The organism is Pseudomonas sp. B20 (assembly GCF_020515755.1).
Classification (GTDB): domain Bacteria; phylum Pseudomonadota; class Gammaproteobacteria; order Pseudomonadales; family Pseudomonadaceae; genus Aquipseudomonas; species Aquipseudomonas syringae.
Genome location: NZ_JAHPJG010000013.1, coordinates 111,210 through 168,880, shown reverse-complemented (window position 1 = coordinate 168,880; position 57,671 = coordinate 111,210). Strand labels below are relative to the sequence as shown.

Below are 57,671 nucleotides of genomic sequence, written 5' to 3'. Positions count from 1 at the left end.
TGGTCACTTTGACGTAGCTGGGCAGCGGCAGGGTCTTGTGCGCGGCACTCATGCCGTAAAGGTCATACACCTCGCCATTGGCGGTGTTCTGACCATGAAACTTGGTGCCATACCAGGAGGCAGTGCCCGAAGCGACGTAACGCTTGGCATCGCTCATCGGGAAATAGGTTTTTCCCAGCACCGTGTAGGGGTTGGCCTTGTAGGCGCCGGTGTGCAGGGTTGGCGTTGCATCAGGGATACGCGAGACATCCACATCCCACCATGGCGCGCCGTCCTTGTGGGCACGGTTGATATCCAGCCCCGGCATCGAGCGCACCACGGCGCCGCCTTTTGGCGACTGCGACGACGTTGTGCGTGACGGCGACGAGCAACTGGCAACCAGCACTGCCAGGCCGGTCAGCGCCAGAAGCTTGAATGATTGAAGAATCGGCGATGCCCGCATTACTTTACGCCTCGAGCTTGAACCAACGATTCAGACAGCTGATATACGGCCATGGCGTACATCACACTGCGGTTATAACGAGTGATTGCATAAAAATTGTTCAAACCCAGCCAGTATTCAGGACCATTGTCGCCTTCCAGACGAAACGCCGTCACCGGCATATCGTCGCGCAGCGCATCATGACTCGCCCAGCCCAGCTGTCGCAACTCCCCGACCGACATTACCGGATCAAGCGCAGGGCTCAACCCCTCGTCAACCCGGTCGCCACGCGCCGTGGCACGACTGACCACCGGCTGACCGGCCACCCAGCCATGACGCTTGAAATAGCTGGCGACACTGCCGATGGCATCGTCCGGGTCGGTCCAGATGTTGATATGACCATCACCGTCGAAATCCACCGCGTAGGCGCGGAAGCTGCTCGGCATGAACTGCGGCAGCCCCATTGCCCCGGCGTACGAACCCTTGAGGGTCAGAGGGTCGACCTGTTGCTCGCGAGCCAGCAGCAGAAACTCGCGCAATTCCTTGCGGAAGAACTGGGCGCGTGGCGGGTAATCAAAGCCAAGCGTCGACAAGGCGTCGATCACCCGGTAATTACCGGTATTGCGGCCGAAGAAGGTTTCTACACCAATGATCGACACGATGATCTGCGCCGGCACGCCGTATTCCTGCTCGGCGCGCGCCAAGGCGGCCTCATGCTGACGCCAGAAGTCGACACCGCGTGCGATGCGCGTATCGGTGATGAACATCGGCCGATACTCTTTCCACTGCTTGACCCGTTCGGCCGGGCGGGAAATCGCATCGAGGATGGCCTGCTTGCGCTCGACCTCCCGGAACAGGCTCATCAACTGCTCACCGGCAAAGCCATGATCGCGGGTCAGCTCACCGACGAATTCCGCCACCTGAGGCGACCCTTCATAGTCGCCAGCCAATGCCTCTTGCACCGAGCCAAGGATGCCCACCAGACCGACCACCGGAGCATATCGAGCCCAGTTACGCACTGCTTGCATTGAATAATTCACCTTAATCAAACTTGAGCGATCCATTTACGATGTGTATGGATCGACATCAAAACCCCAAACGCTGACAGTAGGGTCACGAGCGAAGTTCCGCCGTAGCTAATGAAGGGCAACGGCACCCCCACCACTGGCAGCAGGCCACTGACCATACCGATGTTGACGAAAACGTAAACAAAAAACGTCATGGTCAACGCGCCGGCCAGCAGTTTGCCGAATAATGTCTGCGCCTGTGCAGTGATCACAAGCCCGCGGCCGATCAGCAGCATATAGATGATCAGCAGCGCACAGATGCCTACCAGGCCGAACTCTTCACCCAATACGGCAATGATGAAGTCGGTATGGCTTTCCGGCAGAAAGTCGAGGTGCGACTGGGTGCCGAGCAACCAGCCTTTGCCGAACACGCCGCCCGAACCGATAGCAGCCTTTGACTGAATGATGTTCCAGCCGGTCCCCAGCGGATCGCTTTCGGGGTCCAGAAACGTCAGTACGCGTTGCTTCTGGTAGTCGTGCATGAAGAAGAACCACATGGCCACCGCTGCCGGTACGGCCGCCGCCAGTACGCTGATGATCCAGCGCCAGCGCAAACCGGCCATGAACAGCACGAAGGCACCCGACGCCAGAATCAGCAGCGACGTCCCCAGGTCGGGCTGGCGCACGATCAGAATGAACGGCACACCGACCAGGGCGAGACTGACCGCCACATGCTTCAAATGCGGGGGCAGCGTGCGCTTGGACAGGTACCAGGCGATGGTCGCCGGCATGATGATCTTGAGAAACTCCGAAGGCTGGAAGCGGATCACCCCGGGAATGTTGATCCAGCGCGTCGCGCCCATGGCGTTGTGGCCCATGACATCCACCACCACCAGCAGCAGGACGCCGATGACATACAGCACCGGCACCCAGCGCGCCATGAAGCGCGGCTCCAGCTGGGCGATCACCACCATCGCCACCAGACCGATGCCAAACGAACTGGCCTGCTTGATCAGCAGATCCCAGTTCTTGCCGCTGGCCGAATACAGCACGAACAGGCTGCCCGCCGCCAGCGTCAGCAGCAGGATCAGCAATGGACCGTCGATATGAATGCGCTGCAGAAACGTGGCGCGGCGACGCATCACGTCTTCACTGGACAGGATGCGGTCGAAATTACTCTTCACGGGCCGCAGCCTCCAGATTCAGGGATCCGGCGTACTCGGGTTTGAGATGGCCGTTTTCGTCGAGCAGCCAGGCGTCCAGGACCTGACGCACGACGGGGGCAGCAACGCCGGAACCGGACTCACCGTTCTCGACCATCACTGCAACAACGATTTTCGGGTTGTCGGCCGGGGCGAAGCCGACGAACAAGGCGTGGTCGCGGTGACGTTCCTGCACCTTGGTGCGGTCGTATTTCTCGCCCTGCTTGATGGCCACCACCTGGGCCGTACCACTCTTGCCGGCAATCCGGTACTGCGCGCCAATAGCGGCCTTGCGCGCCGTACCGCGCGCGCCGTGCATCACTTCCTGCATGCCGTGGTTGACGCGTCCCCAGTTGGCCGGGTCGCGCAGCACGATGTCCGGCATCGGGTTTTCATCCACAGGCGCCTTGCCTTCGATGGTTCTGGCCAGGTGCGGACGGTTCCACACCCCCTTGTTGGCCACCAGCGCGGTCGCCTGGGCCAGTTGCAACGGCGTTGCCTGCATGTAGCCCTGACCGATGCCGAGGATCAGCGTCTCGCCGGGGAACCACGCCTGCCGGCGCGTGGCGCGCTTCCACTCACGGGAAGGCATCAGGCCGGGAGATTCTTCGAACATGTCCAGCGAGACCTTCTGCCCGATACCGAACTTGTTCATGTAGGTAGCCAGTCGATCAATGCCCACCTTGTGCGCCAGATCGTAGAAGTACGTGTCATTTGAACGCATGATCGCCGTATCCAGATCGACCCAGCCATCGCCGGTGCGGTTCCAGTTGCGGTACTTGTGATCGTAGTTGGGCAGTTGGTAATAGCCCGGATCGAATACCCGCGAGCCAGGCGTCACTGCACCGGTATCCAGCCCGGCAATCGCCACCGCAGGCTTGATGGTCGAGCCCGGCGGGTACAACCCTCGCAGGATGCGGTTGAACAGCGGCCGGTCGATGGAATCGCGCAGCTCGGCATAGGCCTTGAAGCTGATGCCGGTGACAAACAGGTTCGGATCGAAGCTCGGCGCACTGACCATCGCCAGCACTTCACCGGTGGCCGGGTCGAGGGCGACGACCGCACCACGACGCCCGCCCAGTGCGGCTTCGGCGGCTTCCTGAAGTTTGATGTCCAGGCTCAGGACGATGTCCTTGCCGGGGATCGGGTCGGTGCGCTTGAGCACACGCAATACGCGACCACGGGCGTTGGTCTCGACCTCTTCGTAGCCAACCTGACCATGCAGTTCGGGCTCGTAAAAGCGCTCGATACCGGTCTTGCCGATATGGTGCGTGCCGCTGTAATTGATCGGGTCGAGGCTCCTGAGCTCTTTTTCGTTGATGCGCCCCATGTAGCCGACCGAGTGGGCAAAGTGCGGCCCTTGCGGGTAGTGCCTGACCAGTTGCGCAACCACTTCGACGCCCGGCAGGCGGAACTGGTTGACGGCGATCAGGGCGATCTGTTCTTCGCTCAGCTCGAACAGGATGGGCACCGGTTCGAATGGCCGACGCCCCTGTTTCATGCGCTTTTCGAAGATGATGCGGTCGTCAGGGGTGAGCTGCAGGATCTCGACAATGGTGTCGAGCACGCTGGACCACTCGCCTGCACGTTCACGGGTCATGCTGAGACTGAAACTGGGCCGGTTGTCGGCGACCACAACGCCATTGCGGTCGTAGATCAGCCCACGGCTGGGCGGAATCGGCTGAACGTGAACGCGGTTGTTTTCCGAAAGCGTGGAGTGATAGTCGTACTGGATGACCTGCAGGTAATACAACCGGGCAATCAGCACGCACACCAGCAACACCACCGCCACTGCACCGAACACGACCCTGCCGCGCACCAGGCGTGCGTCCTTTTCGTGGTCTTTGAGGCGGATCGGTTGAGACATTTAGGCCGTATTCACAGTAAAGACGATGCTACTTGTGATAAGGGTGCCCGGACAGGACCGTCCAGGCGCGATACATCTGCTCGCCGATCAGAATGCGCACCAACGGGTGCGGCAGGGTCAGCGGCGACAGAGACCAGCGTTGTTCACTGCGGGCACAGACTTCAGGCGCCAGCCCCTCGGGGCCGCCGACCATCAGGTTGACCGTACGCGCATCGAGACGCCAGCGATCGAGTTCGACCGCCAACTGCTCGGTGCTCCACGGTTTGCCCTGCACTTCCAGGGTGACAATCCGCTCGCCCGGCTGCACTTTCGCCAGCATCGCCTCGCCTTCCTGACGGATAAAGCGTGCGACGTCGGCGTTTTTGCCTCGGGTATTGAGCGGGATTTCCACCAGTTCAAGCGCAAGCTCGGAGGGCATCCGCTTGGCGTATTCGTGCCAACCTTCTTCCACCCACTTGGGCATGCGCGAACCCACAGCGATCAGACGCAGACGCACATCAAAGCCTTATTCGTTGCCCGGTGTGTGGTGCGCAGCGCTGGCAGCACGGCTTTGTTCTGCACCCTGCCACAAGCGCTCGAGGTCATAGAACTGGCGCGCCGCAGCGGTCATCACATGGACAATCACATCACCCAGGTCCAGCAGGACCCAGTCGCTGTCGCCCTTGCCTTCTTCGCTCAGGGACTTCAGGCCGGCAGCCTTGACCTTGTCACGGACGTTATCGACCAGTGCGTTCAACTGACGGTTGGACGTGCCGGTGCAGATCAGCATGTAGTCAGCGATGCTGGTCTTGTCGCGCACGTCGATGGTCAGGATGTCAGCACCCTTGACCTCTTCAAGGGCTGCAATCGCAACATTGATGACGTCTTCACTGCTCATTTTTTGCTTTGTCATATAAAACTCATTCAGCTCGTATGTGTGGGACCGTCCAGACGCTTGTCGATCAAAGCAGTTTCAGGACGACCCATCAGTGTTCGGCGCGCGGTAAAGTCCGCGTGCATCGATATAGGCCAGTACCGCGTCTGGCACCAGAAAACGTACCGACTTACCGCTGGCCAGCAGTTGACGGATCTGGGTGGCAGACACCGATAAAGGCGTCTGCCAGACGAATGTAATCTGTCCACCCGGCCCTTTCAGGGCCTTGGGATCGCTGACTGCGCGGGCCGCCAGCAGATTGCGCATGGCATCCGGCGACTCGCTGTCCGCGTCCGGGCGTTGCAGCACCACGATATGGCAGTGCTCCAGCAGTTCTTCCCATCTGTGCCAGGTCGGCAGCCCGCAAAAGGCATCCCAACCCAGCAACAGGAACAACTGGTCGCGAGGCGCCAGTTCAGCGCGCATCGATTCCAGTGTGTCGAGGGTGTACGACGGTTTGTCACGTTTCAGTTCACGGTCATCCACCGTCAGGGGCGACACACCCGCAACGGCGCTCTGGACCATCGCCAGACGATCCTCGGCGGTGACGCTCGGCATGTCACGATGCGGAGGCCTGGCGCTGGGCGTCAGGCGCAACTCATCGAGTTCCAGCAGTTCGGCCACTTCGAGCGCACCGCGCAAATGACCGATATGAACCGGGTCGAACGTGCCCCCAAGCATGCCGATACGTCTGGGCAGCGCGGTCATGGGGCTATTCAAGTCAGGCTTGTCCGCGCAATTGGCCGTCACCGATCACGATGTACTTCTCGCAGGTCAGCCCCTCAAGACCGACCGGACCGCGGGCGTGCAGCTTATCAGTAGAAATGCCGATCTCGGCACCCAGGCCGTATTCGAACCCGTCAGCGAAGCAGGTCGGCGCGTTGACCATGACCGAACTGGAATCGACCTCGGCCATGAACCGGCGCACCTGACTCTGGTGGTCCGACACGATGGCATCGCTGTGATGCGAGCCGTAATGGTTGATGTGCTCGATGGCTTCATCCAGACCGGACACGACGCGAATAGACAGAATCGCGTCCAGGTACTCGGTGTGCCAGTCGTCCTCGGTGGCCGGGATCACGTCGATCAAGTCACGGGTACGCTCGCAACCGCGCAACTCGACGCCCTTCTCGCGAAACTGCGCGGCCATCGACGGCAAAAAGTCGGCTGCAATGGTCTGATCGACCAGCAGGGTTTCCATCGCGCCACAGATCCCGTAACGGTAGGTCTTGGCGTTGAAGGCGATCTTCTGCGCCTTGGCCAGATCGGCGTGGGCACTGACGTACACATGGCAGATGCCGTCCAGATGCTTGATGACCGGCACCCGCGCGTCGCGACTGACGCGTTCGATCAAACCCTTGCCGCCACGCGGAACGATGACGTCCACGTACTCGGGCATGGTGATCAGCGCGCCAACGGCTGCACGGTCGGTGGTTTCAACCACCTGCACGACCGCAGCGGGCAGCCCGGCCTCGGCCAAGCCGCGCTCGATGCAGGCCGCGATGGCGCGATTGGAATGAATGGCTTCGGAACCACCGCGCAGGATGGTTGCGTTTCCGGACTTCAGGCACAGACTTGCCGCATCGATGGTCACGTTCGGACGTGACTCGTAGATGATTCCGACAACACCCAGCGGCACACGCATCTTGCCGACCTGAATACCCGACGGCCGATAGCTCATGTCGCGGATCGCACCGACCGGGTCCGCCAGCGCTGCTACCTGACGCAACCCGACGATCATGCCGTCGATACGTGCGGGGGTCAGGGCCAGACGCTCGAGCATGGCCGGCTCAAGGCCGTTCGCCTGACCATTGGCCAGGTCCAGCGCATTGGCGGCAGACAGCTCGGCGCGGGCTTCGTCCAGAGCGGCGGCAGTGGCCTGCAGGGCGCGATTCTTCTGCGCAGTGCTGGCACGGCCGATCACTCGCGAAGCTTCGCGGGCGGCGCGACCCAGGCGGGTCATGTAGTCAAGAACGGACTCAGTCATTGGTCTCAGAGGTCTTGGCAAAGAGGAAAGCGGCTGATTATAGCTGTCGTGCCGCCCGAACGACAGCGCAGACAGGCGGATGGTCGATATCAGTGCGCAGTTTTTTCGTCACCGTGGCAGGCGTTGCCGGCGGCCATGCGCAGGCTGGCACCCTGCATGGGCATAACGGCTTGTCATGATTCGGTCACGTTCAGAAACAACAAAGCGCCTAATCCAGACACATTCAGCTGCAATTAAAGTTGCGCTTGTTATTATCGGGCTCTTTCTCAATGTACCCGCCCGACTATGCCCACAGCCCTCCCCGACCACTTCTTTCATCGCGATGCCCAGGTGCTGGCGCGCGCTCTGCTGGGCAAGGTCATTCGCCACAAGGTAGGCGACCTGTGGCTGGCCGCGCGGATCATCGAAACCGAAGCGTACTACTGCGCCGAAAAAGGCAGCCATGCCTCGCTGGGCTACACCGAGAAACGCAAGGCGCTGTTTCTCGACGGTGGCCACATCTATATGTACTACGCACGCGGCGGTGATTCGTTGAATTTCAGCGCCGAGGGGCCGGGCAATGCCGTGCTGATCAAATCGGCGTTTCCCTGGACCGACGCAACCAGCGACGAAAACGCGCTGGCGCAGATGCAACTGAACAACCCCGACGCCAGCGGCGCGATGCGCCCTGCGCAACGGCTTTGCGCTGGCCAGACGCTGCTGTGCAAGGCGCTCGGCCTGAAAGTCCCGGTGTGGGACGCCAAGCGCTTCGACCCTGAAAAATTGCTGGTCGAGGACGTCGGTCAGACACCCGAACGCATTATCCAGACCACCCGACTGGGCATTCCCGCCGGGCGCGATGAGCACTTGATGTATCGCTTCGTGGATGCCGGTTACGCCCGTTTCTGCACACGGAACCCTCTAAGACGCGGTCAGGTCGAAGGCCGCGACTACTTATTTCTCGATCAAGGAAACTGACCGATGGGCGATCTGCTCAATGGAATGACTGGCTGGCTGACCGCAAACCCTTCCTGGGTGGCTGTCGCGATCTTTTTGGTGGCCTTCATTGAATGCGTCGCGATCGTCGGGATCGTCGTGCCGGGCACGGTCATCATGTTTGCCATCGCCGCCCTGGCGGGCAGCGGCATACTGCCGTTGAGCGAAGTGCTGTTGCTGGGTTTTCTCGGCGGGCTGCTGGGTGACGCGGTGTCGTACTTCGTAGGCCGGCGCTTTCATCAGAATATCCGTCAATTGCCCGGCCTGCGCACGCACCCGGAGTGGATGGAAGGTGCGGAAAAATACTTCCACCGTTACGGCATTGCCAGTTTGCTGGTGGGACGCTTCATCGGTCCGTTGCGCCCGATGCTGCCGATGATCGCCGGCATGTGCGACATGCCGCTGCCGCGCTTCGTAGCGGTCAGCGTGCTGGCGGCGGCAGGCTGGTCGATTGCCTACCTGATGCCGGGCTGGGCGGCAGGCGCAGCGATTCGCCTGCCACTGCCGGAAGGCTTCTGGCCCGAGGCGGCCGTGGTCGGCGGCGGGCTGGCCGTCCTGTTCGGGCTGAGCATCCAGAGCAGTATTCGCCAGAAACGCTACGCAACCCGCCTGATTTCCGCGCTCAGCCTGATGCTGGTCGCGGCGCTGTTCTTCGGCTTCCCGTTGCTGGCCGACTTCGACAACGGCCTGATGACGCTCATCCAGGAACACCGCAGCGAAGCCACGCAGCACATCGTGGTCTTCGTCACCAGCATTGGCGATTTCAGGGCGCAATTGCTGGCCGCCAGCCTGCTGATCATCGTACTGGCGGTTGCCAGGCAATGGCGCCACGCAGCCTTTGCTCTGATCGCCACACTGGGCACCGCGATCGCCAACGGCATCCTGAAAACGTTTTTCGCCCGCGCTCGCCCGGAGGTGCTGTTAGAGCCGCTGACCACGTACAGCATGCCCAGCGGTCATAGCTCGGCAGCCTTTGCGCTGTTCATGACCCTGGCAGTGCTGGCCGGACGCGGCCAACCCGTGCGGCTGCGCCTGACCTGGATGCTGGTCGCCGGTATTCCGGCTTTGGCAATCGCGCTGTCGAGGGTTTACCTGGGCGTTCACTGGCCTACCGACATTCTCGCCGGCATGCTTCTGGCGTTCTGTGTCTGCGCTGCCAGCCTGGCGTTCATTCAACGCAAGGACCCCTTGCCGGCCATGTCGGTGCGCGTCTGGTGGCTCGTCGTGCCCGCCATGACCGCCTTGCTGGGCATCTTCGCCGTTCGTGCCCTGTCGCATGGCGTGCTGCGTTACCAGTATTGATCGACAGACCTGATCGCGCCCGCACATGACGGGTGCGACACTGCTCAAATCTGGCACCTTGCCAGCGCTCTTTCGAGGCGTTGACTACACTCTTCAGGGACAAATGAGTGTGCGATGGCGTGATCGAAGGAGTGTTGATGTCTCCACTGGATGGTTATACGGCGCTGCCCTCCCGGCAGCGCGGCGCGATCGGCCTTATGGCGGCGCTGACCATGGGCCTGGCATTGCTGTGCACGCTGACCGTTATCGACAGCGGCAGGCTGTATCTGGAAAAGCGCTCGTTGCAGCGGGTTGCGGACATTGCCGCACTGGAAGCGGCGGGCCGTAGAGGAACGTGCAGCGGCACGGCAGCCACTGCGCCCGATTTCGCCAATCAGAGCGCCACGCGCAACGGTTTCACCCCGAATACCGATGGCCGCACCCTGGTAACCCGCTGCGGAACACTCACCGTGGACGTCGCGGGGCCTCGCGTATTTGTCGCCGATTCGACGCAGGCGCTGGCTATTCAGGTGGTCGCGGCTCATCCGGTGCCACGCAGCATTGCAGCCGGCATTGGCGCCCTGTTCGAAAAAACGCCCTCCCCACCCAACGTCACGATCAGCGCCACTGCCGTGGCCGCCAGCGCCTCGCCGCTGGCGGCACTGACCATCCGCAGTGCGGGAGTCACTGTGGACAGCACCGGTGCCGCGCTCCTCAACCCGGTGGTCGGCAGCCTGCTGGGCGGCACGCTGAACCTGAGTGTTGCCAACTGGCAAGGCATTGCAGACACCAACCTGAGTCTGCTGAGCTACCTGAACAGGCTGAAAACCGACCTCAGCCTCACGGCGGTTGGTTACAACGATGTACTCAACACCTCGGTTTCGGTCAGTCAGTTGCTGCAGAGCGCGATCAATGTCATCAGCCCCAACGCAACGCTGGGCGGTGCCGCCGCCATTCAGGGCCTGCAAGCCTTGAAGCTGGCCTCCGGAGCAACCACCGTGCTGCTGGGTGATCTGCTGTCCGTGCAGAGCGGCGCTGACCTCGCCGCGCTGAATACCAATCTGCGCCTGATGGATCTGGTCCAGGGCATCGCGCAACTGGCCAATGAAAAGACCGGCGTTCTGACCGCGACCCAGATCAATGTCGCCGGGCTGGCGCAGGTCACCACACGCATTCAGGTGATCGAGCCGCCTCAGCTGTCGGCGATCGGCGACCCGAGCAAGATCGACCCGCTCGACCCGCGAAACGGTGCCAACCGGATTTACGTGCGCACGGCACAAATGCGCGCGCTGGTGTCGATCAACCTGCCGGTGCTCGGCACGATAACCTCGCTGGCCAATACCGCAGGTTCAGTGATAGGCAGCCTCACGCCGATTCTCAACAGCGCATTGGGCCTGAACATTGCCGGGCTGGGGACCTCGGCCACCTGCGCGCTGGGACTCACCAGTTGTATGGTGACCGACTTCAAGTTTCTGACCTCCGAAGGCTCGTCAAACGCAGGTCCGAGGATCGACATGAGCCTGTCAATGGCCAGCGCCGACAGCTACGTCACCGGTTTTACCTGCACCAGCAACGCCAGCAAAACCCTCAGCGTCAAGACCGACGCAGCGCTGCTCAGCGCCAAGATCGGCTGGATCGACAGTTCGTCGGCCTTCCCCGCCAGCACTGATCCCGCGGCAGTCACCGCCCTGCCGCTACCGGTCATCGATATCGGCACCATGACCTGTCAGAAAATCGCCGGGCTGCTGGGTAACTGCACCGCGCGCAAACCTTTTGGAGGTGGCGGTATCGGCCTTACCTTCGACAACGTCAGCCAGTCGGCACTGGGCAGCTCGACGGTAACCAGCACGACGTTCAGCTCGCCCAACCTGCCGGAGATCAGCAGCGCCCCGTTTTACCTGACACGCGTTGCGCACACCAAACCGAGCACCTTGCTCAACGGCACGGCTTCAAGCGTCAAAGTGAATGTGTATAAACCGGCGACCAGCAATGTGCTGGGCAACGTCATCACCGGTGCGGCCGGCACCCTGAGCAGCCTGACCCTGGCGCTGGATGCGATTGTCGACGACACCCTGACACGCTTGCTCACGTCGGTCGTCGACCCGTTGTTCGAATCACTGGGTGTGAGCATGGGGGCCACCGACGTCGGCTCCAATCTGAGCTGCAACCTGGGTCAGGCGACGCTGGTGATCTAGCTGCCGGTCTGATCGGCGTTGAAGATCGGCAGCTCGATCTGGAATCGAGCGCCCTCACCGACGTTGGCGACGCTGAGCTGGCCGCCCATCTGGTCGACAATGCCGTAACTGACGGACAAGCCCAGCCCGGTGCCGACACCGATCGGTTTAGTGGTGAAAAACGGCTCGAAAATACGCTCCAGCAACCGCGGATCAATGCCCCCGCCGTTGTCCTGGACCGCCAGGCGGATGATATTTTCATCGCGCTCGGCCTCGACACTGATCCACGGCTCGAAATCCCGGTCCTTTTCCCGGCGCGACAACAAGGCATCACGGGCGTTGACCATCAGGTTGATCAGCACCTGCTCAAGCTGATCGACATGGCCACGAACCTGCACCGCGTCGATCATCGCGCCGACCCGCAACTGCACGGCCTTGCCTTTCATGCCTTCAGCCAGCATCGAGATCGTGCCTTCCACCGCCTGGGCCGGATCGAACAACTGCTCCTCTACCTCAGAGCGGCGACCGAATACCCGCATATGATCGACCACCCGGGCGGCACGCTGCACCTGGGTGTCGATGCGATTGAGTTTTTCGGTGAGGTATTCGATGTCCACATCACCCCGGCCCAGACGCTTGAGAACGTTGACCACGGCCATGCGCATGACGTTGAGCGGCTGATTGATCTCGTGGGCCAGACCGGTGGACATCTCGCCAAGCGTTGCCATCTTCGCGCTCTGATTCAACTGCATGCGCGAGCGACGTACATCGGTGTTGTCACGGCCTACCGCCTGCACTTCGACCAGTTTGCCGTGCTCATCGAATACTCCCCGGTCGGCCCATATCCACCAGGCATACTCGCGTCCCGGCAGCTCGATGCAGATTTCTTCGGTACTCACCGGCGCTTCCGGAGTCAATTGACCGATACGCCGGATGAACGCCTCACGCTGCTCGTCCGACAGCCAGTCGCCCAGGTTGATCCCGGTCAGTTGCTCGGGTGTGCACTCCATATAATTGGCCAGCGGCCGGTTGCCGAAACTCAACACCAGGTCCGGCGTGTAGCGGCAGATCATGGCCGGCGAATCCTCGACCAGAATGCGGTAACGCTCCTCGCTGCGCCGTATATGCTCGGCGGCCAGGGTGGCCTCGGTCACGTCGAGCCACAGGCCCACCGCCTCCACCGGCATGCCAAGGTCGTCACGCAGCAGTCGCGCCTCGTCCAGCAGCCAGTGGTACTGGCCGTTCCTGTTGCGCAACCTGAAACGGCGGCTGACGAATCCTTCGCGCAGCAGTTGGCGGTTACGCTCGAACCAGATGTCGTGGTCGTCGGGATGGATGTATCCCGCCAGTTGCCCATCGACGCAATCGGCCAGCGTCCAGCCCAGCAAAGGCGTGAGGCTGTCACTGAAAAAGGTGGGCTCCAGGTTGCCGTGATCGTAACGCTGCACGTAAATCACGGCGGGCGAGCTGGCAATCAGGTTATCCAGCCGGGCATGCGCGGCGGCGGCCTCGGTTTCCTGATTCTTGATATCGCTGACGTCCAGCATGAAGCCCAGCACTCGCTGAACCTGACCCCTGTTCAACGCCTGCCCCTGGATACGAAACCAGAGGGTTTCCTGAGCGGGGTCGTTTTGTGCCAGACGCACACAGAGCAACAGCGGTGTGCCTTTGTCGCGCAACTGCGCGAGACGACTGGACAGCTCCTGTCGATCGGCGGGATGAATCAGTGCCAGCCAGTCCTGACGCGACAGGCTCTCGACCCGGTCGCCCAGACGCAGACTGCGAGCCAGCTGCGGTGCCAGCAGAACCTCGTCACGATCCGGCAGCAATTCCCACCATCCGGTGCCCAGCAGGTCCTGAAGCACCGCCAGGCGTTCGACATGATGACGGTTGTGTTGCTCGGACAGGCGAAAAAGTACCGGCCCAGCCAAGGCCGAGCACAGGTTCAGCCACTCACGCTCGCCAAGGTCCGGAGCCTGCTGCTGCGCGTTATAAAATCCGAACATCAGCCAGGCTTTGGCAACGTTATCGCGGCTGTGGGGGATCAGAAAACCTTCAGCGTTGCCAAAAACACTTTGCAGCGCGCCCTCATCGACACCGCCGCCAAACCTCAGCTGCTGCGTGGCGTCGACGTTGAATCGATCCAGCGCAGTGCCCAGCCGCTGCCCGACCTGCCACAATTCGGGCGCCGTATGCGCGCTGTACTGACAATAAACACGCCAGCCGACACCGCCCGCCTCCGGCAACACCAGCGCCACACAGGGAATGCGCCACAACTGCGCGAGCTCCTCCAGCTGCTCGCTCACCACCGCAGTCAAGCGGTCGACGTTGCACCCTCGCACACGCTCGGCCATCTGTCCGGCAAACCGCAGGCACTGCTGGCGGCTGCGCGCGGCACTGGCCTCTTCCATCAGGTCGCTGATATCCAGCAATTGCAAGAGCCAGCCCTTGCCATGCGCCTGCACCCAGCCTCGGGCGTGCAAGGTATGCGCATCATCCCCCTTGAAGTCCAGGTCGAGCATGTGCCCCAACCAGTCACGCGGCACCCCTTCGATGACCAGCGCACTGTTGGGCAGCAGCAGACTCATCAAACGCTGAGCCGCCGGCAGTGGCGCAGCGACGTCCAGCCGGGCGAGCAAGTGCGGGCTGATGCTTTGTATACGGCCTTCGTCATCCAGCAGCAGATAGAGGTCTGCACCGATCGGACCGGGCTCGCTCGATACGGGCAACGTCTGCGGCACCTGCGTTGCTTCACCACGGCCCAGCCAACGGCTCAAACGATTCTTTTCAAGGGACAAGTTGCAGACTCGCTTGTGCAGTCAGGTTGCTCGGCAAGCGCGGGACCTCGCCAATGCCAGGGAGGGTCAACAAGGGCAGTACCTGAGCCAGTCGGGTCTTGGGATACTGGATGGTCACGGTCAGAATGCCTGCGCTATAAGTCACGCTGGTATGGTTGACATTGAATCCCAGCGCTGGGGGTATCCACGACAACTGGTTCATGACCACACTCTGAGCCTGACTCTTCAACAGATCGTTATAGCCAGTAACTGTCGGACTGAGGGCCACACTTCTGCGCACCGCTTCACTGGCAGCGGCATTGAATGACTGGACCATGAGCAACGGCAGGCTATAACTCACCATGCCGTAGAACACCGCAAAGAAAATAACGAACACCGCAGAGAATTCAATAGCGGCGGCCCCCTGTTGACGACGGGGCAAGGTATGTTGCAGAACAGTTTTCATATCGACGTCTACCCAGACATGTAGTGCATCAACACAGCATAGATTCTTTCCCGATAACAGGATGTCTTCGGCGTGATGAAATTATTTTTCCTGTTGATATGGTTTGCAATTTGCGCCGAACAGGATGCGCGTTGCAAGCAGATTTCCAACGGGCTGACACTCGGCGCAGCAGCGCTGGCTATTATCTACCTGACGTTGACCGGTATGACCTGGCTCGGCTCGCCTGCGCTGGAGGCCTTGTTGGCCGTGACCCTGGCATTGGCGCTGACATTGCCAGGTTATGCACTCGGCAAGTTGGGCGCCGCAGACGTCAAACTGATGACGGCGTTGGCGCTGGCCTCGAACAGTGCCTATCTGCTGTGTACATTTATTGGCGCGGGCGTTGCCATGGCGACCTGGCTTATCGTCGGAAAGAGTGCCTGGCCCCATGCGCAGCAATGGCTTGCACAACGCTATCGGTATATGAACCCCGCGGCGCCAGATAAACATCCTTTTTCACCTTTTTTATTCGCCGGTTTACTCCTGAGCATGGCACTGCTCCATGAGTCGCATAACGGTGCAGGAAAATTTTAATGCTATGTACATAGTCAGAAAGTACGACTACGGTTAAGTCATGGCGATGGCGTACTGTCACCAACACCCCCACTGATCGAATAACGCCGAGTCATGTTTTGCTGAATGGATCGGGGCGCCGTCGACGGTCCCCTAACAGCATGGAGTTGCCTGTGGATAACTACCCGCTCACGAAAGTTCTGGTGGTCGATGACCAGCCCCTTATCGTTGAAGAACTCTGCGAGTTTCTGGAAAGCAGCGGCTATGAGTGTGTGCGTTGCTATTCAAGCCTCGAAGCCATCGAGCGTTTCAGCGCCGACAGCACGATCGGCATCGTACTCTGCGATCTGGAAATGCCTGGCATGAACGGCATCGAGATGGTCGAAGCGATGAAGATGACTGGCGGCAAGACGCACCTGTTCGAGGCGATCATGCTGACCGGCCAGGCCGAGAAAAAAGACGTCATCAAGGCGCTTAGGGCCGGCATCGCCGATTACTACCAGAAGCCGGTCGATCTGGAAGAATTGCTCGAAGGCGTGCAGCTGCAAGTCCAGGCGCTGAACGAGCGGCAGAAGAACCGTCAGCAATTGGGCCTGCTCAACGAAAAACTCCAGTTTCTGGCCGCCTCCATCGACGACCTTTATCAGAACCTGGATAGCGTTCAGAACAAGCCTCATCCCGAGCGAAAAACGCGTGACCGCGCGGAGCGCGAAGTGCAGATGCCGGTGGCACTGGCCAAGTTGTCACCTCGCCAACTGGACGTGGCTCGCCTGGTCAGTACCGGGCTGACCAATTACCAGATCGCCTGCGAACTGGGCATCACTGAAAACACTGTAAAACTCTATGTGTCGCAGGTGCTGCGCCTGACGCACATGCATAACCGCACCCAACTGGCGCTGGCATTTTCACCGGGCAAATCGGCGGAGCGGCAAAGGCTGATCGAAAGCCAGGACTGAGCAGGAATCAGGCTTCGATTTCGTTCCGCACGACGTGATAAGGCACGTCGAGCAGCACCGAATGCACTCGATTGCGGCCCGCGTGCTTGGCGCAATACAACGCCGTATCTGCCTGAGAGGCAAGGCTCAGGCTGTCGTCATCTGCACCGAGAGCAACCACGCCAGCGCTGAAGGTGCAGAACAGATCGGCGGGCTGCGCCGGATAATGGATCTCTGCAAAACGATGGCGAATGTCATCCAGCACCCTGTGGGCACTCTGGATGTCGGTGTCCGGCATGACAATGGCAAATTCTTCACCGCCGTAGCGACCGATGAAGTCGGTTTTGCGCAGGCGCTGCTTGAGAAACAGCGCAAGGCTCTTGATGACACGGTCCCCCATCGGGTGCCCGTGGCTGTCGTTGACCCTCTTGAAGTGGTCGATATCGAGCATGGCAAAGCACAGCGGTTTGCCTTCTCGTCGCGAACGAAAGCTGCAATCTTCCAGCAGTTGCAAAATATGCGTGTGATTGTAAAGCCCGGTCAGGCTGTCGCGGACCATGCGCGCCTTGAGGTTCCGCGCCCTGGCAGCACGGTTGCGCACGGTGGTGATCAGGTGACGGGGTTTGATCGGCTTGGTCAGGAAGTCGTCGCCGCCTTCGCTCATGGCGTCGAGCTGCTTGTCCTGATCGTCTTCGGCCGACAGATAAATGATCGGCACGCTGACGTAACGGTCGTTATGGCGGATGACCTTGGCCAGCTCCGTGCCGGTACAGCCCGGCATGTACATGTCGAGAATGATCAGGTCAGGCTGAAACTCGGCCAGCTCGGACATCGCCTGAATCGGGTCGAGCAGCACCCGCGTCACGATTCCGGCAGCGTTCAGGACACGCTCGGTGTGCAGCGCCTGCGCGCGGGAGTCGTCGATGATCAGCACTTTATAGGGCTCGTATTGAGCCACGCAGGTCAGGACTTCAATTTTTTCCAGCAGACTCGACGCTTCCAGCGCGCCGGTCAGAAACTCTTCGCCACCGGCCCTGACCGCGGCCAGACGGGTGGGCGTATCGGTTTCATTGAGGCTGAAAAACAACAACGGAAGCTTCTGCTCCAGCCCTTCCTGAGCCTGGGAGGCCAGTTCAAGCCCCTTGCCGGGCCCGCTGAAATCGACATCCATGACAATCGCTGCTGGATGCCGCTGCGCCATCGCCCGCTGAAACTCGGCGACATTGTGCAGCGACAGCGCCGCCAGACCGAAGAACTCCAGTTGCTTGGCCAGGCGCTCGGCCCGCTCGTGATCCTGAAGCACGATATAGACGGGCTTGCGCAACGGTGGCAGCGAAGTCTGCTCGAAACGATCGCCATGCCGCAGCCCGGTTCGGGAAAGGCGCTGCATCAGACGATTGAGATCGGTGATGACACGGCTGTTGAGACGACCGCGATTGGCTTCCACCGCATCGAGGGCCTGGCTGATCTCCTGCGCCAGAGCGCTGTGTTCAACCTGTTCGAAGCGCTCGGCAAAGCGCGAAAGACGCTGCGTGGACTCCTTGAGCTCGGCCATGTCGCCGACCGACCATTCGGCCTTCTGCAGACGTTGCCACGTCTCCAGAATCTGGCGCGCCTGGTGAATGACCCGTTGGGCAAAGTGATGCTTCAGGCGATCTCGGCTAGGGTCTTCGGGCTCGGTCATATTCAGACTACTGTGGTTTTGCTGAGCGATACGGCTGATGGCGCTATGCTAGCACCTCCATTACAACAGAACAGTGTCGTAAGTCACTTATTTGACAACATTTTGATGGCGCATAGCCAGTATGCAAAATCAATCGATGCATAGACTGCGCCTATGATCGTTACAGTTCAAATCTCAAGATAATGTCTGTCAGCCGCACCTTGAGGTAAGGTTGCGGTCGAACGCCTCGTGAAGCATTCAACTCAAGATCGAAAGGACCCTACCATGCTGGATTGGAAGAACCGCGCAGGCAGCGCGGGTGCGCGCACCGCTGACACTTCATCGACCAAACGCCGCGGTTACCTGGGTAACCTGTTCTACAGTCGCGCGCTGGGCGCCCTGATCTTGATCTACCTGCTGGTCGCACTGGCAGTCGGCTGGTACTGGAGCAAGGAACCTGCGCTGTTCCCGGTACAGCAAAACGCCCAGGCCGCTGCCGAGCGCGAAGGCAAACAGATGGTCATTGGCTACACGACGGTTGAAACGCTCAAGACCGTCGCGGGCACGTTGCTTAACAAGCCCGGTGGCTACCTGTCCAACGACCGCATGCCACCGGGCCTGTGGCTGGACAACATCCCCAGCTGGGAATACGGCGTGCTGGTTCAGGTGCGTGACCTGAGTCGTGCGCTGCGCAAGGATTTCGCCCGCTCCCAGTCGCAATCGGCTGAAGATGGCGATCTGGCCCGCGCCGAGCCGTTGTTCAACTTCAACAATCGCAGTTGGCTCCTGCCGTCGAGCGAGTCGCAGTACGCCGAGGGGATCAACTCCCTGAGCCGCTACCAGGCACGCCTGTCCGACCCCAACCAGAAAGGCGCGCTGTTTTACGCCCGCGCCGACAACCTGAACAACTGGCTGGGCGATGTCGGCACCCGTCTGGGTTCGCTGTCGCAACGCCTGTCGGCCAGCGTTGGCCGGGTCAAACTCAACAGCACGCTGAAAACCGAAGCCGCTGTGTCGGTCAAGCCCGGTGAAGTGCCGCAGGTCGATGAGGAAATCGTCGAAACGCCATGGCTGGAAATCGACAACGTGTTCTACGAAGCACGCGGTCAGGCCTGGGCGCTGTCGCACCTGCTGCGCGCCATCGAGGTCGATTTTGCCGATGTACTGGCGAAGAAGAACGCGACGGTCAGCGTGCGCCAGATCATTCGTGAGCTGGAAGCCTCGCAAGAGCCGATGTGGAGCCCGATGATTCTCAACGGCAGCCCGTTCGGCGTGTTCGCCAACCACTCGCTGGTCATGGCCAACTACATCTCGCGTGCCAACGCCGCAGTCATTGACCTGCGCCAACTGCTGAATCAGGGCTGATGTCCATACCTGCCAACGAGGCCGCACATCGCGCCGCCTCGGATGCCGAGCAGATCGCCTGGGTCGACGAACAGGATCGACTGCTCGGTTCGCTGGTCCGTGCCGACTTGCGTGAACGCGGGCTGATCGGACGCGGCACTTATATCCTGCTGTTCAACAGTCTGGGTGAGCTGTGTGTGCATCGACGCACCTTGAGCAAAGCTATTTATCCCGGCTACTGGGATGTAGCCGCAGGCGGCATGGTCCAGGCGGATGAAAGCTATGCGGCCTCTGCCGCGCGAGAACTGGAAGAAGAGCTGGGGGTCAGTGGCGTGCCGCTGCAGGCCCACGAACAATTTTTCTTCGATCAGCCGGGCAACCGGCTCTGGTGTGCAGTGTTTTCAGCCGTGTGGGACGGGCCGTTGAAACTGCAACCTGAAGAGGTCCTGGAGGCGCGCTTCATGCCCATCGCCGAAGTGCTGCAACAGGCTGAGCACAATCCCTGGTGCCCTGACTCCCTGGCGGCGCTGAAACGCTACCTCAAACAGATAGAGAACGAGCAGTAAGCGAGTGTTCAGAAATTGGCGCATCCAGCCCCTTAGCAACCGGCCGGTTTGCCGTTACACTGCGCGACCTTTTCAAACTGGACCGGCCCTGCCGTTTCAGTAGCGCTGCCCCTGCCAGAGTGGGGCTTCGCGGTCGATGGCTCGTACGAGCCCGACCCATCTTCAGTCCTCAACAAGAGGATGTTTGCGTGGCTAAAAAAGCCGCTTCTCTCGCCGCCCTGGGTGGCCTGGTATTTTCAACCGACGCTGGGCGCCACTGCCCCGATTGTCGTCTACCCGTTGCCGAGTGCACCTGCAAACAGACGGCCATCCCCGAAGGGGACGGCATTGCCCGTGTACGTCGCGAAAGCAAGGGTCGGGGCGGCAAGACGGTTACCACCATCAGCGGCGTCCCGCTGGCCGAAGAACCGCTCAAAGAGCTGGCCAAGGCCCTCAAGCAGCGCTGCGGCACCGGCGGATCGCTCAAGGAAGGCGTGATCGAGATTCAGGGTGATCACGTAGAACTGCTGTTGGCAGAGCTGATCAAAAAAGGCTTCAAGGCTAAAAAGTCCGGCGGCTGAACCCGCGAATCAAATCGTCATTTCCACTCATTACAATGCGCCCAGCTGGCTACTGGCTGGCGCTACGACTTCTTTATAGGGGACTTCGATGTCCGTACGACGCACACGCAAAGACGATGGCAGCCAATGGACCGTTGCGGACAGCCGCAGCGTTTATGGCATTCGCCATTGGGGCGCGGGTTATTTTGCAATCAACGAAGCGGGACGCGTTGAAGTCCGTCCCAACGGGCCGGACAGCTCGCCCATCGATCTTTACGAACAGGTCGACAACCTGCGCAAGAGCGGCCTGTCGCTGCCGCTGCTGGTGCGCTTCCCCGACATCCTGCAGGACCGCGTGCGCCAGCTGACCGGCGCGTTCGACAGCAACATCGCGCGCCTGGAATACCAGAGCCAATACACCGCGCTGTACCCGATCAAGGTCAACCAGCAAGAGGCGGTGGTGGAAAACATCATCGCCACGCAGAACGTCTCCATCGGCCTGGAAGCGGGCTCCAAGCCTGAACTGATGGCCGTACTGGCACTGGCGCCCAAAGGCGGCACCATCGTCTGCAACGGTTACAAGGACCGTGAGTTCATCCGTCTGGCGCTGATGGGCCAGAAGCTGGGCCACAACGTGTTCATCGTCATCGAGAAAGAGTCCGAAGTCGAACTGGTGATCGAAGAGGCCGCCGAGCTGAAAGTCGCCCCTCAGGTCGGCCTGCGCGTGCGCCTGTCTTCCCTGGCGTCGAGCAAATGGGCGGATACCGGTGGCGAGAAATCCAAGTTCGGCCTGTCGGCTGCGCAATTGCTGTCGGTGGTCGAGCGTTTCCGCAAGGCCGGCCTGGATCAGGGCATCCGCCTGCTGCACTTCCATATGGGCTCGCAGATCGCCAACCTGGCCGACTATCAGCACGGCTTCAAGGAAGCGATCCGTTACTACGGCGAACTGCGCAAGCTTGGCCTGCCGGTGGACTACATCGATGTCGGGGGTGGTCTGGGGGTCGATTACGACGGCACGCACTCGCGCAACGCCAGCTCGATCAACTATGACATGGACGACTACGCTGGCGTGGTGGTCGGCATGCTCAAGGAATTCTGCGACGCGCAAAGCCTGCCGCACCCGCATATTTTCTCGGAAAGCGGCCGCTCGCTGACTGCCCACCACGCCATGCTGGTGGTGCAGGTGACCGACGTCGAAAAACACAACGACGAAGTCCCGGAAATCGCCGACAAGGCCAGCCTGCCGGAAACCGTGCAATGGCTGGTCGACCTGCTGGGTCCGACCGACATCGAGATGGTCACCGAAACCTACTGGCGCGCCACGCACTACATGAGCGACATCGCGGCCCAGTACGCCGATGGCAAGATCAGCCTGTCGGAAAAAGCGCTGGGCGAGCAATGCTACTTCGCCGTCTGCCGCCGCCTGTACAACTCGCTGAAAGCCCGTCAACGCTCCCATCGTCAGGTGCTGGACGAGCTCAACGACAAGCTGGCCGACAAGTACATCTGCAACTTCTCGGTGTTCCAGAGCCTGCCAGACACCTGGGCCATTGGCCAGGTACTGCCGATTCTGCCCCTGCACCGCCTGAATGAAGAGCCGGTGCGCCGTGCCGTGCTTCAGGACCTGACATGCGATTCGGACGGCAAGATCAAGCAGTACGTCGATGAGCAGAGCATCGAGACCAGCATGCCGGTGCATTCGCTGAACGAAGGCGAAGACTATCTGCTGGGGATCTTCCTGGTGGGTGCCTACCAGGAAATTCTCGGCGACATGCACAACCTGTTCGGTGATACCGACTCGGTGAACATCTACCAGAACCCGGACGGCAGCGTTTACCACGCCGGCATCGAAACCCACGACACCATCGAAGACATGCTGCGCTACGTGCACCTGTCGCCGGAAGAACTGATGACCCATTACCGGGACAAGGTCGCCAGCGCCAAGATCACCCCACGCGAGCGCACCTACTTCCTCGATGCCTTGCGCCTGGGGCTGACCCGCTCGTCGTACCTGTCGTCCTGATCCTTGCGCGGCGCCAACTCTGACTGCTTATCGTGCCAATGCTCCGCATTGGCATGCAGTTCGTGACGCGGAGTGTGAGGAACGAGAGGTGCCCGTAACCTCCGCCCCCCCCATGCTCCGCGCTCATACAACCCACGCACTCGACGTAATCCCCCACCAACATCTGCTGTAGGCAACGTCCTGTTCTACCTGCAGACCTCTACCCTGCCCGGCTTCTGCGCGAGAATCCGCGGTCGCATTCCCGGTAGAGAAGCCCTCCATGCCCGACCCCGACAGCGCGCCGTTCTTTCATCTGGAGATTGCCCGCCTGCAGCGCCGTTTCAGCGTCGTATCGTTCAGCGTAACCGAAGCGATCAGCCAGCCGTATGCCATCGAGCTGGAAATCCTCGGCGACGGCTTCGATCTGGACCTGACCAGACTGATGTACAAGCCTGCCTGGCTGAGCTGCGGTAGCGAGCAGGGTTTTCCGGGGCAGAGTTTTCAAGGACAAGGCTTTCACGGTCAGATCCACGGCGCGACCCGCAAGCACTACCACCCCGGCCCGGCCTGTTACACGCTGCTGATGGGGCCTCGACTGGCCTGCCTCGGGCTGCGTCAGCAGTCACGTATCTTTCAGCACATGACCGCCACGCGGATCATCGCCCAGGTGCTGGAAGAACATGGTTTGAAGAACGCCTTCCGCTTTGACCTGCAGACAGAATGCATCGAGCGCGAAAGCTGCGTGCAGTATCAGGAATCCGACCTGCAACTGGTCCAGCGGCTGTGTGCAGAAGAAGGCATTCACTACCAGTTCGTCCACTCGCGTCGCCGCCACCTGCTGGTATTTGGTGCCCGCCCCCGGGAAACCGGGTTCACAGCACCTGCCCCGGCACCGCGCCCCACCATTGCACCACTGCAGCGTGCCTGGATCATCGGCAGCGACGGCGAAGCGGCGAGGACCGATGCGTCAGGTCGGGTGCACGTGCGCCTCGAATGGGACTGGCAGCGCCCGGAGGGCCCCGACACTGGCTGCTGGCTGCCTATGGCTGCGGGGCTGGATGTTGAGTGTCGAGGTGGCATGGCAGTGATAGTGAGCTTTTGCGCAGACGACAAACTCCCGCCGCAGATCACCGGCTGCCTGTCAGTGCAGGCAGACGATGGCGGCCACAGACGTGATCAGGCACCTGCCGACAACGTCGAGATGCACCTCGACTGGCAGGCGATCGCCGGGCCAGACCGGCAACTGCAACTGGCGGACGGGACCCGCGTAGAACTGGCTGAAGGCAGCACACTGACCGTCGATGCCGGGGCAAGCACGGTACAGATCGATAACAGCGGTCTTACGCTGAGCAGCCCGCGCATCAGCTTCGCCGGCCCACCGAGTGATCCGCACGCCACTGAATGACGTAGCAGCAACTGTGCGGCACTGGGACGAAGCGTGACGGTCTCAGGCATATCCGACTTACCTTCCAGAGCCCCTCCGCCATGATCCGAGTGATTTTCCTGACACTGATGACCGGAGCCGTACTGGCAGCCTTGTCCGGCTGCTCGCCTTTGAAGCTGCTCAACACGCTGAACCCCAGCGGCCCTGTCGATCATGTCTACAATCTGGCTTACGGGCCAGATCCACGCAACACGCTGGATGTCTACACGCCCAAGGCAAAACCGGCCAAGGCACCGGTCGTGGTGTTTTTCTATGGCGGCAGCTGGAACAGCGGCTCGAAGGCCAATTACGCATTCGTCGGCGAAGCGCTGGCCGCACGAGGCATGGTGGTGGTCATCGCCGACTACAGGCTGTATCCACAGGTACGTTACCCAAGCTTTCTGGAAGACTCGGCCAAGGCGCTGGCCTGGGCGCACAAGCATGCGAACACCTACGGTGGCGATCCGAGCCGCCTGTACGTGATGGGCCACAGCGCGGGTGCCTACAACGCCGCAATGCTCGCGCTCGACCCGCGCTGGCTGGCGCGCGAAGGGTTGTCGCCCTCCATCCTCAGCGGCTGGATCGGGCTGGCCGGGCCTTACGACTTCCTGCCCATCGAGAACCCGGACGTGAAGCCGGTATTCTTCTTCCCCAATTCACCGCCCGACTCGCAACCCATCAACCACGTCACGTCCAGCGCACCACCGGCATTGCTGATGGCCTCGAACACCGACTCGCTGGTCAACCCCAAGCGAAACACCGGTGGCCTGGCCAGGTCGCTGCGTGAAGCCGGCGTGCCGGTGCGCGACCTGTACTTCTCGCGCACCAACCACGGCACGCTGGTCGGCGCATTCGCCAAATTGCTAAGCGGTCTGGCACCAGTGGTCGACGAGGTGGACATGTTCGTCAAGCACACGCCGCAAACGGCGTCTGAAAAGAACGCAGCAACCGGGTCGAAAGCTCAGTGAACGAACCAGCCGTCACTGCGTGTCAGCCGCCAGGCAATGGTCCCCAGACTAAGGCCGCGCAGCAGGGTAAAGGCCAGGAACGTCAGCCATAGGGCGTGGTTGCCGTGGCTGGAAGCCAGATAAGCCAACGGCGCGATGCACGCTGCGCTGAACAGCATCGCGTTACGCATTTCCCGCGCACGCGTTGCACCGATGAACAGGCCGTCCAGCAGGTAGCTCCAGACGGCCAGCAACGGCATCAGCGCCAGATACGGCAGATACGTCATCGCGGTGGCGCGCACTTCCGGGATATCGGTCTGCAGACTGACGAAGGCATGCCCAGCCACCAGAAAGAACAGCGCGAACACTACGCTGGAAATCAGTGACCAGCCCCCAGCAACTACCAGCGAGCGGCGCAACGTATCCCGGTCCCGCGCACCGATGGCATGCCCGCACAGCGCTTCGACCGCATGCGCCAGCCCATCCAGGGCATGGGCAGTCAACAGCAGGCCATTGAGCAGCAAGGCATTGGCGGCAACCGTTGCATCCCCCAGGCGAGCGCCCTGCACGGTGATCAGGAACATCACCGATTGCAGCGCCAGCGTGCGCAGAAAGATGTCACGGTTGACTGCCAGCAAGGGCCGCCAGTTGCTCCATAGCCGCAAGGCCGACCAGACGATCCGCCCAGGCCAGGCGCGCAAGGTGTTACGCGCCAGCAGCAGACCGAGCACCACGCCCGTCCACTCCGCGAGTACCGACGCACGCGCCGAGCCGACCACGCCCCAGTCCAGCCCCAGGACGAACCACAGATTGAGCACGATGTTGACGGCATTGGTCACCAGCAGAATCGCCAGTGGCGCCCGAGCGTTCTGCGCGCCCAGAAACCAGCCGACCAGCGCGTAACTGGCCAGCGCCGCGGGCAGGCCGAACAGTCGGGTATGGAAGAAATCCAGGGTCATTTGCTGCAGATCGGCAGACGGCTGCATCATCGTCAGCGCCAGATGGCTGAACGGCAAGGCAATCACACCCAGCAACAACGCCAGCCCGACAGCCAGCAGCAGCCCCTGCAACAGAATCCGCCGCAAGGCAGCGCTGTCACTGCGCCCTGCCGCCTGCGCGGCAAACCCGGTGGTGCCCATGCGCAGAAAGCCCATGGCCCAGGCGAGGAACGTATACAGCGTGGCCCCCACCGCCACGGCACCCAGCTGATGGGCGTGGGGCAAATGACCGATCACCGCACTGTCGACCAGCGCCACCAGCGGCACGGAAATATTCGACAGAATCATCGGCGTCGCCAGCGCCCAGACGCGACGATGGGTTGAGCGATGACGCCAGTCAGTGAGCAACGTAGACATGAGAACCCCCGGCAAGGCGGGCATTGTAGCCAGATCAAACGCAGGGTGTCCCAGCGTTTCGATACGTCCGGAAACGGTACTCATGCCTCGAAAGCTGCAGCGTTATCGTTGCACACGCTCCAGTGGGAATGCATTTCGTGACGCTCTGCGTCACCCGCTGCATGCCAACGCGCAATGGCACGATAGTCAGTCCGTTCGATATATGAACTTACTGGTCAATCTGACAGTAATACTTGTCATCACGACTGTTATATAGTCGCATCCTCTCTACCGTTGCCGATGAGTGCCCCCATGTTAAACAAAGGATTGTTTCTGGCTTGCGCGCTTGCGCTGCTGAGCGCCTGTGATTCTTCTTCCACGGATAAACCCGCGCCCGCTACGGCCCCCACGACCCAGGCAACGGTCACCGACACAAAGCCCAAACCCGCAGTCGACCTCGCCGCGCTGAGCAAGCGCTACGCAGGCCGCGAACTGACGGTCATCGATGTGTCGGAAATCCAGGTCGACGGCGCAAGCACCCTGTCGGTGAGCTTCTCGGTCCCGCTCAACCCCGAGCAGAAATTCGACGAAAAACTTCACTTGGTGGACAGCAAGAGCGGCAAGGTCGACGGTGCCTGGGAGCTATCTGACAACCTCATGGAATTGCGCCTGCGCCACCTGGAGCCGCAGCGCAAACTGGTCCTGACCGTCGATGCCGGGCTGCTGGCCGTCAACAAGGCCAAACTCGCCGCCGAATACATCAGCCGCCTGGAAACCCGCGATCTGCAGCCCTCTGTCGGTTTCGCCAGCCGTGGCAGCCTGTTGCCGACCCGTCTGGCCGAGGGCCTGCCGGTGATCGCGCTGAACGTCGACAAGGTGGATGTCGAGTTCTTCCGCATCAAACCCGACTCTATGCCGAACTTCCTCGCCCAGTGGGACGGCGCGTCGAGCCTGTCCAGCTACAGTTCCGAAGAGCTGCTGCCCATGGCCGACCTGGTCTACAGCGGCCGCTTCGACCTCAAGCCCGCGCGCAACACCCGTGAAACCCTGCTGCTGCCGATAGCCGGTATCAAACCCCTGCAACAGCCAGGGGTTTATCTGGCGGTGATGCGCGCCTCGGGCACCTACAGCTACTCGCAGCCGGCCACCCTGTTGACGCTCAGTGACATCGGCCTGTCGGTGCACCGTTACAGCAACCGTCTGGACGTCTTCACTCAAGCGCTTGAGGGTGGCAAGGCCCTGGGTGATATCAGCGTCGATGTGTATGACGACAACGGCAAGGTCGTCGCCCAGGGCAAGACCGACAGCGACGGCCACGCGCAACTGCCATTGCCGGCCAAGGCTGCCGTGGTACTGGCGCACAAAGATGAACAGACCAGCATGCTGCGCCTCAACAGCTCGGCGCTGGACCTGGCCGAGTTCGATATCTCCGGCCCGCAGGCTCACCCGCTGCAGTTCTTCATCTTCGGCCCGCGCGACCTGTATCGCCCCGGCGAAACCGTGCTGCTCAACGGCCTGCTGCGCGACAGCGACGGCAATACCGTCAAGCCGCAGCCCGTCACCGTCGAAGTGCGCCGTCCCGATGATCAGGTCAGCCGCAAATTCGTCTGGGAAGCCGACAGCAACGGTTTCTACCAGTATCAATTGCCGCTTGCCGACGAAGCCCCCACCGGACGCTGGCAACTGGTGTTCGACCTGGGCGACGGCAAACCGCAGCTCTACGAGTTCAAGGTCGAGGACTTCCTGCCCGAGCGTCTGGCGCTGGAGCTCAAGGGCAGCGACACGCCGGTGGCGCCTGCTGACAACCCGCAATTCGATATCACTGGCCGCTACCTGTACGGCGCCCCCGCTTCGGGCAATACGCTGACCGGTCAGGTCTATGTCCGCCCGCTGCGCGAGGCGGTGCCGAAGCTGCCGGGTTATCAGTTCGGCTCGATCACCGAAGAAGACCTCAAGCATGATCTGGAGCTTGAAACCGTCACCCTCGATGCCGAAGGTCATTCGACGCTCGCCGTGCAGAGCGAATGGGCGCAGGCCAAATCGCCGCTGCAACTGATTCTGCAAGCCAGTCTGCAAGAGTCTGGCGGGCGGCCGATCACCCGTCGTCTGGTGCAGCCGATCTGGCCTGCCGAACACCTGCCCGGCGTGCGTGCACTGTTCGGCAGCAGCACTGGCAGTGACGACTACGACGACGAAGCCAAGGGCGAAGCGCAGACCAACGGCGACGGCCCGGCCGATTTTGAAATCGTCATGGCCGACGCGGCTGGCAACAAGCTGGCCGCTGACAACGTGAAAGTCCGGCTGATCCGCGAGCGCCGCGATTACTACTGGAACTACTCGGCCGACGACGGCTGGAGTTACCACTTCAACGAGAAATTCCTCAACCTCAACGAAGAGACTGTCAGCATCACCAAGGACGCCACCGCCAAAGTCAGCTTCCCGGTCGAATGGGGTCCTTACCGTGTCGAGGTGGAAGATCCGTCCACCGGAATGGTCAGCAGCCTGCGCTTCTGGGCCGGTTATCGCTGGCAGGACAATACTGACGGCGGCGCGGTCAGACCGGATCAGGTCAAGCTGGCGCTGGACAAGCCGGCCTACAACGATGGCGACACCGCGAAAATCACTGTCACCCCGCCTGCTGCGGGCAAGGGTTATCTGCTGGTCGAGTCCAGTGAAGGGCCGCTGTGGTGGCAGGAAATCGACGTGCCTGCCGAAGGCAAATCGTATGACATACCGCTGGACAAAAAATGGGCGCGCCACGACCTGTACGTCACCGCTCTGGTGATACGTCCCGGTGAACGCAAGGCCAATGTCACACCCAAGCGCGCCGTGGGTGTTCTGCATCTGCCGCTGGACCGGGCGCAGCGCAAGCTGGCGCTGACGGTCACCGCGCCGGAGAAAATGCGCCCCAGACAACCCCTGACCCTAAAGGTCGCCGCCAAAAATGCTGACGGCAGCGTACCCAAACAGGTCCACGTGCTGGTGTCGGCGGTGGACGTCGGCATCCTCAATATCACGAGCTACGCAACGCCCGATCCGTTTGCCAGCCTGTTTGGCCGCAAGCAGTACGGAGCAGACCAACTGGACATCTACGGTCAGCTGATCGAAGCCGGCCAGGGGCGCCTGGCAAGCATGGCGTTCGGTGGCGATGCATTGGCGAAGGGCGGCAAACGTCCGGACACCAGCGTCACCATCGTGGCGCTGCAAAGCGCGCCGGTGACGCTCAATGACGCCGGTGAAGGTGAAGTCAGCGTCGATATCCCGGACTTCAACGGCGAACTGCGAATCATGGCTCAAGCCTGGACCGACGACCGCTACGGCATGGCCGAGGCGAAAACCGTGGTTGCCGCGCCAATCATCGCCGAACTGTCGACGCCGCGCTTTCTTGCCGGTGGCGACCAGACCAGCGTGGCGCTGGACGTCTCCAACCTGTCGGGCAAGGCACAGAAGCTGGACGTGAAAATCAGCGCTGAGGGCCAGTTGAGCCTTCCGGGCGGCGACCAGAGCAAGCCCCTGCAGCTCAAGGAGGGCCAGCGCGTCACCCTGAAGGTTCCGGTGCTGGCGCAAGGCGGCCTGGGTCAGGGCAAAATCAAGGTGCTGGTCGAAGGTCTGGACCTGCCGGGCGAAAACCTGCCGGCCTTTACCCGCGAATGGACCGTCGGTGTGCGCCCGGCCTACCCGGCGATGCTCAAGCATTACCGCGCCACTCTCAATGATCAGCCCTGGAGCCTGCCGGAGGGCGCGCAGGAAGCGTTCGAACCGGCCGGTCGTGAGGCGCTGCTGTCGTTGTCGAGCCGTCCGCCCTTGAACCTCGGCGAACAGATTCGCGCATTGAAAGCCTACCCTTACGGCTGCCTGGAACAGACCGCCAGCGGCCTGTACCCGTCGCTGTATGCCGATGCCGCAACCCTCAAGCGCCTGGGCCTGACCGGCGAAACGGATGCCGAACGCAAGCGCAAGGTCGAGATCGGCATCGAGCGGCTGCTGGGCATGCAACGTTACAACGGCAGTTTTGGCCTGTGGGGCTCGGACAGCGACGAGGAATACTGGCTGACGGCGTATGTCACCGATTTTCTGCTGCGCGCCCGCGATCAGGGCTTTGCCGTACCGCCGGATGCGCTGAAGAAAGCCAGTGAACGCCTGCTGCGTTATCTGCAGGATGCCGGCCAGATTCAGGTCAATTACAGCCAGAACGCCGAACATACGCGCTTCGCCGTGCAAGCTTATGCCGGGCTGGTGCTGTCGCGCAGTCAGCAGGCACCGCTCGCTGCCTTGCGCAGCCTGTTCGACCGCCGCAGCGACGCGCGCTCCGGCCTGCCGCTGGTGCAATTGGCAGTCGCGCTGGAGAAGATGGGCGACAAACCCCGCGCCGACCAGGCCCTGATGGCGGGTCTGGCCGCCAGCCGCAAGAATGAATGGCTGGCTGACTACGGCAGCTCGCTGCGTGATCAGGCGTTGATACTGGCACTGCTGGAAGAAAACGACCTCGCCAAAGACAAGCGTGATGAGCGCCTGTTTGCCTTGGCCGATGAGGTGGCCGCCAATCGTTACCTGTCCACGCAGGAAAGCAATTCACTGTTCATGGCTGGCCGTAACCTGCTGGGCAAACCGGAAAAGGACTGGACCGCCAGCATCGCCAGCGGCACTCAAACCCGCGAGCTGAGCAACCGGCAGCCGGGCCTCAAGCTGGACGGTTCGCTGCTGGCCTCGCCGCTTTCGGTACACAACCAGAGCAGCGAAGCGCTTTACCAGCAACTGACCGTCTCCGGTTATCCCACCCAGGCGCCTGTAGCGGGTGGCGAAAACCTGAGCATTCGCCGCGAGTACCTGAACCTGAGCGGCGCACCGCTGAACATCGGCGCCTTGAAAACCGGGCAACTGGTGCTGGTGCACCTGGAAATCGGTGCCAAACAGCGCGTGCCGGATGCGCTGGTGGTGGACCTGCTGCCTGCGGGCCTGGAGCTGGAAAACCAGAACCTGGCGCAGAGCGCGGCCAGCCTGGAAGACGCCAGCGAAGACGTGAAAACCATCCGCGAGTCGATGGAAAACGCCGGGCTCAAACATCAGGAATATCGTGGCGACCGCTACGTAGCAGCCCTGGACATCGAGGGCAGCAGCACCGTGCACCTGCTCTACCTGGCGCGAGCCGTCACCCCGGGCACCTACCGCGTACCGCCGCCGCAGGTCGAATCCATGTACCGCCCGAACTGGCAAGCCCTGGGCGAAGCGCCAGCGCAGATGGTGGTGAAGGGGAAATGATCGCCAATTGATTGGAATGCATGACAGTGGAAGCAAGCTTGCTCACAAAGGGGCCGACGCACCACAGCTCCAGTAGGAGCGACCGGGGCGGCGATCCGCATTGTTCGCGAAAGGGCCGGTACATCCGCTGAAGATGTATCGCCCGTACCAGAGCCTTCGCGAACAAGTTCGCTCCTACAAAAGTAAAAAGTGTCTCAGATGTGCGCCACAGAAACGATCGAGGCACCATACACAACTGCCCCGACACACCGCAGATCCAGTGGGAGCGAGCTTGCTCGCGAAGGCGTCGCCCCGTTCACCCACCATGGCGGCAGGCTAGCCTTTCAACGCATCAATGAATGATCCAGCTCAGCAACCAGAGGCCCAGCGCCAGCCAGATGATGCCAAGGATGATCGAAGCGCGCATGAAGGCGCGGACCGCCGAGTACAGCAGCATCAGGCCGATGACCAGTGCGATGATGCTGATCAGCGAGGTGTCCATGCCCAGCGTGCGGGACAAGCCATCGACAAAATTTCCCCCAGCATGGGTAAACCCGTTGAACAACCACGCCAGACCGTCGACAAAGAAGCGAATGATCGCGCCGATGGCCTGCCCGAGCCATTCAAAAAAGCCTTCTACCTGCATATGTACGTCCTGATTGGGGTCGTGAAGAAAATGGTCTGTCCGCTTTGGCTGTCGCAATGCGTGTCAGGTTCCGTGGATCATAAAGGCTCTTTGCGTTGAAACCTGAATTTCTTCTGCGCCTGCCACGAACATTCAAGTGGCTGGCGGGCGCGATCATGCTGCTGATCGCCCTCCTCTGGCTGGCCGACCGACTTTGGCCGCTGCCACTGCCCAGGGACGATCTGGCTCGCGTCGTCCTGGCCGAGGACGGCACACCGTTGTGGCGCTTTGCCGACGCCAATGGCGTGTGGCGCTACCCGGTCAGCAATGAGCAGGTCTCGCCCTACTACCTCGAAGCCCTACTGACCTACGAAGACCGCTGGTTCTACAGCCATCCCGGGGTGAATCCGCTGGCGCTGTTACGCGCCACCTGGCAAAACCTCAGCGGTGCCCGTGTAGTCTCGGGCGGCAGCACACTGTCGATGCAAGTGGCGCGGTTGCTCGATCCGCATTCACGCACACTATCCGGCAAGTTCCGCCAGCTGTGGCGCACGCTGCAACTTGAGTGGCACCTGTCCAAGGATCAGATCCTCAGTCTGTACCTCAATCGCGCCCCGTTCGGCGGCACACTGCAAGGCGTCGCAGCCGCCAGTTGGGCTTATCTGGGCAAGTCGCCGCAAAACCTGACCCGCGCCGAGGCGGCATTGCTGGCGGTGCTGCCACAGGCGCCAAGCCGCCTGCGTCCTGATCGCCACCCGCAGCGCGCGCAACAGGCCCGCGACAAGGTGCTGAGACGCCTGGCAGAGTTTCAGGTGTGGCCGCAAGCAAGCGTGAACGAAGCACTGGAAGAGCCTTTATGGCTGGCACCGCGACAGGAACCGAGCCTGGCGCCGTTGCTGGCCCGACGCCTGAATCGCCCCAACAGCCCGCCACTGATCCGCACCACGCTGGACGCGTCACTGCAACGGCGCATGGAAGACCTGCTAATGGGCTGGCGCGCACGCCTCCCGGAGCGAACGTCGGCGGCGATTCTGGTGGTCGAGGCGGAAAACATGGCCGTGCGCGCGTACGTCGGCTCGGTGGACATCAATGACGCCAAGCGCTTCGGCCATGTGGACATGGTCACCGCCCTGCGTTCGCCGGGCTCGACGCTCAAGCCGTTCCTGTACGGCATGGCCATGGACGCCGGGCTGATCCACTCCGAATCCCTGATGCAGGATGTACCGCGGCGCTATGGCGACTATCGACCAGGCAACTTTTCGAGCGGTTTCGGCGGGCCGGTGGCGGCCAGCTCGGCGCTGTCGATGTCCCTCAACCTGCCTGCCGTGCAGTTGCTGGAGGTCTACGGGCCAAAGCGCTTCGCCGCCGAACTGCGCAATGGCGGCGTGCCCCTGACCCTGCCGCCGCTGGCGGAGCCGAGTCTGGCACTGATTCTTGGCGGCGCAGGCAGTCGGTTAGAGGACTTGGTGACAGGCTACAGCGCCTTCGCGCGCGGCGGGCGCAGTGCCGATGTTCGACTGCAACCGCAGGACCGACTGCGCGAGCGGCGGATGATGTCGCCGGGCGCTGCGTGGATCATTCGACGCATTCTCAGTGGTCAGTCGCGCCCGGACATCGACCCGCGCGCCGAGCTGGTACAGCGCCCGCAACTGGCCTGGAAAACCGGCACCAGCTATGGCTTCCGCGATGCCTGGGCGATTGGCGTCGGGCCGCGTTTCCTGGTGGGTGTCTGGATCGGCCGGCCGGATGGCACACCGGTGCCAGGGCAGTTCGGGCTGGCTTCGGCAGCGCCACTGATGCTTCAGGTGCACGATGTGTTGGTCAATCGCGACAGTCAGCGCGGGATCGCCGCACCGGTGCAACCCGTGCCGCTGAACATCGGTGTGGCCGCCATCTGCTGGCCGCTGGGTCAACCGATGAGCAAAAGCAACCCCAATTGCCGGCGCCAACGCTTCGCCTGGACGCTGGACGGCACCACGCCGCCCACCCTGCAAGCGGCCGACCAACCGCTTGGGCTGGGTTTGCAGGAGCGTGTCTGGGTCAATGCCAAGGGGCTGCGCGTCGCGGCCAATTGCCCGGACGCCCAAGCGCAGGACATCGCGCTGTGGCCTGCGCCTCTGGAGCCCTGGCTACCCAGAGCAGAGCGGCGTGATGCACGCCTGCCGCCCGCTGACCCGGATTGCCCGCCACAGAACCTGAACCTCGCGCCCCCGCTGAGCATTGTCGGTGTGCGCGAAGGCGACAACCTGCGCCTGCCTGCCGCCAGTCGTCAGGCTTTACGCCTCACGCTTTCGGCACTCGGCGGCAGTGGCCACCGCTGGTGGTTCATCGATGGCAAACCTCTGGCAGACACCGACACCCGGCAAGACTTCACCCCCACCCTGAGCAAACCGGGGCGTTATCAGTTAAGCGTGCTGGACGAGAGCGGCCAGACGGCGCGGGTTGAATTCAGCGTGGTGGAGTGAACGCAGACGGGTGTGACGCAGAGCGTCAAGAAAGGCATTCCCACTGGAGCGTGAGGAACGACAGGACGTCGACTTCGTGCCCATACTCCAACGTGAGCATGCTGTAGGGCGCGAGCCTGTCGTCACTGAACCTGAAAAACCTTCGGCTCGGGAAACAGGTTGTTGAGGGTTTCCAGCAGACGGACGTGATAGATCGGCTTGCGAAACAGGTCGAGCACGTGCAAACGCAGCAGGTCGCTGACGTCATCCATGTCAGCGTGGCCGGAGGTGACGATAACGGGCAAATGCTGGCGTGAAGTGTGATCTCGCAAATGGCGAATCAGCTGGATGCCGCTTTCCTCCGGCATCCGCAGGTCAGTGATCACCAGCGCGATATCCGGGTGGAGGGTCAACTGGTGCAAGGCCATCTTGACGGAAGACGCCGTGAAACAGCAGAACCCCTCACCTTCGAGCAGTTCTGCCAATTCCTCGTTTGCGTCCTCTTCGTCATCAACCAGAAGCAGTTGTTGGCGGATGGGGTGGACAGCCATGTGGTTCTCTCAACAGGGTGAACTCATGTCGCAATCATAGACTACCCCGCAGCAGGTGTGGAGGCCCCTGTCGTAGTACCCGTCAAGGCAGTCTGAATTTTTGTGAAAATCGCCCCCACACTTGCGCTGATCGTTGGAACAAAAGCAATCAACGCCACGGCAACCATCGCCGCTACCAAAGCGTATTCAATACCTGACGCCGCCTCACGATCCCTCAAAAAACAACTGATCCGGGTATAAGCGCCTACATAAATCTTGGTCAGGAACATCTCATTTCTCCTTGCGCCTCCGAGACGCGAACATGCATGACACATGCGAAACTGTGTGCCCCTCCAGCATTGTCTGCAATCCATAAACCCACAATCGCAACAAAGTATTAACCGGAAAGTTATAGTCCCTACACTACCCAAAAAAACAAAGGACTCAAACGGCGTCTCGTCAGTAAAAAACCCTTATATACCAAAGCACAATGGCGCTTTTGAATGAATGAGCTAATGTCATTAAAAGCCGTTATGCCGTTCACCGTTGCTAGATTAAGAAGTTGATGCACCGGTTCGAGAATGTCCTGCGATGACAAAGGGAAACTTGCCATGAGCAGTCGTGTCACCATGGTGCTCGCTGTACTGTTTTTGCTGGGTGCGTTAATCGCTGGATATCTGGGAATTGTTGTCGGCAGACCAACTGAGGTGCCTGTTGAACCCCCACCATCGGCGCCACCTGTAACCACCGAACAAACCACCCCGCCTGCGGCGACTCCTCCCGTCGAGGACGCTCTGCGTCACAACGTCGTGGTGTTGGCCAGGGATATCCCTGCCTACACCGCAATCACGGCCGATGACCTGACCATCGAGCGCCTCAAGGTCGCCCCACCCGGGAGCTTTGAAGCGATCGACAAGATCGTCGGGCGCAGCAGCTGGCGCACGCTGACCGCCGGAAGCTGGCTTACGGAGAGCAACTTCGAAGCAGGCGGCACCCTGGCGCGAATGATTCGGCCACACGAGCGGGCCCTGGCATTACAGGTCGATGAAGTGACGGGCGCCTCCGGGCAACTCAGCCCCGGCGACTACGTGGATGTGCTGCTTTACCTGCCTGAGGACGTGAGCAATCCGAATCGGTCGAGTCAGGTCGTGGTGCCTGCCCTGCGCATTCTCGGCGTTGGCGGGCTGCTTGGTCCGGACCGCAATGGCAAACCGGTGCAGGACCTCAACGCTGACGAACGCCTCAAACAGGAGCAGCAGCGAATCAACGCGCGAACCGTCACGGTCGCGGTGCCGCAAGCCCTGGTGGCGCGCCTGATGCTGGCGTCGCAAACCGGTGTCCTGCGTCTGGCCGTGCGCAGCGCCGACGAGGGCAACCTGCAGGATTACTGGGCCAACGAAGCCAGCGGCCCTGACGCTGCCGAGCGACTCGATTCAGCCAACCGCCAACTGGTCAGCTTCAGACAACTGAGCCTGGGGCCGGCCAGCGCGCCAACAGCAGGCGCAACCCCGCGTACGTCTCGCGCTGTCGAGGTCATACGCGGTAACCAGATCACGCAACAAACTCCCTGATTGAGCAAGGATTGCATTTGATGAGCTGTTGTTCCGTGCCAGTTATAAAACCCCGTTTGCTGGCGTTAGCCATCGCGACATTGTGCGCGCCAGGCGCGTGGGCCGCTTCGGGCAGTTGTGCCGGCCTTGCCGCGATGCCGGCGGCCGTGGAAATCGACCAGGGCATTCAACAGGAGGTCCGCTCTGCGGTGCCCATCACCCGCATCGCCGTGGGTGATCCGAAAATCGCCGACGTGCACGTCAACGGCACCGACGGTTTTCTGTTGACCGGCGTCGCGCAGGGTACGACCAGCCTGATGGTCTGGACGGCCTGCGCAAGTGCGCCGCGCCAGAGCATGGTCTTCGTCCGTGGCCGGGCGACGACCGCCATGGTCGAGAGTGTCACCGCGCCGTCTGCCGATGCGCAGTTACCCAGCCAGGTGCAGACCGACATTCGCTTTATCGAAGTCAGCCGCACCAAGCTCAAGGAAGCCAGTACCTCGATATTCGGCAAGGGCTCGAACAACTTTCTGTTCGGCGCGCCCGGCACAGTGCCGGGTGTCAACGTCACGCCAGGCACCGTCAGCGGTACAAGGCCAAACATCCCGTTGAACAACAGCAATTTCAATATCGTCTGGGGCGGTGGCAGCAGCAAGGTGCTGGGCATGATCAACGCCATGGAAAACAGCGGCTACGCCTACACCCTGGCACGTCCCAGCCTGGTCGCTCTCAACGGGCAAAGCGCGAGCTTTCTGGCCGGCGGCGAATTCCCGGTGCCGGTGCCCAACGGTGAAGGCAACGGTATCTCCATCGAGTACAAGGAGTTCGGCGTGCGCCTGACCCTGACCCCGACTGTCGTGGGCCGCGACCGGATTCTGCTGAAGGTCGCGCCGGAAGTCAGCGAGCTGGATTTCTCGGCCGGTATCACCATCGCCGGGACCACCGTGCCAGCGCTGAACATCCGCCGTACCGACACCAGCATTGCGCTTGCCGACGGTGAGAGCTTCGTGGTCAGCGGCCTGATCAGTTCCAGCAACAGCGGTTCGGTGGACAAGTTTCCCGGCCTCGGCGACATCCCGATTCTCGGTGCCTTTTTTCGCAGCTCGCAAATCCAGCGCGACGAGCGCGAACTGCTGATGATCGTCACTCCGCATCTGGTCCAGCCACTGGCCGCCAACGCCCGGCTACCGTCGCTGCCGGGTGAGGCACTGCGCACCTATGACCCGAGCTTCCCGCGTCTGTATTTTCTGGAAAGCGGCGATTTCGACCGCCGCGACGGGTTATCCAAATGAGCCAGAGCCTGAGCCAGACCTTCCTGGCAATCACCCGTAACAACACCGACCTGGAGTGGCTGCAAAGTGCCCTGGGTTCGCTGGGCCAGGTGGTCAGTGCCGGCACGGGCAGCCTCGACGACCTGCTCGCGCTGGTGGACGTGACGTTCGCCAGCGTGGTGTTCGTCGGCCTGGACCGTGAGCATTTGATGACCCAGAGCGCCTTGATCGAAAGTGCGCTGGAAGCCAAACCGATGCTGGCCATCGTTGCGCTCGGCGATGGCATGGATAACCAGTTGGTGCTCAATGCCATGCGCGCCGGGGCCAGGGACTTCGTTGCCTATGGCTCTCGCTCCAGTGAGGTCGCCGGTCTGGTCAGACGCCTGAGCAAGCGCCTGCCCGCCGTGACGCCCAACCCGAACATGAGCGGCCTGTCGGTGCTGTACGGCGTACAAAGTGATGACGACGGGGCCTTGATCGCGACGCACCTGGCGATGGTCGTGCACAAGAGCGGGCAGCGTACGCTGCTACTGGACCTCGGCCTGCCACGCGGCGACAGCCTGTTGATGCTCGGTCTTGAGTCGACCTTCAGCTTCGGTGACGCCCTGCGCCACTTGCGCAGGCTCGATGCAACGCTGATCGACAGTGCTTTCACCACCAGCGAAAGCGGCCTGCGCATTCTGGCTTACAGCGAAGCCGACGATCATCTGGAACAGTCCAGTGCCGCCGAGCTTTATATGCTGCTCAGCGCGCTGCGCCAGCATTTTCAGCATGTGGTCGTGAACCTGGTGGGGCAGCCGGACAGCGAAGCCTTGCGCTCGCTGGTCAGCCATTGCGATCAGTTGCTGTGGTACACCGACCAGAGCGTGCTGGGCTGTCGACGCAACCTGACGGTGCTCAACAACTGGCGCGAAAAAGGCATGAAAATGCAGCACGCCGGCCTGTTGGTTGATCGTTATCAGCGCTCGGTCGCGCCCAACTCCGAAACCGTGAGCAAAACCTTCGGCCTGCCGGTGCTGGCGGTGCTGCCGCTTGCGCCGGAGTTGCGCCTGAACGCCAAGAATCAGGGCGTGACGCTGTTCGAACTGGCGTCACGCGACGCGCTGTGCTCCGGGCTGCGGCGGCTTGGCGAGCATCTGGCACGGCATACCGAGGCTCGCGAGAAAGCCGATCAGGGCTGGCTCGCTCGACTATGGGGGAACCGGTAATGGCGGAGAAACTGTTTGGCGTCTCATCGCGCACGCAAGGCAAGCCTGACGACGGGCAAGGCCTGAAACTGGTGCTGCACCGCTACATCATCGACGGCATGGAAGAAAGCGGCAAAAGCCTGCTCGAAGGCTCACGACCGGCCCTGGCGCAATTCGTCATCGACAAGGTGGCCGAATACGTCGCACGCCTGCGGCTGGCCATCTCGCGTTACGAAATGGAGCGCCTGGCTGAAGAACTGGTCGACGAACTGACCGGCTTCGGCCCGCTGGAAGTGCTGCTGCGCGACACCTCGGTGACGGAAATTCTGGTCAACGGGCCAGGCAAGGTCTTTGTCGAGCGCGACGGCGTGCTGCACCACACCGACCTGCGCTTTATCGATTCGCACCACGTCGAGCGCGTCATGCAACGCATCCTGGCACCACTCGGGCGGCGACTGGACGAGTCTTCACCGATGGTCGACGCACGCCTGCCCGATGGCAGCCGGGTCAACGCGATCATTCCGCCCATCGCGCTGGACGGCCCGTGTCTGTCGATCCGGAAGTTTCGCAAGGACATGCTCAAGAGCGCCGACCTGGTGGCCATGCAGACCATCGATCAGTCGATTTTCGAGTTCTTCCAGGAGGCCGTCGGCAAACGCTGCAACATTCTGGTCAGCGGCGGCACCGGCACGGGCAAGACCACCATGCTCAACGTGCTGAGCCAGTTGATCGACAGCAATCAGCGTCTGGTGACCATCGAGGACGTTGCCGAGCTGCAGCTCAGTCACCCGCATGTGGTGCGCCTGGAAACCCGCCCGCCCAACGCCGAAGGGCATGGCGAGGTGCGCGCCAGCGACCTGATCCGCAACTCGCTGCGGATGCGCCCGGACCGCATCATCCTCGGTGAGATTCGCGGCGTCGAAGTGCTGGACGTATTGACCGCAATGAACACCGGCCACGACGGCTCGATGAGTACCGTGCACGCCAACAATGCACAGGATGCCCTGCTGCGTCTGGAAACGCTGGTGGGCCTGACCGGGCGGCTGATCCCGGAAAAGACCCTGCGCCAGATGGTCTGCGCGGCACTGGATGTGATTATCCAGCTGACGCGCCTGCCTGACGGGCGCCGCTGTGTCAGTGAAGTGGTGGAAGTGGTCGGCATCCGCGATGACATCTACGTCACCAATACCCTGTTTCGCGTTGATCGCCGCACCGGGGTCGGCTTCATGCGCGAAGCGGCCCACGCCGCTGGCGACAAGCTGCGGCCTGGCTACTGACATGCTCAAGGAGTCGGCATGAGTGCGTCTCTGGTACTGGGCCTGATCTCCTTGCTGCTGTTTATTGCGTCCATTCGCATGTTCTATCTGGCGCTCAATCAGGGAGCCAGTGAACGGGTCCGGCAGCGGCTGATGGCCGGGCAAGTGCAGCCCGTGGCTGAAAAGACCGGCTGGAGCTACCTGGATCGGGCCTTTTTGCGCGCCGGGCTGGGACAGCCGACCAAACGCATGGGCCTGGCCTTGTCGCTGTATGCGCTGCTGATACTGATCGGCTACGCAACGGCCGGCGTCGTCGGTGCGCTCAGCGTGCTGCTGGCGGTGCCTCTGACACTGCGTGTGTTCGTATCGTGGCGCTATGAGGTGCGCGTGCGCCGCATGATCCAGCAACTGCCGCAATTGCTCGACCATACCGTGCGCAGCCTCAAGTCCGGCAGAACCCTGGCCGACGCGGTGCTGCACGGCATTGACGCCACCGACCAGCCGCTCAAGGACGGCATGAGCCGGATCGAGCGTAACGTACAACTGGGGGTCAGCCTGCCGGATGCGGCAAGGGACTTTGCCGAATTGTATGAGCGCGATGAGTTTCACCTGTTCGCCATCGGCTTGCGGGTCAATCACCGCTACGGCGGCAATGCCAGCGAGCTGATGGAAAACCTGATCAAGCTGATTCGTGATCGGGAACAGGCCGGTCGCCAATTGCGCGCAATGACCGGCGAAACCCGAATGACTGCCGTAGTGCTGGCCCTGCTGCCGATCAGCATGGCCGGTTACTTTCTGGCGGTTAACCCCAGCTATCTGCTGCATATGTGGGACGACGAAAGCGGCAAGATCATGCTGAGCGTGGCCTTCGCCCTGCAGGTCACGGGGTGCGTGGTGTTGTGGCGCATGTTGAGGAGCATTTGAGATGGAACTGTTATTCGCCGCCATGATGCTTGCCGCTGCCGCATTTCTGCTGCTGTCAGGCATAGCCCGTCAACGTAGCAATGAACGCCTGGTGGCCAGACGCTTGAGGGGCCAGGTGATCCGCGAGAGCCGCATCGGCAGCTTGTTGCGGCTGCTCGGTGACACCCGCATAGGTCAACGCAGCATCAGCCTGGATTCGGAAACCCAGATACTGCTCAACCGCATCGGCTGGCGGCGCGCCAGCAAACGCTCGTTATTCGCGGCCTGCCAGGTCGGCGTCCCGGTCGGCCTGATGGTCATTGTCATCCTCGGCCAGCTGCTGTTTTTCAAAGGCATCCAGCAACCGCTCATCGCGCCGATCTTTGCCCTGGGCGCCGGCTATCTGCTGCCCAAGCGGATTCTGGCAGCCGTGGCTCGGCGCCGTCAGAAACAAGTGGTGGTGGAAATCTCTACCTTTATCCCGTTGCTGCGCATCCTGTTCGAGTCCGGCATGGCGGTCGAGCAGGCGCTTCGGGTGCTCAGCAACGAAGGCAAAGACCTACTGCCGGTGCTGTCCGAGGAAATTCGCGTGGTACTGATGCGCGTTGATTCCGGCCTGGAACTGGGCGAAGAACTGAGAAAAACCGCCGCCCTGCTGGACGTCGACGAGTTGAGCGACACCTGTGTGATCCTCAATCAACTGATTCATCAGGGCGGCGGCGCATTGAAGTCTCTGCTCACGCTCAAGCAACTGATCGATGACCGACGCCTGACCCGTCTGCAGGAATACATTTCCAAACTCTCGGCAAAGATGTCGGTGGTCATGATGGTGTTTCTGTTCCCCGCCCTGCTGATTGTGCTGGCCGGGCCAGGATTTATGGCAATCAGCCGCGCACTGGGCAGTTGACCCGGTGTTACCGTGCACGAAAGGACGCATTGCAATGAAACCAGTGATCGTACTATTCGGGCTGCTGTTGCTGAGCGGATGCGCCAGTGATGGTCGCCCCCTCTGGACGCAGACCACGGCTCAGCCGGGCCAGTGCCCCAAGCTGACCTCGGATCAGGAGTTCTCCCTGAATCTGGCTCAGAACATGGCCGATGAAGGCCGCCTGCATGCCAGCCTTGCCAACCTGGAAAGCCTGCCCGACAGCCAGGGCGAGGTTCGCCTGCGCAAGGCCCGGGTGTTGCGGCTTTTGGGCAGCAACGAGGCCGAGCCTCTGTACCGCAGCCTGCTGGGCACCTGCCGGGCAGCCGAGGGTGAGCATGGCCTCGGGCAACTGGCCGCAGCGCGTGGTGACAATGCGCTGGCACAGCAACACCTGCTGATGGCCAGCAAACTGCAACCGACCGATGAAAAGATCCGCAATGACCTGGGCGTCGTCTACCTCAACCAGCTGAAACTGGAACAGGCACGCTTTCAGTTCCTGACGGCCATGGAGCTCAAACAATCGGACTCGCTGGCGGCGGTGAACCTGGCCACACTGCTGATCTATCAGAACAACTGGACACAAGCCGCCGAACTGGCGTCGCGGGCCGGGCTGACGCCTGAACAGGTGACCGATGCCCAGGCGCGCGCCGAGCAATTGCGAAAGCCACTTGCCGCCCCTCGAGCATCTGCACGGCCCATTGCGAGCCTGGCAGGACAAAATGATCGTCAGTCCCAGGAGGTACGACCATGAAGCGCATCCTGTTCACCGGGTGTGTACTGCTGTTGAGCGCAGGTGACGCCTGGGCAGACAACACTGAAACTGCGGCCTCTGAAGCCCGACAGACCGAGACCTGGCTGCAGCTTCAGGCCAGCGGCAAGGCTGCTTCGCCGACGCCGCAGGTCAATACCGCGGCAGAACGCGACCTCAGCCTGCAACGCTGGCTGGACACGTATAAGTACAAGATCCCGGATTTTTACGATCAGGAGGCTGGTGGCAGCTTTTCCTCGGGCAAGAAATAATTCCGGCACGGTCGTGGGCCTGCTGACACCCACTCTTACAACCTGCCCTCGGCACGCCGCCGGGCACTCCGTTATCATGCGCGGACTTTCGATATTCGAGACTGCCATGCGCCGTTTGTTATGCCTGCTGTTATTGATCCTGGCCCTGCCCGCCTCCGGCGCCGGTCTGCTGGATAGCCGACCTTCATCCACCCTGGGCGGCGGCTCGCTGGATAACAGCAAGGACTTCCTGCCTGTGCGTCAGGCCTTTCAGTTGAGCCTGATCGAAACGACGCCGGAGTCGATCAAGCTGAGGCTGGTCGCCACCGATGGCTACTACCTGTATCGCCACCGCTTCCAGTTCCGCACCGAGCCTGCCGACATCGGCCTTGGCGAAGCGCAACTGCCCAAGGGCGAGCAGAAACACGACGAGTACTTTGGCGATGTCGAGGTCTACCACGGCATTCTCGATATCGACCTGCCACGCAAACCCGGCGAACAGCGCCCCTTCACCCTCGCCGTCACGTACCAGGGCTGCGCCGACAAGGGCTTGTGCTATCCACCTGAAACCGAGCGCCTGAGCATTGGAGATGTGGCCGCCAGCCCGGCCAATCAGGCCACTGCCACCCCACCCGCCGCCACGGCAGCCTGGAGCTGGAAAGAACTGGCGCTGTTTTTTCTCGCCGGCGTAGGCCTGACCTTTACCCCGTGTGTACTGCCGATGCTGCCGATTCTGTCCGGCGTGGTACTGCGCGGTCAGGTGGGCGGGTTGCGCGGCCTGAGCCTGTCTCTGGCTTACGTACTGCCAATGGCGGCGTGCTTTGCCCTGCTGGGCGCGCTGATGGGCGTGTTCGGTGCAGGCCTTAACCTGCAGGCGCGCTTGCAATCGGCCTGGGTTCTGGTGCCGTTCTCGGCATTCTTCGTGATCTTCGCCATTGCCATGTTCGGCGCTTTCGAACTGCGCCTGCCTCAGTCCATCAGCTCTCGTCTGGACCGTATCGCCGGCAAGACCCAGGGCGGTTCCTTATGGGGTGCAGCGGTGCTGGGCGTGGTCTCCAGCCTGTTGGTGTCACCTTGCGTATCGGCGCCACTGGCCGGTGCACTGTTGTATATCAGCGCCAGCGGCGATGCGCTTGGCGGTGCTCTGAAACTGTTTGCGCTGGGGTTGGGCATGGGCGCGCCGCTGTTGCTGATCGCAACCGGTGGTGCCACCTGGCTGCCGAAAAGCGGCCCTTGGCTGGTGACGGTCAAAAACGCCATCGGCGTGCTGCTGCTGGGACTGGCAATCGGCCTGCTGAGCCGTGTGTTGCCAGGGCAGGTCACGTTGTTGCTGGTGGGCCTGCTGTCGGCCGGTGTCGCGCTGTTTCTCGGCGCGCTGGAATTCAACGTCAAAACCACACGCCAGAAACTCGCCCAGTTGCTGGGGCTGGCGCTGCTGGTCTATGCGCTGGCATGCTGGTACGGCGCGCTGTCCGGGCAAACCGACCCGATGCGCCCGCTGGGCCGCGAGTACGCCACGGCGAATAACGGGGCGGCAGCTCCGGCCGCTTCACAGTGGCAAACGATCACCACCTCCACCGAACTGGACCGTGTGATGCAGGAAGCCCGAAGCGAGGGTAAACCGCTGGTGCTCGACTGGTATGCCGACTGGTGCATCAGCTGCAAGGTCATCGAGCACGAAGTCCTGCCTGACCCGGGCGCGGTCGCTCGATTGTCGGGTTACAAACAGGTGCGTTTCGACATGACCGACAGCAACGCGGAGCAACGCGCCCTGCTTGACCGGTACAAGCTGTTTGGCCCGCCAGCACTGCTTTTCTTCGATAAAAACGGCGAAGAACTGCAAACTGTCCGGGTCGTCGGCGAAATCGACGCAGCAGGCCTGATAGAGCGTCTGAACAGCGCCAATGACCAAAACTGACACCTGAGTCATAAACTTTGCGCGAATATCGCTCATTGTGCTGGCTACTGTTGTTAACTGGACAGTCCATTGCCCTTCCGGCATAGTCGCCGGGCGTAAACCGCTCGCAGACAATAAAAGGAACACGCAATGGCGACCATCCTGGTCCTTCACGGACCCAACCTGAACTTGCTGGGCACTCGGGAACCCGGGGTCTACGGCACTATCACCCTGCCTCAGATCAATCAGGACCTGGAGCAGCGCGCTCGCGATGCCGGCCACCATCTGATGTATCTGCAAAGCAACGCCGAGTACGAACTGATCGATCGCATTCACGCCGCTCGCGGTGAGGGTGTGGATTTTATTTTGATCAATCCGGCTGCTTTTACGCACACCAGCGTTGCAATACGTGACGCGCTGATGGGAGTGAGCATCCCATTCATCGAAGTGCATTTATCGAACGTGCACAAACGCGAACCTTTCCGCCATCACTCCTACTTTTCAGATGTCGCTGTAGGAGTGATCTGCGGCCTTGGCGCCAGCGGTTACCGACTGGCCCTGGAAGCCGCCCTGGAACAACTGGCCGCCAGTGCCAAGCCATGATGAGTCCAGCCTGAAGCTGACCATATGGCTTGAGCCGGCCGACACATTGCCCTTACAGAACCTTGGGAGTTGATTAATGGATATTCGCAAAGTCAAGAAACTGATCGAATTGCTGGAAGAGTCCGGCATCGACGAGCTGGAAATCCGTGAAGGCGAAGAATCCGTACGGATCAGCCGCCACAGCAAGACTCCGGCACAGCCTTACTACGCACCGGCCCCGGTTGCTGCACCTGCAGCCGCTCCGGCTCCGGCAGCAGCACCGGTTGCGGCCGCTGCAGAAGCGCCAGCGGCTCCGAAACTGAACGGCTTTGTGGTCAAGTCGCCAATGGTCGGTACGTTCTACCGTACCCCGGCGCCTACTTCGCCTGCATTCGTCGAAGTCGGCCAGACCGTCAAGAAAGGCGACACCATCTGCATCGTCGAAGCGATGAAAATGATGAACCACATCCAGGCAGAAGCCAGCGGTGTGATCGAATCCATCCTGGTAGAAAACGGTCAGCCGGTTGAGTTTGACCAGCCGCTGTTCACAATCGTTTGACCCGGGGAGAGCCTGCGATGTTGGAAAAAGTTCTGATCGCCAACCGCGGCGAAATTGCCTTGCGCATCTTGCGTGCCTGTAAAGAACTGGGCATCAAGACCGTCGCTGTACACTCCACCGCAGATCGCGAGCTGATGCACCTGGGCCTGGCAGACGAAACCGTCTGCATCGGTCCGGCACCGGCCAATCTGTCCTACCTGAACATTCCGGCGATCATTTCGGCTGCCGAAGTGACCGGCGCCACGGCGATCCACCCGGGTTACGGGTTTCTCGCCGAGAACGCCGACTTCGCCGAACAGGTCGAAAAATCGGGCTTTGCCTTCATCGGTCCAAAAGCAGACACCATTCGCCTGATGGGCGACAAGGTTTCCGCCAAGGACGCCATGAAGCTGGCCAACGTGCCGACCGTCCCCGGTTCCGACGGCCCACTGCCGGAAGACGAAGCCATAGCTCTGCGCATTGGTCGTGAAGTCGGTTACCCGGTGATCATCAAGGCCGCCGGTGGCGGTGGTGGTCGCGGCATGCGTGTGGTTCATCGCGAAGAAGACCTGATCGAAGCCGCGTCCCAGACCCGTGCCGAAGCAGCCGCCTGGTTCAGCAACCCGATGGTCTACCTGGAAAAATACCTGACCAACCCACGTCACGTGGAAGTCCAGGTGATTTCCGACGGTCAGGGCCAGGCCATCCACCTGGGCGATCGCGACTGCTCGCTGCAGCGCCGTCACCAGAAGGTTCTGGAAGAAGCGCCGGCACCGTTCATCGATGAAAAGGCGCGCGAGGATGTTCTGGCTGCCTGCGTCAAGGCGTGTATCGATATCGGCTATCGCGGTGCGGGTACGTTCGAGTTCCTGTACGAGAACGGTCGTTTCTACTTCATCGAAATGAACACCCGTGTTCAGGTGGAGCACCCGGTTTCGGAAATGGTCACCGGCATCGACATCGTCAAGGAGATGCTCAGCATCGCCGCCGGCAACAAACTGTCGTACACCCAGGATGACGTGGTCATCAAGGGTCATGCGCTGGAATGCCGGATCAACGCCGAAGACCCGAAGACCTTCGTGCCAAGCCCTGGTCTGGTCAAGCACTTCCACGCACCGGGCGGCAACGGTGTACGGGTCGATTCGCACCTGTACAGTGGCTACAAGGTACCGTCCAACTATGACTCGCTGATCGGTAAAGTGATCACTTGGGGCGCGACCCGCGAAGAAGCCATGGCACGCATGCGCAATGCCCTGGACGAAATCGTGGTCGACGGGATCAAGACCAATATCCCGCTGCACCGCGACCTGACCCGCGATGAAGGCTTCTGCGAAGGCGGAGTCAACATCCACTACCTGGAGCACAAACTGGCCAATCAATAAGCCAGTCTGCTTCACAACGACAAAGCCGCAGTGATGCGGCTTTGTTGTTTGCAGCGCATAGCAGTAAACTTGCCCGCTTCCTGCGGCCGCACTGGCCTTACAAGCCGCACTTATTTCCAAATCGAAGGTAATCCGCCATGCCTTGGCTGCAAGTCCGTCTCGCCATCAGCCCAGAACAAGCCGAAACCTACGAAGACGCCCTTCTTGAAGTCGGCGCCGTGTCCGTGACCTTCATGGACGCTGAAGACCAGCCGATTTTCGAGCCCGAACTCAATACCACGCCGCTGTGGGCACACACCCACCTGCTGGCGCTGTTCGAAGCCGACACCAATGCCGAGATGGCCCTGGCGCACCTGAGCCTGCTGACCGGCGAAGAGCTGCCCGAACACAGCGCCGAAGTCATCGAAGATCAGGACTGGGAACGCAGCTGGATGGATAACTTCCAGCCGATGTGTTTCGGCAAGCGTCTGTGGATCGTGCCGAGCTGGCACGCCGCACCGCAACCGGACGCCGTGAACCTGTTGCTCGATCCGGGCCTGGCCTTCGGCACCGGGACGCACCCGACCACCGCGCTGTGCCTCGAGTGGCTGGACGGCCAGGACCTCGAAGGCTGCAACGTGCTGGATTTCGGCTGCGGCTCGGGCATTCTGGCCATTGCCGCACTGCTGCTGGGTGCCGAACAGGCCGTTGGCACCGATATCGACGTGCAAGCCCTGGAAGCCTCTCGTGACAATGCCGGACGCAACAATATCGCCGCCGAACGCTTCCCGCTGTACCTGCCCGAGGATCTGCCACACCAGCAGGCCGATGTGCTGGTCGCCAACATTCTGGCTGGCCCGCTGGTTTCCCTGGCGCCGCAACTGGCTACCCTGATCAGAGCCGGCGGACGCCTGGCACTCTCAGGCATCCTTGCCGAACAGGGTGAGGAAGTCGCGGCAGCCTATGCTGACAGTTTTGATCTGGACCCGATCGCAAACCGAGATGGCTGGGTACGCATCACGGGTCGCCGCCGTTAACCGCCGCTTCAACCGGACAGCCGCATGACCGACAGTTTCGTCACCCAGTGCCCGCACTGCCAGACCAGTTTCAGAGTCAGTCACGCTCAACTGAGCGTGGCCCGTGGCGTGGTGCGGTGCGGAGCCTGCCTGCAGGTGTTCAACGCAGCGCGGCAGTTGCTCGAGCAACGCGCCAGCGATGACGCCGAAAAAGAGGCCCTGCCCGCATCGCCGGTGGTCGCAGCCCTGCCCGAACCGGAGCCCCTGCCGACGCCAGTGCCCGAGCCCGAGCCCGATCTGAAGCCACAGCCAGAGCCGAAAAAGGCGCCCGAAGAGGACGATCCCTGGCAGGTCAGTGAACTGGATCTGGACAATCTCAATCTGGACGAAGAACTGGCCCGCCTCGAACAACGCGAGACGCGCAGGCCCGACACCTTTGCCCGTCCCGTCAGCGACATCGACAACGACGCTGTGAGCCTGACGGCGAAGCGTGACAGCCGGCAGAGCGATGAGGCTGCCTGGGTCGATACGCTGCATAACGACGATGTCGAGCAACTGCCCGAGTTGCATGCAGAAGTTATCCCGGATACAGACGCTGCAGAAGCTGCCGAGCCGCAGGAGGACGACAAACGTACCGAGCCGTCGCTGTCACTGGACAAGGATCTTGACGATGACGAGCCACCGATGCCAGTCATCATCCAGCGCAAGGCCCCGCCTGCCGAGAAGGTCGAGCGCTGGTCTGCGGTGGATGACGATGATGAAGACGACGACCATGAGCCCGAGCCTGAAACCCGGGGCAAGCGCAGCCGCAACGAACCGGCAGTGCGCGACCAGACACTCCTTGACCTGACCGACGACCCTTTACAGCTGGACTGGCAACGGCCCAAGCCGCGCTGGGGCAGGCGTCTGGCCTGGGGTCTGTTGATCGTCCTGGCGCTGGCGGGTCTGGCAGGACAGTACGTGTGGTACCACTTCGATCAGTTGGCACGCCAGGACCAGTACCGCCCGTTGTTTCAGCAGATTTGCCCACAGGTTGGCTGCAAGGTGCCGAGCAAAGTCGACATTTCCCAGCTCAAGAGCAGCAACCTGGTCGTGCGCAGTCACCCGGAGTTTCAGGGGGCCTTGGTGGTCGATGCGATCATCTACAACCGCGCCTCGTTTTCCCAACCGTTTCCCCTGCTGGAGCTGCGTTTTTCCGATACCGGCGGTCAGTTGATTGCCAGTCGTCGGTTCAAGCCCAGTGAATACCTGAGCGGCGAAATGGCCGGCAAGGAAGAGATGCCGCCGCAGACGCCGATCCATATCGCGCTGGATATCCTTGATCCAGGCGCCAAGGCGGTGAACTACAGCCTGAACTTCCGCTCGCCGGAATGACACGCCCGACGCTGAAGCGTCGGTCAAGACTGCTTCTTTACACGTTAATTTCATCAAAGAACGCTACACGATCGCAGAAATTTCGCTGCAAAATACCCTCTTGTCGAGGTGGTCGAGCTCCGGCAAGAGCTGTTCAGATTTTATCCAATTCAGCCTTTATCCAGTCATCGAGAGCGGGTATCATGCCAACCCTTTTTTCAAACTCTCGGTTCGATCTGACGGTGGCGCATGCGGCTGGCGGGATGAGCCGTTGCAGACCGGGTGAAACAGTTTTTTACACGGCCTGCGGATGATTTGGCCTCCACAACAGGTAAGGCTATGTCGGCAGTACGCATCGGCCCATATACAGTGCAAAACGGCTTGATTCTCGCCCCGATGGCGGGCGTCACCGACCAGCCTTTCCGTCAGCTGTGCCGAAGACTCGGTGCCGGCCTGGTGGTTTCGGAGATGGTCACCAGTGACATGAGCCTGTGGAACAGCCGCAAATCGCGTCTGCGCATGATCCATGAAGGTGATCCCGAGCCGCGCTCGGTACAGATCGCCGGTGGTGATCCGCAGATGCTGGCAGATGCAGCACGTGCCAATGTCGAACTGGGCGCCCAGATCATCGACATCAACATGGGTTGTCCGGCCAAGAAAGTCTGTAACAAGGCAGCAGGCTCGGCGCTGTTGAAGGATGAGCAACTGGTCAACGACATCCTGCAGGCCGTCGTGGCTGCAGTCGATGTACCGGTCACGCTGAAGATCCGCACCGGATGGGATCGCGACAACCGAAATGGCCTGACAGTGGCGAAAATCGCCGAGCAGGCGGGCATCACGGCACTGGCGGTACACGGGCGAACCCGTGCCGACCTGTACACCGGCGAGGCCGAGTACGACACCATCGCCCAGATCAAACAGGCCGTGTCGATACCGGTCTTTGCCAATGGCGACATCGATTCACCGGAAAAGGCCCGGCACGTGCTGAAGGCTACCGGTGCAGACGGATTACTGATTGGCAGGGCCGCACAGGGGCGTCCCTGGATTTTTCGCGAGATAGAACACTTCCTGCGCACCGGAGAGACACTCCCGGCGCCGCAGTCGAGTGAAGTGGAACGCATTCTGCTTGAGCATCTGGCAGCGCTCCACGTTTTCTATGGAGACGTGATGGGCGTGCGCATTGCACGCAAACACGTCAGTTGGTATCTCGCAACCCTGCCGGGCGCCAGAGAGTTTCGCGCCCACTTCAATCGTTTGGAAGATACGGAAGCACAGTGCGCCAACGTCCGGGAGTTCTTCAGCCAAGGCTGCAAGGGCCCGGATAACGAGAATGATAAAGAGGTGGCCGCATGACGATGATGACCGAGACTTTAGTGAGTGGAACAACACCCGTGAGCGACAACGTCAATTTGAAACAGCACCTCAACACGCCGAGCGAAGAGGGTCAGACCCTGCGCGGAAGTGTCGAGAAGGCGCTGCACAATTATTTCGCCCACCTCGAAGGCGCATCCGTCACTGACGTCTACAACCTGGTGTTGTCGGAAGTCGAGGCTCCGCTTCTGGAAAGCGTGATGAACTACGTCAAGGGCAACCAGACGAAGGCCTCCGAGCTGCTGGGATTGAATCGCGGCACGCTGCGCAAGAAACTCAAACAGTACGATCTGCTTTAAAGCATTCAAAACAGAAAAGGCGACCTTGCACCGCGGTCGTTTTTTTTTGCTGACTTCTTTTGCTTTTGATGGAAATCGAGATGACCGACCAGACTACCCGCCTGCCGATCCGCCGCGCTCTGATCAGCGTATCCGACAAGACAGGAATCCTTGAGTTTGCCCGCGAGCTTGAAGCGCTGGGCGTCGAGATTCTTTCCACTGGCGGTACGTTCAAGCTGCTCAAGGACAACGGTGTCGCGGCAGTCGAAGTGGCCGACTACACCGGCTTCGCCGAAATGATGGACGGCCGGGTCAAGACCCTGCACCCCATGATCCATGGCGGGATTCTGGGTCGTCGCGGCATAGACGACGCCATCATGACCGAGCACGGCATCAAGCCGATCGATCTGGTCGCGGTCAATCTGTACCCGTTTGAGGCCACTGTTTCCAAGCCGGGTTGTGACCTGCCGACCGCCATCGAAAACATCGACATCGGCGGCCCGACCATGGTCCGCTCCGCGGCGAAGAACCACAAGGACGTCGCCATCGTGGTCAATGCCGGCGATTACGGCCAGGTCCTGGAAAGCCTCAAGGCCGGTGGCCTGACCTACGCTCAGCGCTTCGACCTGATGCTCAAGGCGTTCGAACACACCGCCGCCTACGACGGCATGATCGCCAACTACCTGGGCGGCGTCGACCAGACTGCCGAAACCCTGACTACCGAAGGCCGCAGCCAGTTCCCGCGCACCTTCAACACCCAGTTCGTCAAGGCTCAGGAAATGCGCTACGGCGAGAACCCGCACCAGAGTGCGGCGTTCTACGTCGAAGCCAAACCTGCCGAGGTCGGCATTGCCACGGCCACCCAGTTGCAGGGCAAGGAGCTGTCGTTCAACAACGTAGCCGATACCGATGCCGCCCTGGAATGCGTCAAGAGCTTCGTCAAACCGGCCTGCGTGATCGTCAAGCACGCCAACCCGTGCGGTGTCGCGGTCTGCCCGGATGATGAAGGCGGCATTCGTCAGGCTTACGAACTGGCCTACGCCACCGACTCAGAGTCGGCATTTGGCGGCATCATCGCCTTCAACCGCGAGCTGGACGCTGCAACCGCCAAGGCCATCGTCGAGCGCCAGTTCGTCGAAGTGATCATCGCACCGAGCGTCAGCGCCGAAGCCCGCACCATCGTCGCCAGCAAAGCCAACGTGCGCCTGCTGACCAGCGGCCAGTGGAGCGAGCGTCTGCCTGCCTGGGACTACAAACGCGTCAATGGCGGCCTGCTGGTACAGAGCCGTGACATCGGCATGATCACCGAGGCCGACCTCAAGGTCGTGACCCGGCGTGCGCCGACCGAACAGGAAATGCATGACCTGATCTTCGCCTGGAAAGTCGCCAAGTACGTCAAGTCCAACGCCATCGTCTACGCCCGCAACCGCCAGACCGTCGGCGTCGGCGCTGGCCAGATGAGCCGCGTGAACTCGGCGCGTATCGCTGCCATCAAGGCTGAGCATGCCGGCCTGCAGGTTCAGGGCGCGGTCATGGCCTCCGATGCCTTCTTCCCGTTCCGTGACGGCATCGACAACGCGGCCAAGGTCGGCATCACCGCTGTCATCCAGCCAGGCGGCTCGATGCGTGACAATGAAGTGATCGCTGCGGCCGACGAAGCCGGCATCGCGATGGTGTTTACCGGCATGCGTCACTTCAGGCACTAAGGGCAGCGGCAAGCTTCAAGCTTCAAGCTTCAAGCTTCAAGCTTCAAGCTAAAGCCTAACGCACTAACCATTCAACGCCATGAGCTGCACGCAAGCTGCCCCCGCTTCTACTTGCAGCTTGTAGCTAACAGCTTGTAGCTACTCCAAAGGAGTCTGTTTTGAATATTTTGATCATTGGCAGCGGCGGTCGTGAACACGCCCTGGCATGGAAAGTCGCCCAGGACCCACGCGTGCAGAAGGTGTTTGTCGCACCGGGCAATGCGGGCACGGCGATCGAGGCCAAATGCGAGAACGTGGCCATCGACGTTCTGGCACTGGAGCAACTGGCGGATTTCGCTGAAAAGAACGTTGCGCTGACCATCGTCGGCCCCGAAGTACCGTTGGTTGCAGGCGTCGTCGACCTGTTCCGCAGCCGTGGCCTGGACTGCTTCGGTCCGACCGCCGGTGCTGCGCAGCTTGAAGGCTCCAAGGCGTTTACCAAGGACTTCCTGGCGCGTCACAAGATCCCGACCGCCGACTATCAGAACTTCACCGAGATCGAGCCTGCCCTGGCCTATCTGCGTGAAAAAGGCGCGCCGATTGTCATCAAGGCCGACGGCCTGGCCGCGGGCAAGGGCGTGATCGTCGCCATGAGCCTGGCAGAAGCCGAAGATGCCGTACGTGACATGCTGGCTGGCAACGCCTTTGGTGACGCCGGTTCACGCGTTGTCATCGAAGAGTTTCTCGACGGCGAAGAGGCCAGCTTTATTGTCATGGTCGACGGCAAGAATGTATTGCCCATGGCCACCAGCCAGGACCACAAGCGCGTCGGCGACGGCGACAGCGGGCCGAACACCGGCGGGATGGGTGCCTACTCCCCTGCCCCGGTGGTCACCGCCGAAGTTCATCAACGTGTCATGGACCTGGTGATCTGGCCGACCGTCAGGGGCATGGCCGATGAAGGCAACGTTTACACCGGCTTCCTCTATGCTGGTCTGATGATCGATAAAGCGGGCAACCCGAAAGTCATCGAGTTCAATTGCCGCTTCGGCGACCCGGAAACCCAGCCGGTCATGCTGCGCCTGCAATCGAGCCTGGTACTGCTGGTCGAAGCTGCGCTGGCGCAAGCGCTGGACAAGATCGAAGCACAGTGGGACCCGCGCCCGAGCCTGGGTATCGTGCTGGCCGCCGGAGGCTATCCTGGCGACTACGCCAAAGGCGCAGTCATCGAGGGTCTGGACGCAGCGGCACAGCTCGAAGGCAAGATTTTCCATGCAGGCACGGCCTTGCAGGATGAGCGTGTCGTGACCAGTGGTGGTCGTGTACTGTGTGCCACAGCGCTGGGTGACAGCGTCGGCAACGCGCAGGAAAATGCCTACGCGCTGGCCGCAAAAGTCGACTGGCAAGGGTGTTTCTACCGCAAGGACATTGGCTACCGTGCCATTGCCCGTGAGCGTGGCGAAGACCAGGAATAATCGATCGGACCAGCCTCTTCAACCAGAGGCTGGCCGGTTGCTCCGGTATTCGCGGTTTTACCAGGCATTCACTCACGAAGGGATTTCATTGTGCGCTGGCTCAGGATTGCCATAGCCTCAACCGTCGGACTGCTGACCCTGCTGTTCATGCTTTCGGCGCAGGCCGAGCATGGTGCAGGCTGGTCGACGCTGCTCGACGAAAAGGCCCATCTGACGCTGGATGAAATCCGCTCGGCGCGCTATCAGAATCAATTCAGCCCCACCGAACTGGAACGGGTCGCTGCAGCGGATCGCGACGATGCTGTGTGGCTGCATTACCGCCTGCAACCCACCCAGCACGAACAACTGCTGCGTATCTTCGCCCCGGACCTGTCCAGCGCCGACATGTATGTCATGGACGGCGATCGACAGATTGACCATGTGCGCACCGGCAATGACGTGCCGATTGAAGATCAGCGACTGCCGTCCAACGATTTCCTGCTGCCGGTTCCGCAAAGCTCGGCCCCGCTGGATATCTACCTGAGGCTGGTCTCCGCGCAGAAAATGCGCCCCAGCATCACCCTTGAACCGGCCATCGAGAGCGCCGCCAACGAGACCCAGCCGCTGCTGTTCGGTCTGCTGTTTGGCGCTCTGTCCATGCTGATCGTGCAGAACCTGACACGTTACGGACACACCCGGTCGCGCAGCAATCTGTGGCTGGCCGCCTGCGAATCGTTACTCGGGCTCAGTGCCCTGTTGCTCCTCAACCTGCTGCGCCCGATCGACCCGTGGAATATCGCGCAAACCCCGAGCGCACACCTGGCATTGCTGCTGGCCGCTGTCGCAGGCCTGATCTACACCTACTGTTTCTTCGTCCACCGCAATGCCCGCAAACTCGATCGTCTGTTGCTGGGCAACGCAGTGCTCATGGGGATCGGCGCCTTGCTGGTGCTGTTCGACGAAAAGCTGCCGATCAACTTCCTGACGTTCGGCCTGGTCTCGTTGACGACATTGAGCATTCTGGCGGTGTCGATGTGGCACTGGCAGAAGGGCTATCGTTCGGCGCGCCTGTTTGTCCTGGGGATGATCACCTTCAATATCGGCTACATGGTGGTTCTGCCCGGCCTGCTGTGGCTGAGCCTGGTGCCGCCACAATGGCTGATTCTGGCGCTGCTCAGCGTGTTCTGCATCAGCGGCCTGCTGATGAGCCTGGCGCTCAGCGAACGCCATCGCAGCATCACCGAAGACCGTTTCAGCATCAGCCGCGATCAGGCGGCCAGCACTGCCGAAATCAACGCCAAGGCCGAGTTTCTGGCCAAGATCAGCCACGAGATTCGCACCCCGATGAATGGCGTGCTGGGCATGACCGAACTGCTGCTCGGCACCCCGCTGTCGGTCAAGCAGCGCGACTACGTGCAGACCATCCACAGTGCCGGCAACGAACTGCTGACGCTGATCAACGAGATTCTCGACATCACCAAGCTCGAGTCAGGGCAGATCGAACTCGACGACGTGCAGTTCGACATCGGCGCGCTGGTCGAGGACTGCCTGAATATCTTCCGCGCCAAGGCCGAGCAGCAACAGGTCGAGCTGATCAGCCAGATCCAGCCTCAGGTACCACGTGTCATCAATGGCGACCCGACCCGTCTGCGCCAGACACTGCTGAGCCTGCTGGAAAATGCCCTGAAGAAGACCGACGAAGGCGAAATTCTTCTGGCCGTCGCCCTTGAGTCCTCGAAAAGCGGCAATACGCGGTTGCGTATTTCGGTTCAGGACAGCGGCGAATCGCTTTCCGATGAGGAACGTGAAGAGCTGCTGCACGCCGAACTGCACAGCCGTAACTTCCTGGCCAGCAGCCGGCTCGGCGGTCATCTCGGGCTGGTGATCGCTCGTCAGTTGATCGTACTGATGGACGGCGAGTTCGGCATTCAGAACAGTGGGGCGCAAGGCAATACGCTGTGGCTGAACCTGCCGCTGGATGCAAAGCTGCTCGAACAGCCGACCATCGATCTGGACAGCCCGCTGAAAGATGCCAGGGTGCTGGTGGTCGACGACAACGACACGTGCCGCAAGGTCCTGGTCCAGCAATGCAGCGCCTGGGGCCTGAATGTCAGCGCAGTGGCGTCCGGCAAGGAGGCACTGGCCCTGCTCAGAACCAAGGCTCACCTGCGCGACTATTTCGATGTGGTCCTGCTCGATCAGAACATGCCGGGCATGACCGGCATGCAACTGGCCGCCAAGATCAAGGAAGACCCGAGCCTGAATCACGACATTCTGTTGATCATGCTGACCGGCATCAGCAATGCGCCCAGCAAGATCATCGCACGCAACTCCGGCATCAAGCGCATTCTGGCCAAACCGGTGGCAGGCTATACGCTCAAGACCACGCTGGCAGATGAACTGACCCAGTTGAACAAGGGTGTTGTGTCGAGCAAGCCCGGCCCGGTCGTGACTCCGCCGGTCAACGTCCCCGGCGACTTCCGGATTCTGGTGGCCGAAGACAACAGCATTTCGACCAAGGTCATCCGCGGCATGCTCGGCAAGCTCAACCTCAACCCCGATACCGCGAGCAATGGCGAAGAAGCGCTGCGAGCCATGAAGGCGCAGCGTTATGACCTGGTGCTGATGGACTGCGAGATGCCGATACTCGACGGCTTCTCGGCCACCGAGCAATTGCGCGCCTGGGAAGTCGGCAATCAGCGTGTACGCACCCCGGTCGTTGCACTGACTGCGCACATTCTCACCGAGCACAAGGACCGCGCACGCCAGGCCGGCATGGACGGCCACATGGCCAAGCCCATCGAACTGTCCCAGTTGCGCGAACTGGTCG

General features: G+C 61.3%; 47 protein-coding genes (2 of these 47 cut by a window edge). 32 read left to right on the top strand and 15 right to left on the bottom strand.

Translation table 11 applies throughout. The features are described from left to right. The 8 genes in view from LIX91_RS14555 to LIX91_RS14520 are tightly spaced (at most 60 nt apart) and all read right to left on the bottom strand, a layout consistent with a single transcriptional unit that may run on beyond the window. Positions 1-442, bottom strand: the beginning of a protein-coding gene (locus LIX91_RS14555) for a septal ring lytic transglycosylase RlpA family protein (protein WP_004411946.1). It extends 587 nt beyond the left edge of the window; the window shows 442 of its 1,029 coding nt (coding positions 1-442); it begins with the start codon at positions 440-442; its stop codon lies off the left edge, out of view. Then, on the bottom strand, positions 442-1,449 hold the full coding sequence (gene mltB / locus LIX91_RS14550) for a lytic murein transglycosylase B (RefSeq protein ID WP_004411948.1): 1,008 nt from the start codon (positions 1,447-1,449) through the stop codon (positions 442-444). The genes LIX91_RS14555 and mltB overlap by 1 nt, the downstream gene beginning before the upstream one ends. A 17-nt stretch (positions 1,450-1,466) precedes the next feature. Continuing rightward, positions 1,467-2,570, bottom strand: coding sequence for a rod shape-determining protein RodA (gene rodA, locus LIX91_RS14545; RefSeq protein ID WP_003368803.1), 1,104 nt, complete (start codon positions 2,568-2,570; stop codon positions 1,467-1,469). Between the two features lie 31 nt (positions 2,571-2,601). After that, positions 2,602-4,497: a penicillin-binding protein 2 gene (mrdA, locus tag LIX91_RS14540; RefSeq protein ID WP_003419344.1), complete on the bottom strand. Its 1,896-nt coding sequence runs from the start codon at positions 4,495-4,497 to the stop codon at positions 2,602-2,604. 28 nt (positions 4,498-4,525) lie between these two features. After that, entirely contained in the window at positions 4,526-4,993 is a 468-nt protein-coding gene (rlmH, locus tag LIX91_RS14535; RefSeq protein WP_003313894.1) for a 23S rRNA (pseudouridine(1915)-N(3))-methyltransferase RlmH, read from the bottom strand. 9 nt (positions 4,994-5,002) lie between these two features. Next, entirely contained in the window at positions 5,003-5,389 is a 387-nt protein-coding gene (gene rsfS, locus LIX91_RS14530) for a ribosome silencing factor (protein ID WP_003340916.1), read from the bottom strand. A gap of 60 nt (positions 5,390-5,449) precedes the next feature. Beyond that, entirely contained in the window at positions 5,450-6,109 is a 660-nt protein-coding gene (gene nadD, locus LIX91_RS14525) for a nicotinate-nucleotide adenylyltransferase (protein WP_161420682.1), read from the bottom strand. A gap of 22 nt (positions 6,110-6,131) precedes the next feature. Further along, the gene (locus LIX91_RS14520) at positions 6,132-7,397 is read right to left on the bottom strand and encodes a glutamate-5-semialdehyde dehydrogenase (protein WP_103696295.1); all 1,266 of its coding nucleotides are present in this window, start codon (positions 7,395-7,397) and stop codon (positions 6,132-6,134) included. Positions 7,398-7,682: 285 nt separating this feature from the next. Between LIX91_RS14520 and LIX91_RS14515 the strand changes: the two genes are divergently transcribed. The 3 genes from LIX91_RS14515 (at position 7,683) to LIX91_RS14505 (ending at position 11,848) form a co-directional block, all read left to right on the top strand. Further along, a complete protein-coding gene (locus LIX91_RS14515; RefSeq protein WP_226488673.1) occupies positions 7,683-8,354 on the top strand; it encodes a DNA-3-methyladenine glycosylase in 672 nt (223 codons plus the stop codon). 3 nt (positions 8,355-8,357) lie between these two features. Further along, positions 8,358-9,674: a bifunctional DedA family/phosphatase PAP2 family protein gene (locus LIX91_RS14510; protein WP_046271287.1), complete on the top strand. Its 1,317-nt coding sequence runs from the start codon at positions 8,358-8,360 to the stop codon at positions 9,672-9,674. Between the two features lie 137 nt (positions 9,675-9,811). Further along, positions 9,812-11,848 (top strand): TadG family pilus assembly protein, encoded by a 2,037-nt coding sequence (locus LIX91_RS14505; RefSeq protein ID WP_226488672.1) that lies wholly within the window; start codon positions 9,812-9,814, stop codon positions 11,846-11,848. Here the strand turns inward: LIX91_RS14505 and LIX91_RS14500 are convergent. After that, positions 11,845-14,625, bottom strand: coding sequence for a PAS domain-containing protein (locus LIX91_RS14500; protein ID WP_226488671.1), 2,781 nt, complete (start codon positions 14,623-14,625; stop codon positions 11,845-11,847). The two genes, LIX91_RS14505 and LIX91_RS14500, sit on opposite strands and share 4 nt — an antisense overlap. Then, the gene (locus LIX91_RS14495) at positions 14,615-15,070 is read right to left on the bottom strand and encodes a TadE/TadG family type IV pilus assembly protein (RefSeq protein WP_003419362.1); all 456 of its coding nucleotides are present in this window, start codon (positions 15,068-15,070) and stop codon (positions 14,615-14,617) included. The genes LIX91_RS14500 and LIX91_RS14495 overlap by 11 nt, the downstream gene beginning before the upstream one ends. Before the next feature lie 75 nt (positions 15,071-15,145). Between LIX91_RS14495 and LIX91_RS14490 the strand changes: the two genes are divergently transcribed. Further along, positions 15,146-15,643: an A24 family peptidase gene (locus LIX91_RS14490; protein ID WP_032703325.1), complete on the top strand. Its 498-nt coding sequence runs from the start codon at positions 15,146-15,148 to the stop codon at positions 15,641-15,643. Between the two features lie 140 nt (positions 15,644-15,783). Next, positions 15,784-16,578 carry a response regulator transcription factor gene (locus tag LIX91_RS14485; protein ID WP_003419368.1) on the top strand — a complete coding sequence of 265 codons (795 nt, stop codon included), beginning with the start codon at positions 15,784-15,786 and terminating at the stop codon, positions 16,576-16,578. Positions 16,579-16,585: 7 nt separating this feature from the next. Here the strand turns inward: LIX91_RS14485 and LIX91_RS14480 are convergent, their stop codons facing one another. Next, on the bottom strand, positions 16,586-18,241 hold the full coding sequence (locus LIX91_RS14480; RefSeq protein WP_003419371.1) for a PleD family two-component system response regulator: 1,656 nt from the start codon (positions 18,239-18,241) through the stop codon (positions 16,586-16,588). A 264-nt stretch (positions 18,242-18,505) separates the two neighbouring features. Between LIX91_RS14480 and LIX91_RS14475 the strand changes: the two genes are divergently transcribed. The 6 genes from LIX91_RS14475 to LIX91_RS14450 all read left to right on the top strand — a co-directional run bounded on the left by LIX91_RS14475 (position 18,506) and on the right by LIX91_RS14450 (position 25,062). Next, positions 18,506-19,585 (top strand): DUF2333 family protein, encoded by a 1,080-nt coding sequence (locus tag LIX91_RS14475; protein WP_003419373.1) that lies wholly within the window; start codon positions 18,506-18,508, stop codon positions 19,583-19,585. Continuing rightward, positions 19,585-20,130, top strand: a complete 546-nt coding sequence (locus tag LIX91_RS14470; protein ID WP_003399749.1) for an NUDIX hydrolase — start codon at positions 19,585-19,587, stop codon at positions 20,128-20,130. The genes LIX91_RS14475 and LIX91_RS14470 overlap by 1 nt, the downstream gene beginning before the upstream one ends. A gap of 188 nt (positions 20,131-20,318) precedes the next feature. Beyond that, positions 20,319-20,690, top strand: coding sequence for a translation initiation factor Sui1 (locus tag LIX91_RS14465; protein WP_004411978.1), 372 nt, complete (start codon positions 20,319-20,321; stop codon positions 20,688-20,690). 88 nt (positions 20,691-20,778) lie between these two features. Next, positions 20,779-22,692 carry an arginine decarboxylase gene (gene speA, locus LIX91_RS14460; protein WP_003340965.1) on the top strand — a complete coding sequence of 638 codons (1,914 nt, stop codon included), beginning with the start codon at positions 20,779-20,781 and terminating at the stop codon, positions 22,690-22,692. 259 nt (positions 22,693-22,951) lie between these two features. Beyond that, positions 22,952-24,076, top strand: a complete 1,125-nt coding sequence (locus LIX91_RS14455) for a contractile injection system protein, VgrG/Pvc8 family (protein WP_003419380.1) — start codon at positions 22,952-22,954, stop codon at positions 24,074-24,076. Positions 24,077-24,156: 80 nt separating this feature from the next. After that, positions 24,157-25,062, top strand: a complete 906-nt coding sequence (locus LIX91_RS14450) for an alpha/beta hydrolase (protein ID WP_017278135.1) — start codon at positions 24,157-24,159, stop codon at positions 25,060-25,062. Here the strand turns inward: LIX91_RS14450 and LIX91_RS14445 are convergent. Continuing rightward, a complete protein-coding gene (locus LIX91_RS14445; RefSeq protein ID WP_100073546.1) occupies positions 25,056-26,396 on the bottom strand; it encodes an MATE family efflux transporter in 1,341 nt (446 codons plus the stop codon). The genes LIX91_RS14450 and LIX91_RS14445 overlap by 7 nt on opposite strands. Before the next feature lie 291 nt (positions 26,397-26,687). Here LIX91_RS14445 and LIX91_RS14440 point away from each other — a divergent pair, with 291 nt between their 5' ends. Further along, on the top strand, positions 26,688-31,634 hold the full coding sequence (locus LIX91_RS14440) for an alpha-2-macroglobulin family protein (protein ID WP_226488670.1): 4,947 nt from the start codon (positions 26,688-26,690) through the stop codon (positions 31,632-31,634). A gap of 331 nt (positions 31,635-31,965) precedes the next feature. Here the strand turns inward: LIX91_RS14440 and LIX91_RS14435 are convergent, their stop codons facing one another. Then, on the bottom strand, positions 31,966-32,259 hold the full coding sequence (locus LIX91_RS14435; protein WP_003307908.1) for a hypothetical protein: 294 nt from the start codon (positions 32,257-32,259) through the stop codon (positions 31,966-31,968). A gap of 95 nt (positions 32,260-32,354) precedes the next feature. On the opposite strand from LIX91_RS14435, the gene pbpC reads away from it, so the two are divergent. Then, positions 32,355-34,703 carry a peptidoglycan glycosyltransferase PbpC gene (pbpC, locus tag LIX91_RS14430; RefSeq protein WP_046271003.1) on the top strand — a complete coding sequence of 783 codons (2,349 nt, stop codon included), beginning with the start codon at positions 32,355-32,357 and terminating at the stop codon, positions 34,701-34,703. A gap of 122 nt (positions 34,704-34,825) precedes the next feature. On the opposite strand, the gene LIX91_RS14425 is transcribed toward pbpC, so the two are convergent. Both LIX91_RS14425 and LIX91_RS14420 read right to left on the bottom strand, forming a co-directional pair. Then, positions 34,826-35,233, bottom strand: a complete 408-nt coding sequence (locus LIX91_RS14425; protein WP_003340978.1) for a response regulator — start codon at positions 35,231-35,233, stop codon at positions 34,826-34,828. A 41-nt stretch (positions 35,234-35,274) separates the two neighbouring features. After that, positions 35,275-35,502: a Flp family type IVb pilin gene (locus LIX91_RS14420; protein WP_058398697.1), complete on the bottom strand. Its 228-nt coding sequence runs from the start codon at positions 35,500-35,502 to the stop codon at positions 35,275-35,277. A 321-nt stretch (positions 35,503-35,823) separates the two neighbouring features. On the opposite strand from LIX91_RS14420, the gene cpaB reads away from it, so the two are divergent. The 19 genes from cpaB to retS form a co-directional block, all read left to right on the top strand. Continuing rightward, a complete protein-coding gene (gene cpaB / locus LIX91_RS14415) occupies positions 35,824-36,783 on the top strand; it encodes a Flp pilus assembly protein CpaB (protein WP_226488669.1) in 960 nt (319 codons plus the stop codon). A gap of 20 nt (positions 36,784-36,803) precedes the next feature. Beyond that, positions 36,804-38,054: a type II and III secretion system protein family protein gene (locus LIX91_RS14410; RefSeq protein ID WP_226488668.1), complete on the top strand. Its 1,251-nt coding sequence runs from the start codon at positions 36,804-36,806 to the stop codon at positions 38,052-38,054. Next, positions 38,051-39,241: a CpaE family protein gene (locus LIX91_RS14405; protein WP_003399727.1), complete on the top strand. Its 1,191-nt coding sequence runs from the start codon at positions 38,051-38,053 to the stop codon at positions 39,239-39,241. The genes LIX91_RS14410 and LIX91_RS14405 overlap by 4 nt, the downstream gene beginning before the upstream one ends. Continuing rightward, positions 39,241-40,497 carry a CpaF family protein gene (locus LIX91_RS14400; RefSeq protein WP_003313926.1) on the top strand — a complete coding sequence of 419 codons (1,257 nt, stop codon included), beginning with the start codon at positions 39,241-39,243 and terminating at the stop codon, positions 40,495-40,497. The genes LIX91_RS14405 and LIX91_RS14400 overlap by 1 nt, the downstream gene beginning before the upstream one ends. Positions 40,498-40,515: 18 nt before the next feature. Further along, entirely contained in the window at positions 40,516-41,400 is an 885-nt protein-coding gene (locus tag LIX91_RS14395) for a type II secretion system F family protein (protein ID WP_003419403.1), read from the top strand. 1 nt (position 41,401) lies between these two features. Next, the gene (locus tag LIX91_RS14390; protein ID WP_003419404.1) at positions 41,402-42,286 is read left to right on the top strand and encodes a type II secretion system F family protein; all 885 of its coding nucleotides are present in this window, start codon (positions 41,402-41,404) and stop codon (positions 42,284-42,286) included. A 34-nt stretch (positions 42,287-42,320) separates the two neighbouring features. Continuing rightward, the gene (locus tag LIX91_RS14385) at positions 42,321-43,058 is read left to right on the top strand and encodes a hypothetical protein (RefSeq protein ID WP_003419405.1); all 738 of its coding nucleotides are present in this window, start codon (positions 42,321-42,323) and stop codon (positions 43,056-43,058) included. Beyond that, a complete protein-coding gene (locus tag LIX91_RS14380) occupies positions 43,055-43,327 on the top strand; it encodes a DUF3613 domain-containing protein (protein WP_032699788.1) in 273 nt (90 codons plus the stop codon). The genes LIX91_RS14385 and LIX91_RS14380 overlap by 4 nt, the downstream gene beginning before the upstream one ends. 106 nt (positions 43,328-43,433) lie before the next feature. Then, on the top strand, positions 43,434-45,224 hold the full coding sequence (locus LIX91_RS14375; RefSeq protein ID WP_268945566.1) for a protein-disulfide reductase DsbD: 1,791 nt from the start codon (positions 43,434-43,436) through the stop codon (positions 45,222-45,224). Positions 45,225-45,353: 129 nt separating this feature from the next. After that, positions 45,354-45,806, top strand: coding sequence for a type II 3-dehydroquinate dehydratase (aroQ, locus tag LIX91_RS14370; protein WP_002555369.1), 453 nt, complete (start codon positions 45,354-45,356; stop codon positions 45,804-45,806). Positions 45,807-45,882: 76 nt separating this feature from the next. Beyond that, complete coding sequence (accB, locus tag LIX91_RS14365; RefSeq protein WP_103688835.1) at positions 45,883-46,344, top strand: acetyl-CoA carboxylase biotin carboxyl carrier protein; 462 nt, start codon at positions 45,883-45,885, stop codon at positions 46,342-46,344. Between the two features lie 17 nt (positions 46,345-46,361). Next, on the top strand, positions 46,362-47,705 hold the full coding sequence (accC, locus tag LIX91_RS14360; RefSeq protein ID WP_004412001.1) for an acetyl-CoA carboxylase biotin carboxylase subunit: 1,344 nt from the start codon (positions 46,362-46,364) through the stop codon (positions 47,703-47,705). A 137-nt stretch (positions 47,706-47,842) separates the two neighbouring features. Then, the gene (gene prmA, locus LIX91_RS14355; protein ID WP_003313937.1) at positions 47,843-48,721 is read left to right on the top strand and encodes a 50S ribosomal protein L11 methyltransferase; all 879 of its coding nucleotides are present in this window, start codon (positions 47,843-47,845) and stop codon (positions 48,719-48,721) included. A gap of 24 nt (positions 48,722-48,745) precedes the next feature. Beyond that, complete coding sequence (locus LIX91_RS14350; RefSeq protein ID WP_226488666.1) at positions 48,746-50,074, top strand: DUF3426 domain-containing protein; 1,329 nt, start codon at positions 48,746-48,748, stop codon at positions 50,072-50,074. A gap of 318 nt (positions 50,075-50,392) precedes the next feature. Continuing rightward, the gene (gene dusB, locus LIX91_RS14345) at positions 50,393-51,406 is read left to right on the top strand and encodes a tRNA dihydrouridine synthase DusB (protein WP_003419414.1); all 1,014 of its coding nucleotides are present in this window, start codon (positions 50,393-50,395) and stop codon (positions 51,404-51,406) included. Then, complete coding sequence (gene fis, locus LIX91_RS14340) at positions 51,403-51,723, top strand: DNA-binding transcriptional regulator Fis (protein ID WP_002555375.1); 321 nt, start codon at positions 51,403-51,405, stop codon at positions 51,721-51,723. The genes dusB and fis overlap by 4 nt, the downstream gene beginning before the upstream one ends. A gap of 80 nt (positions 51,724-51,803) precedes the next feature. Continuing rightward, positions 51,804-53,408, top strand: coding sequence for a bifunctional phosphoribosylaminoimidazolecarboxamide formyltransferase/IMP cyclohydrolase (purH, locus tag LIX91_RS14335; RefSeq protein ID WP_226488665.1), 1,605 nt, complete (start codon positions 51,804-51,806; stop codon positions 53,406-53,408). A 158-nt stretch (positions 53,409-53,566) separates the two neighbouring features. After that, a complete protein-coding gene (gene purD / locus LIX91_RS14330; RefSeq protein ID WP_004412008.1) occupies positions 53,567-54,862 on the top strand; it encodes a phosphoribosylamine--glycine ligase in 1,296 nt (431 codons plus the stop codon). A 90-nt stretch (positions 54,863-54,952) separates the two neighbouring features. Then, positions 54,953-57,671 carry the 5' portion of a hybrid sensor histidine kinase/response regulator RetS gene (gene retS, locus LIX91_RS14325; RefSeq protein WP_003419424.1) on the top strand. 71 nt of this gene lie beyond the right edge of the window, so the window shows 2,719 of its 2,790 coding nt (coding positions 1-2,719); it begins with the start codon at positions 54,953-54,955; its stop codon lies off the right edge, out of view.

Bases quoted from the DNA above. Each gene is read 5' to 3' on its own strand.
- mltB (WP_004411948.1), bottom strand. From the start codon at position 1,449: ATGCAAGCAGTGCGTAACTGGGCTCGATATGCTCCGGTGGTCGGTCTG.
- rodA (WP_003368803.1), bottom strand. From the start codon at position 2,570: ATGCGTCGCCGCGCCACGTTTCTGCAGCGCATTCATATCGACGGTCCA.
- mrdA (WP_003419344.1), bottom strand. From the start codon at position 4,497: ATGTCTCAACCGATCCGCCTCAAAGACCACGAAAAGGACGCACGCCTG.
- rsfS (WP_003340916.1), bottom strand. From the start codon at position 5,389: ATGACAAAGCAAAAAATGAGCAGTGAAGACGTCATCAATGTTGCGATT.
- LIX91_RS14520 (WP_103696295.1), bottom strand. From the start codon at position 7,397: ATGACTGAGTCCGTTCTTGACTACATGACCCGCCTGGGTCGCGCCGCC.
- LIX91_RS14515 (WP_226488673.1), top strand. From the start codon at position 7,683: ATGCCCACAGCCCTCCCCGACCACTTCTTTCATCGCGATGCCCAGGTG.
- LIX91_RS14510 (WP_046271287.1), top strand. From the start codon at position 8,358: ATGGGCGATCTGCTCAATGGAATGACTGGCTGGCTGACCGCAAACCCT.
- LIX91_RS14505 (WP_226488672.1), top strand. From the start codon at position 9,812: ATGTCTCCACTGGATGGTTATACGGCGCTGCCCTCCCGGCAGCGCGGC.
- LIX91_RS14495 (WP_003419362.1), bottom strand. From the start codon at position 15,070: ATGAAAACTGTTCTGCAACATACCTTGCCCCGTCGTCAACAGGGGGCC.
- LIX91_RS14490 (WP_032703325.1), top strand. From the start codon at position 15,146: ATGAAATTATTTTTCCTGTTGATATGGTTTGCAATTTGCGCCGAACAG.
- LIX91_RS14485 (WP_003419368.1), top strand. From the start codon at position 15,784: ATGGAGTTGCCTGTGGATAACTACCCGCTCACGAAAGTTCTGGTGGTC.
- LIX91_RS14480 (WP_003419371.1), bottom strand. From the start codon at position 18,241: ATGACCGAGCCCGAAGACCCTAGCCGAGATCGCCTGAAGCATCACTTT.
- LIX91_RS14475 (WP_003419373.1), top strand. From the start codon at position 18,506: ATGCTGGATTGGAAGAACCGCGCAGGCAGCGCGGGTGCGCGCACCGCT.
- LIX91_RS14470 (WP_003399749.1), top strand. From the start codon at position 19,585: ATGTCCATACCTGCCAACGAGGCCGCACATCGCGCCGCCTCGGATGCC.
- speA (WP_003340965.1), top strand. From the start codon at position 20,779: ATGTCCGTACGACGCACACGCAAAGACGATGGCAGCCAATGGACCGTT.
- LIX91_RS14455 (WP_003419380.1), top strand. From the start codon at position 22,952: ATGCCCGACCCCGACAGCGCGCCGTTCTTTCATCTGGAGATTGCCCGC.
- LIX91_RS14450 (WP_017278135.1), top strand. From the start codon at position 24,157: ATGATCCGAGTGATTTTCCTGACACTGATGACCGGAGCCGTACTGGCA.
- LIX91_RS14445 (WP_100073546.1), bottom strand. From the start codon at position 26,396: ATGTCTACGTTGCTCACTGACTGGCGTCATCGCTCAACCCATCGTCGC.
- LIX91_RS14440 (WP_226488670.1), top strand. From the start codon at position 26,688: ATGTTAAACAAAGGATTGTTTCTGGCTTGCGCGCTTGCGCTGCTGAGC.
- LIX91_RS14435 (WP_003307908.1), bottom strand. From the start codon at position 32,259: ATGCAGGTAGAAGGCTTTTTTGAATGGCTCGGGCAGGCCATCGGCGCG.
- LIX91_RS14425 (WP_003340978.1), bottom strand. From the start codon at position 35,233: ATGGCTGTCCACCCCATCCGCCAACAACTGCTTCTGGTTGATGACGAA.
- LIX91_RS14420 (WP_058398697.1), bottom strand. From the start codon at position 35,502: ATGTTCCTGACCAAGATTTATGTAGGCGCTTATACCCGGATCAGTTGT.
- cpaB (WP_226488669.1), top strand. From the start codon at position 35,824: ATGAGCAGTCGTGTCACCATGGTGCTCGCTGTACTGTTTTTGCTGGGT.
- LIX91_RS14410 (WP_226488668.1), top strand. From the start codon at position 36,804: ATGAGCTGTTGTTCCGTGCCAGTTATAAAACCCCGTTTGCTGGCGTTA.
- LIX91_RS14405 (WP_003399727.1), top strand. From the start codon at position 38,051: ATGAGCCAGAGCCTGAGCCAGACCTTCCTGGCAATCACCCGTAACAAC.
- LIX91_RS14400 (WP_003313926.1), top strand. From the start codon at position 39,241: ATGGCGGAGAAACTGTTTGGCGTCTCATCGCGCACGCAAGGCAAGCCT.
- LIX91_RS14395 (WP_003419403.1), top strand. From the start codon at position 40,516: ATGAGTGCGTCTCTGGTACTGGGCCTGATCTCCTTGCTGCTGTTTATT.
- LIX91_RS14390 (WP_003419404.1), top strand. From the start codon at position 41,402: ATGGAACTGTTATTCGCCGCCATGATGCTTGCCGCTGCCGCATTTCTG.
- LIX91_RS14385 (WP_003419405.1), top strand. From the start codon at position 42,321: ATGAAACCAGTGATCGTACTATTCGGGCTGCTGTTGCTGAGCGGATGC.
- LIX91_RS14380 (WP_032699788.1), top strand. From the start codon at position 43,055: ATGAAGCGCATCCTGTTCACCGGGTGTGTACTGCTGTTGAGCGCAGGT.
- LIX91_RS14375 (WP_268945566.1), top strand. From the start codon at position 43,434: ATGCGCCGTTTGTTATGCCTGCTGTTATTGATCCTGGCCCTGCCCGCC.
- aroQ (WP_002555369.1), top strand. From the start codon at position 45,354: ATGGCGACCATCCTGGTCCTTCACGGACCCAACCTGAACTTGCTGGGC.
- accB (WP_103688835.1), top strand. From the start codon at position 45,883: ATGGATATTCGCAAAGTCAAGAAACTGATCGAATTGCTGGAAGAGTCC.
- accC (WP_004412001.1), top strand. From the start codon at position 46,362: ATGTTGGAAAAAGTTCTGATCGCCAACCGCGGCGAAATTGCCTTGCGC.
- prmA (WP_003313937.1), top strand. From the start codon at position 47,843: ATGCCTTGGCTGCAAGTCCGTCTCGCCATCAGCCCAGAACAAGCCGAA.
- LIX91_RS14350 (WP_226488666.1), top strand. From the start codon at position 48,746: ATGACCGACAGTTTCGTCACCCAGTGCCCGCACTGCCAGACCAGTTTC.
- dusB (WP_003419414.1), top strand. From the start codon at position 50,393: ATGTCGGCAGTACGCATCGGCCCATATACAGTGCAAAACGGCTTGATT.
- fis (WP_002555375.1), top strand. From the start codon at position 51,403: ATGACGATGATGACCGAGACTTTAGTGAGTGGAACAACACCCGTGAGC.
- purH (WP_226488665.1), top strand. From the start codon at position 51,804: ATGACCGACCAGACTACCCGCCTGCCGATCCGCCGCGCTCTGATCAGC.